Annotated in this window: 57 protein-coding genes and 1 pseudogene (1 of these 58 running past the window's edge); 35 read left to right on the top strand and 23 right to left on the bottom strand. The window is 64.8% G+C overall.

Features of this window, described 5'->3' with window-relative positions; all coding sequences use genetic code 11:
• The 8 genes in view from gspG to J6525_RS24135 are tightly spaced (at most 15 nt apart) and all read left to right on the top strand, a layout consistent with a single transcriptional unit that may run on beyond the window.
• Positions 1 to 291, top strand: the 3' portion of a protein-coding gene (gene gspG, locus J6525_RS24170; RefSeq protein WP_225646577.1) for a type II secretion system major pseudopilin GspG. 225 nt of this gene lie to the left of the window's left edge; 291 of the gene's 516 nt are visible here — the last part of the coding sequence; its start codon lies off the left edge, out of view; the stop codon is at positions 289 to 291.
• A 15-nt stretch (positions 292 to 306) separates the two neighbouring features.
• Complete coding sequence (locus tag J6525_RS24165; protein WP_050386340.1) at positions 307 to 771, top strand: type II secretion system protein; 465 nt, start codon at positions 307 to 309, stop codon at positions 769 to 771.
• A complete protein-coding gene (locus J6525_RS24160) occupies positions 746 to 1,156 on the top strand; it encodes a prepilin-type N-terminal cleavage/methylation domain-containing protein (RefSeq protein ID WP_143029493.1) in 411 nt (136 codons plus the stop codon). Before J6525_RS24165 ends, J6525_RS24160 begins: the two co-directional genes overlap by 26 nt.
• The gene (locus J6525_RS24155) at positions 1,153 to 1,860 is read left to right on the top strand and encodes a PulJ/GspJ family protein (protein WP_225646576.1); all 708 of its coding nucleotides are present in this window, start codon (positions 1,153 to 1,155) and stop codon (positions 1,858 to 1,860) included. The genes J6525_RS24160 and J6525_RS24155 overlap by 4 nt, the downstream gene beginning before the upstream one ends.
• Complete coding sequence (locus J6525_RS24150) at positions 1,860 to 2,774, top strand: type II secretion system minor pseudopilin (RefSeq protein ID WP_225646575.1); 915 nt, start codon at positions 1,860 to 1,862, stop codon at positions 2,772 to 2,774. The genes J6525_RS24155 and J6525_RS24150 overlap by 1 nt, the downstream gene beginning before the upstream one ends.
• The gene (locus J6525_RS24145) at positions 2,774 to 3,847 is read left to right on the top strand and encodes a PilN domain-containing protein (protein WP_225646574.1); all 1,074 of its coding nucleotides are present in this window, start codon (positions 2,774 to 2,776) and stop codon (positions 3,845 to 3,847) included. The genes J6525_RS24150 and J6525_RS24145 overlap by 1 nt, the downstream gene beginning before the upstream one ends.
• A complete protein-coding gene (gspM, locus tag J6525_RS24140) occupies positions 3,844 to 4,407 on the top strand; it encodes a type II secretion system protein GspM (RefSeq protein WP_225646573.1) in 564 nt (187 codons plus the stop codon). The genes J6525_RS24145 and gspM overlap by 4 nt, the downstream gene beginning before the upstream one ends.
• The gene (locus J6525_RS24135; protein ID WP_225646572.1) at positions 4,407 to 5,051 is read left to right on the top strand and encodes a hypothetical protein; all 645 of its coding nucleotides are present in this window, start codon (positions 4,407 to 4,409) and stop codon (positions 5,049 to 5,051) included. Before gspM ends, J6525_RS24135 begins: the two co-directional genes overlap by 1 nt.
• A gap of 20 nt (positions 5,052 to 5,071) precedes the next feature.
• Here the strand turns inward: J6525_RS24135 and J6525_RS24130 are convergent, their stop codons facing one another.
• On the bottom strand, positions 5,072 to 5,509 hold the full coding sequence (locus tag J6525_RS24130; protein ID WP_225646571.1) for a prepilin peptidase: 438 nt from the start codon (positions 5,507 to 5,509) through the stop codon (positions 5,072 to 5,074).
• Positions 5,510 to 5,807: 298 nt separating this feature from the next.
• Here J6525_RS24130 and J6525_RS24125 point away from each other — a divergent pair, with 298 nt between their 5' ends.
• From J6525_RS24125 to J6525_RS24110, 4 genes are all read left to right on the top strand, one after another.
• Positions 5,808 to 6,593, top strand: coding sequence for an EfeM/EfeO family lipoprotein (locus J6525_RS24125; RefSeq protein WP_225646570.1), 786 nt, complete (start codon positions 5,808 to 5,810; stop codon positions 6,591 to 6,593).
• Between the two features lie 542 nt (positions 6,594 to 7,135).
• The gene (locus J6525_RS47545) at positions 7,136 to 7,966 is read left to right on the top strand and encodes a cytochrome c peroxidase (RefSeq protein WP_376708555.1); all 831 of its coding nucleotides are present in this window, start codon (positions 7,136 to 7,138) and stop codon (positions 7,964 to 7,966) included.
• 243 nt (positions 7,967 to 8,209) lie between these two features.
• Positions 8,210 to 10,261: a phospholipase C gene (locus J6525_RS24115; RefSeq protein ID WP_092080438.1), complete on the top strand. Its 2,052-nt coding sequence runs from the start codon at positions 8,210 to 8,212 to the stop codon at positions 10,259 to 10,261.
• A 120-nt stretch (positions 10,262 to 10,381) separates the two neighbouring features.
• A complete protein-coding gene (locus J6525_RS24110) occupies positions 10,382 to 11,068 on the top strand; it encodes a hypothetical protein (RefSeq protein WP_225646567.1) in 687 nt (228 codons plus the stop codon).
• Between the two features lie 12 nt (positions 11,069 to 11,080).
• Here J6525_RS24110 and J6525_RS24105 read toward each other — a convergent pair whose 3' ends face one another.
• The gene (locus J6525_RS24105; protein WP_225646566.1) at positions 11,081 to 12,511 is read right to left on the bottom strand and encodes a cytochrome c peroxidase; all 1,431 of its coding nucleotides are present in this window, start codon (positions 12,509 to 12,511) and stop codon (positions 11,081 to 11,083) included.
• A gap of 306 nt (positions 12,512 to 12,817) precedes the next feature.
• Here J6525_RS24105 and J6525_RS24100 point away from each other — a divergent pair, with 306 nt between their 5' ends.
• Entirely contained in the window at positions 12,818 to 14,587 is a 1,770-nt protein-coding gene (locus tag J6525_RS24100; RefSeq protein WP_225646565.1) for an alkaline phosphatase family protein, read from the top strand.
• 88 nt (positions 14,588 to 14,675) lie between these two features.
• Here J6525_RS24100 and J6525_RS24095 read toward each other — a convergent pair whose 3' ends face one another.
• Entirely contained in the window at positions 14,676 to 19,082 is a 4,407-nt protein-coding gene (locus tag J6525_RS24095) for a DUF5801 repeats-in-toxin domain-containing protein (RefSeq protein WP_225646564.1), read from the bottom strand.
• Between the two features lie 532 nt (positions 19,083 to 19,614).
• On the opposite strand from J6525_RS24095, the gene J6525_RS24090 reads away from it, so the two are divergent.
• Together J6525_RS24090 and J6525_RS24085 are read left to right on the top strand one after the other, a co-directional pair.
• Entirely contained in the window at positions 19,615 to 20,265 is a 651-nt protein-coding gene (locus tag J6525_RS24090; protein ID WP_225646563.1) for a FecR family protein, read from the top strand.
• Positions 20,266 to 20,302: 37 nt separating this feature from the next.
• Positions 20,303 to 21,166, top strand: coding sequence for a tetratricopeptide repeat protein (locus J6525_RS24085; RefSeq protein WP_225646562.1), 864 nt, complete (start codon positions 20,303 to 20,305; stop codon positions 21,164 to 21,166).
• Between the two features lie 72 nt (positions 21,167 to 21,238).
• Here the strand turns inward: J6525_RS24085 and J6525_RS24080 are convergent, their stop codons facing one another.
• From J6525_RS24080 to J6525_RS24065, 4 genes are read right to left on the bottom strand one after another with little or no spacing between them, the layout of a single operon-like run.
• Positions 21,239 to 22,105, bottom strand: a complete 867-nt coding sequence (locus tag J6525_RS24080) for an efflux RND transporter periplasmic adaptor subunit (RefSeq protein ID WP_225646561.1) — start codon at positions 22,103 to 22,105, stop codon at positions 21,239 to 21,241.
• Entirely contained in the window at positions 22,102 to 22,308 is a 207-nt protein-coding gene (locus tag J6525_RS24075; RefSeq protein WP_092080457.1) for a DUF1656 domain-containing protein, read from the bottom strand. Before J6525_RS24075 ends, J6525_RS24080 begins: the two co-directional genes overlap by 4 nt.
• On the bottom strand, positions 22,305 to 24,356 hold the full coding sequence (locus J6525_RS24070; RefSeq protein ID WP_225646560.1) for an FUSC family protein: 2,052 nt from the start codon (positions 24,354 to 24,356) through the stop codon (positions 22,305 to 22,307). The genes J6525_RS24075 and J6525_RS24070 overlap by 4 nt, the downstream gene beginning before the upstream one ends.
• 2 nt (positions 24,357 to 24,358) lie before the next feature.
• Positions 24,359 to 24,847, bottom strand: a complete 489-nt coding sequence (locus J6525_RS24065; RefSeq protein ID WP_225646559.1) for a MarR family winged helix-turn-helix transcriptional regulator — start codon at positions 24,845 to 24,847, stop codon at positions 24,359 to 24,361.
• A 213-nt stretch (positions 24,848 to 25,060) separates the two neighbouring features.
• Between J6525_RS24065 and J6525_RS47540 the strand changes: the two are divergent.
• The 4 genes and pseudogenes from J6525_RS47540 to J6525_RS24050 all read left to right on the top strand — a co-directional run bounded on the left by J6525_RS47540 (position 25,061) and on the right by J6525_RS24050 (position 25,973).
• A pseudogene (locus J6525_RS47540) lies at positions 25,061 to 25,254 on the top strand (hypothetical protein).
• A 16-nt stretch (positions 25,255 to 25,270) separates the two neighbouring features.
• Entirely contained in the window at positions 25,271 to 25,498 is a 228-nt protein-coding gene (locus J6525_RS24060; RefSeq protein ID WP_092080482.1) for a DUF6894 family protein, read from the top strand.
• Between the two features lie 77 nt (positions 25,499 to 25,575).
• Complete coding sequence (locus J6525_RS24055) at positions 25,576 to 25,731, top strand: hypothetical protein (protein WP_225646558.1); 156 nt, start codon at positions 25,576 to 25,578, stop codon at positions 25,729 to 25,731.
• A 29-nt stretch (positions 25,732 to 25,760) separates the two neighbouring features.
• Positions 25,761 to 25,973: a hypothetical protein gene (locus J6525_RS24050; RefSeq protein ID WP_225646557.1), complete on the top strand. Its 213-nt coding sequence runs from the start codon at positions 25,761 to 25,763 to the stop codon at positions 25,971 to 25,973.
• A 56-nt stretch (positions 25,974 to 26,029) separates the two neighbouring features.
• Here the strand turns inward: J6525_RS24050 and J6525_RS24045 are convergent, their stop codons facing one another.
• A complete protein-coding gene (locus tag J6525_RS24045) occupies positions 26,030 to 26,587 on the bottom strand; it encodes an HNH endonuclease (RefSeq protein WP_016845270.1) in 558 nt (185 codons plus the stop codon).
• Positions 26,588 to 26,778: 191 nt separating this feature from the next.
• On the opposite strand from J6525_RS24045, the gene J6525_RS24040 reads away from it, so the two are divergent.
• Entirely contained in the window at positions 26,779 to 28,539 is a 1,761-nt protein-coding gene (locus tag J6525_RS24040; protein ID WP_092080485.1) for a chloride channel protein, read from the top strand.
• A gap of 191 nt (positions 28,540 to 28,730) precedes the next feature.
• On the opposite strand, the gene J6525_RS24035 is transcribed toward J6525_RS24040, so the two are convergent.
• The 6 genes from J6525_RS24035 to J6525_RS24010 all read right to left on the bottom strand — a co-directional run bounded on the left by J6525_RS24035 (position 28,731) and on the right by J6525_RS24010 (position 36,627).
• Positions 28,731 to 29,708, bottom strand: a complete 978-nt coding sequence (locus J6525_RS24035; protein ID WP_225646556.1) for a peptidyl-alpha-hydroxyglycine alpha-amidating lyase family protein — start codon at positions 29,706 to 29,708, stop codon at positions 28,731 to 28,733.
• Positions 29,709 to 29,814: 106 nt separating this feature from the next.
• Positions 29,815 to 31,602, bottom strand: a complete 1,788-nt coding sequence (locus J6525_RS24030; RefSeq protein WP_225646555.1) for a flavin-containing monooxygenase — start codon at positions 31,600 to 31,602, stop codon at positions 29,815 to 29,817.
• 110 nt (positions 31,603 to 31,712) lie between these two features.
• Positions 31,713 to 32,798, bottom strand: coding sequence for a DUF2855 family protein (locus tag J6525_RS24025; RefSeq protein WP_225646554.1), 1,086 nt, complete (start codon positions 32,796 to 32,798; stop codon positions 31,713 to 31,715).
• A 104-nt stretch (positions 32,799 to 32,902) separates the two neighbouring features.
• Positions 32,903 to 34,420, bottom strand: a complete 1,518-nt coding sequence (locus tag J6525_RS24020) for an acyl-CoA synthetase (RefSeq protein WP_225646553.1) — start codon at positions 34,418 to 34,420, stop codon at positions 32,903 to 32,905.
• Between the two features lie 15 nt (positions 34,421 to 34,435).
• Positions 34,436 to 35,626, bottom strand: a complete 1,191-nt coding sequence (locus tag J6525_RS24015; protein WP_225646552.1) for an ABC transporter substrate-binding protein — start codon at positions 35,624 to 35,626, stop codon at positions 34,436 to 34,438.
• 29 nt (positions 35,627 to 35,655) lie between these two features.
• A complete protein-coding gene (locus tag J6525_RS24010; RefSeq protein ID WP_225646551.1) occupies positions 35,656 to 36,627 on the bottom strand; it encodes an NAD(P)H-dependent flavin oxidoreductase in 972 nt (323 codons plus the stop codon).
• 179 nt (positions 36,628 to 36,806) lie between these two features.
• On the opposite strand from J6525_RS24010, the gene J6525_RS24005 reads away from it, so the two are divergent.
• Entirely contained in the window at positions 36,807 to 37,694 is an 888-nt protein-coding gene (locus J6525_RS24005; protein WP_225646550.1) for a LysR family transcriptional regulator, read from the top strand.
• A 9-nt stretch (positions 37,695 to 37,703) separates the two neighbouring features.
• Here the strand turns inward: J6525_RS24005 and J6525_RS24000 are convergent, their stop codons facing one another.
• On the bottom strand, positions 37,704 to 39,266 hold the full coding sequence (locus tag J6525_RS24000; RefSeq protein ID WP_225646615.1) for a glycoside hydrolase family 17 protein: 1,563 nt from the start codon (positions 39,264 to 39,266) through the stop codon (positions 37,704 to 37,706).
• Positions 39,267 to 39,432: 166 nt separating this feature from the next.
• Positions 39,433 to 40,086, bottom strand: a complete 654-nt coding sequence (locus J6525_RS23995; protein WP_225646614.1) for a DNA-3-methyladenine glycosylase family protein — start codon at positions 40,084 to 40,086, stop codon at positions 39,433 to 39,435.
• 133 nt (positions 40,087 to 40,219) lie between these two features.
• On the opposite strand from J6525_RS23995, the gene gluQRS reads away from it, so the two are divergent.
• The gene (gene gluQRS / locus J6525_RS23990) at positions 40,220 to 41,089 is read left to right on the top strand and encodes a tRNA glutamyl-Q(34) synthetase GluQRS (RefSeq protein WP_225646549.1); all 870 of its coding nucleotides are present in this window, start codon (positions 40,220 to 40,222) and stop codon (positions 41,087 to 41,089) included.
• A gap of 127 nt (positions 41,090 to 41,216) precedes the next feature.
• Positions 41,217 to 42,563, top strand: coding sequence for an ATP-binding protein (locus tag J6525_RS23985; protein ID WP_225646548.1), 1,347 nt, complete (start codon positions 41,217 to 41,219; stop codon positions 42,561 to 42,563).
• Here the strand turns inward: J6525_RS23985 and J6525_RS23980 are convergent.
• Positions 42,490 to 43,350 carry a YihY/virulence factor BrkB family protein gene (locus J6525_RS23980; RefSeq protein WP_370143883.1) on the bottom strand — a complete coding sequence of 287 codons (861 nt, stop codon included), beginning with the start codon at positions 43,348 to 43,350 and terminating at the stop codon, positions 42,490 to 42,492. The genes J6525_RS23985 and J6525_RS23980 overlap by 74 nt on opposite strands.
• A 166-nt stretch (positions 43,351 to 43,516) precedes the next feature.
• Between J6525_RS23980 and J6525_RS23975 the strand changes: the two genes are divergently transcribed.
• The 5 genes from J6525_RS23975 (at position 43,517) to J6525_RS23955 (ending at position 47,308) form a co-directional block, all read left to right on the top strand.
• Positions 43,517 to 43,711 carry a twin transmembrane helix small protein gene (locus tag J6525_RS23975; RefSeq protein ID WP_028340366.1) on the top strand — a complete coding sequence of 65 codons (195 nt, stop codon included), beginning with the start codon at positions 43,517 to 43,519 and terminating at the stop codon, positions 43,709 to 43,711.
• Between the two features lie 77 nt (positions 43,712 to 43,788).
• Entirely contained in the window at positions 43,789 to 44,361 is a 573-nt protein-coding gene (locus tag J6525_RS23970) for a cob(I)yrinic acid a,c-diamide adenosyltransferase (protein WP_225646547.1), read from the top strand.
• 117 nt (positions 44,362 to 44,478) lie between these two features.
• Positions 44,479 to 45,228 (top strand): electron transfer flavoprotein subunit beta/FixA family protein, encoded by a 750-nt coding sequence (locus J6525_RS23965; protein WP_225646546.1) that lies wholly within the window; start codon positions 44,479 to 44,481, stop codon positions 45,226 to 45,228.
• Entirely contained in the window at positions 45,228 to 46,178 is a 951-nt protein-coding gene (locus tag J6525_RS23960; protein WP_057017750.1) for an electron transfer flavoprotein subunit alpha/FixB family protein, read from the top strand. Before J6525_RS23965 ends, J6525_RS23960 begins: the two co-directional genes overlap by 1 nt.
• A gap of 248 nt (positions 46,179 to 46,426) precedes the next feature.
• The gene (locus J6525_RS23955) at positions 46,427 to 47,308 is read left to right on the top strand and encodes a 3-hydroxybutyryl-CoA dehydrogenase (RefSeq protein WP_076827506.1); all 882 of its coding nucleotides are present in this window, start codon (positions 46,427 to 46,429) and stop codon (positions 47,306 to 47,308) included.
• An 11-nt stretch (positions 47,309 to 47,319) separates the two neighbouring features.
• Here the strand turns inward: J6525_RS23955 and J6525_RS46995 are convergent, their stop codons facing one another.
• Genes J6525_RS46995 through J6525_RS23945 form a run of 3 tightly spaced genes read right to left on the bottom strand, consistent with a single transcriptional unit; the run spans position 47,320 to position 49,033 of the window.
• Positions 47,320 to 47,445: a hypothetical protein gene (locus tag J6525_RS46995; RefSeq protein ID WP_283809492.1), complete on the bottom strand. Its 126-nt coding sequence runs from the start codon at positions 47,443 to 47,445 to the stop codon at positions 47,320 to 47,322.
• Positions 47,442 to 48,653, bottom strand: coding sequence for a pyridoxal phosphate-dependent aminotransferase (locus J6525_RS23950; RefSeq protein WP_225646545.1), 1,212 nt, complete (start codon positions 48,651 to 48,653; stop codon positions 47,442 to 47,444). Before J6525_RS23950 ends, J6525_RS46995 begins: the two co-directional genes overlap by 4 nt.
• Complete coding sequence (locus tag J6525_RS23945; RefSeq protein ID WP_225646544.1) at positions 48,650 to 49,033, bottom strand: tautomerase family protein; 384 nt, start codon at positions 49,031 to 49,033, stop codon at positions 48,650 to 48,652. Before J6525_RS23945 ends, J6525_RS23950 begins: the two co-directional genes overlap by 4 nt.
• 110 nt (positions 49,034 to 49,143) lie before the next feature.
• Between J6525_RS23945 and J6525_RS23940 the strand changes: the two genes are divergently transcribed.
• The gene (locus tag J6525_RS23940) at positions 49,144 to 49,995 is read left to right on the top strand and encodes a LysR substrate-binding domain-containing protein (RefSeq protein WP_376708554.1); all 852 of its coding nucleotides are present in this window, start codon (positions 49,144 to 49,146) and stop codon (positions 49,993 to 49,995) included.
• Positions 49,996 to 50,003: 8 nt separating this feature from the next.
• On the opposite strand, the gene J6525_RS23935 is transcribed toward J6525_RS23940, so the two are convergent.
• A complete protein-coding gene (locus J6525_RS23935) occupies positions 50,004 to 50,261 on the bottom strand; it encodes a hypothetical protein (RefSeq protein WP_225646542.1) in 258 nt (85 codons plus the stop codon).
• 194 nt (positions 50,262 to 50,455) lie between these two features.
• Between J6525_RS23935 and J6525_RS23930 the strand changes: the two genes are divergently transcribed.
• The 3 genes from J6525_RS23930 to J6525_RS23920 all read left to right on the top strand — a co-directional run bounded on the left by J6525_RS23930 (position 50,456) and on the right by J6525_RS23920 (position 51,519).
• On the top strand, positions 50,456 to 51,031 hold the full coding sequence (locus J6525_RS23930) for a DUF2975 domain-containing protein (protein WP_225646541.1): 576 nt from the start codon (positions 50,456 to 50,458) through the stop codon (positions 51,029 to 51,031).
• Positions 51,032 to 51,041: 10 nt separating this feature from the next.
• Entirely contained in the window at positions 51,042 to 51,260 is a 219-nt protein-coding gene (locus tag J6525_RS23925; protein ID WP_057017783.1) for a helix-turn-helix domain-containing protein, read from the top strand.
• Between the two features lie 70 nt (positions 51,261 to 51,330).
• Positions 51,331 to 51,519: a putative motility protein gene (locus J6525_RS23920; RefSeq protein ID WP_069280209.1), complete on the top strand. Its 189-nt coding sequence runs from the start codon at positions 51,331 to 51,333 to the stop codon at positions 51,517 to 51,519.
• On the opposite strand, the gene tlpA is transcribed toward J6525_RS23920, so the two are convergent.
• Positions 51,520 to 52,212, bottom strand: a complete 693-nt coding sequence (tlpA, locus tag J6525_RS23915) for a thiol:disulfide interchange protein TlpA (protein WP_225646540.1) — start codon at positions 52,210 to 52,212, stop codon at positions 51,520 to 51,522. It lies immediately after the preceding gene.
• Positions 52,213 to 52,327: 115 nt separating this feature from the next.
• Here tlpA and argH point away from each other — a divergent pair, with 115 nt between their 5' ends.
• The 3 genes from argH to lysA all read left to right on the top strand — a co-directional run bounded on the left by argH (position 52,328) and on the right by lysA (position 55,369).
• Complete coding sequence (gene argH / locus J6525_RS23910; RefSeq protein WP_225646539.1) at positions 52,328 to 53,725, top strand: argininosuccinate lyase; 1,398 nt, start codon at positions 52,328 to 52,330, stop codon at positions 53,723 to 53,725.
• Between the two features lie 92 nt (positions 53,726 to 53,817).
• Entirely contained in the window at positions 53,818 to 54,087 is a 270-nt protein-coding gene (gene lptM, locus J6525_RS23905; RefSeq protein ID WP_057017758.1) for an LPS translocon maturation chaperone LptM, read from the top strand.
• Between the two features lie 16 nt (positions 54,088 to 54,103).
• On the top strand, positions 54,104 to 55,369 hold the full coding sequence (lysA, locus tag J6525_RS23900; protein ID WP_092080536.1) for a diaminopimelate decarboxylase: 1,266 nt from the start codon (positions 54,104 to 54,106) through the stop codon (positions 55,367 to 55,369).
• Between the two features lie 17 nt (positions 55,370 to 55,386).
• On the opposite strand, the gene J6525_RS23895 is transcribed toward lysA, so the two are convergent.
• Positions 55,387 to 55,700 (bottom strand): transposase (locus J6525_RS23895; protein WP_376708553.1); only part of this gene is annotated, 314 nt, incomplete at its 5' end.

Below are 55,700 nucleotides of genomic sequence, written 5' to 3'. Positions count from 1 at the left end.
TCCAGCGCGCTCGACCTGTTCTATCTCGACGCCGGACGCTTCCCGTCCACGGCTGAGGGGCTTGCCGCGCTGGTCCGGCGCACGCCGGGGGTCGCGGCCTGGAATGGCCCGTATCTGAAGGGCGGCAACGTGCCGAACGATCCCTGGAACCATCCTTATCTCTATCGCTCGCCCGGCGAGCACGGACCGTATGACATCGTCTCCTACGGCTCCGATGGTCAGGAGGGCGGCAGCGGCACCTCGGCCGATATCTCGCTCGAGAAGACCACCGCCGCCAACAACGACCAGTAAGGATGCATGGCAAGCATGAGTGACGCGACGCAGCGCGGTTTCACCCTGCTCGAGATGGTGTGCGTGCTCGCCATCATCGCGCTGCTGGCGGCCGTGCTGCTTCCGTTCATTCCGCACCAGACCTCGCGATCGCGCCTGCAGGCCTATGCGTTGCAGACCGCGACGCTGCTGAAGGCCGATCGGAATGCCGCCATCGAGCGCAGCACCAGTGTTGCGACGCTGGTCGATGCGCCGAGCCGGGTGATCCACTCCGGCGCATCGCGCATGACGGTGCGGATCCCCGAAGACGTGCGGTTCGATGCCGTGCTGCCGCAGAGCTGTCAGCGCCGCGCCGCACTGTCGACCATCCGCTTCTTCGCCAATGGCGGGTCCTGCGGCGGCTCCATCGCGCTGACGCGGCTCGATGCGGGATATGAGGTCCGCGTCAACTGGCTTACCGGAAGGGTTGAAATCGTTGCTCGCGACGTCGCCGCCAACTGACCGCGCTGATGCGGGGTTCACCATCATCGAGGTGCTGGTGGCACTGGCGCTGGTGGCTGTCTCGATCGTTGCGATCGGCGCCGTCATGGGCGTCAAGACGCGCGGCGTGCGAGCGCTGGAGCAGCACGTGGCGCTGATGCAGGCGGTGCGCACCTTGATGACGGTCGGCATCCCGCCCCGCGCGGAATTGCAGTCGGGCACCTCGACGGGGCAGGCGGAGGGCTACCGCTGGACGATTGATGTCAGTCCGCTCGGTGGCGACTGGAAGGTGCCCGAGGGCAATGTGCCCTGGGCTCCGGAGCTGGTGCGGATTCGCGTCAAATCTCCGGGCGGTGCGCTGTCCGACATTCGCACCGTGCGCCTGATGCCGAGGGCGTCGGAATGACCCGGGCATGGGCAGACCAGCGAACGGGCGAGCGCGGCTTCACGCTGATCGAGACCATCGTCGCGCTGGCGCTGATGGGGCTGTTGCTGTCGGCGCTCGCCAGCATCACGGCGCAGTGGCTGCCGAGCTGGAACAGGGGCCTCGACCGGATCCAGCGCAGCGAATTGATCGGGATCGCGCTGGAGCGGATCGGCGCCGATCTTGCGGCCGCGGAGTTCGTTGCCGCCAACCGCGACAGCCACAAGCCGCTGTTCGACGGATCGGAGTTGTCCGTGACGTTCGTGCGAACGTCGGTGGGACCGAATGCCGGGCCGGGGCTCGACGTGGTGCGCCTTGGCGAGACGCGCGATCGCGGCGAGTTCGTCACGGTTCGCACGCAGACGCGGTTCACGCCGCTGGCTGACGGGGTGTCGCTGTCGGAACAGGTCCATCTCGGCAGCCCGGTGGTGCTGCTGCGCGCGCCCTATCGGCTGTCGTTCGCCTATGCCGGTGCTGACCGGGCCTGGAAGAGCGCGTGGAAGGACGCCGACAGACTGCCGGCGATGATCCGGCTGACCGTGCGCGATGCGGCGAGCCAGCGCGTCCTGTCGGTTTCGACCATCGCGCCGGTCCATGTCCAGATTCCGAGCGACTGCACCAAGCCGGACGGCAATTGCGGCGACAAGCAGAGTTCCGGCAGTGCCACTGACCTGGGGAAGACGTGATGGGCGCGTCCGGCAAGATCGGCCGATCGCCGGCCAATCGCGGTTTCGTCATCGTTGCGGTGCTCTGGATCCTGCTGGCGCTGTCGTCGCTGGCGATCATCTTCTCGGCCTATCTGGCCGCGTCGGCGCGCGCGCTGGCGGCCAGCGACCTGTCGTTGCAGACCGAGGCGCTGGTGTCGGCCGGACTCGAGCTCACCGCCTATCAGCTGACGCTGACGGACGAGAAGACGAGACCACAGTACGGGGCGTTTCATTTCGGGCTGGACGATGCCAGCGTCGATGTCACCTTCACGTCGGAGGCCGGCCGCCTTGATCTGAATTATGCATCGAAGGAGATGCTGATCGGCCTGTTCGTCGTGCTCGGTGCCCGCAAGGACGCCGCCGCCGAGTATGCCGACCGGATCGTCGGCTGGCGAACCCGGCCCGCGCCGGGCAGCGAGAATGTGGAGGCGGCGCGCTACAACGCGCTTGGCTATTCGCCGCGGCAGGGGCTGTTCACCCATATCAACGAGCTGGCGCTGGTCGCCGGCATCCCCGAAGCGTTTGTCGATCGCGTGTTGCCGTTCGTGACGGTGTTCAACGGCGGTCCGGATGTTGATCCGACCATCGCCGCGCCGGAAGTCGCTCTCGCCGTCGATAAGGCGTCGGGGAAGGACCAGGACGGCTTCGGGGCGCGCCCGGCTTCGCCGAACGGAATCGCTGCCGGAACGCAGGCCCCAAGCCAGCAGAGCGCGGCATCGACGGCGCAGAGCCCGTGCTACCGGATCGCAATCTCGATCCGCTTCCGCAACGGTCACCGTACCACGTCCGAGGCGGTGATCGCACTCGGCGACAAGGTCGAGCCTTATCGGGTCTTGTCCTGGCAAAACGACGTCGAGCCGCGAAACCCGGTTCTGCTGCGCAAGAGAGGATGATGGCAATGCTTGCCGAAGCACGGCAATGGTTCGAGCAATGGATCGGCGCGGTCGCGACCACCGTCGACGGCGTCGCCGGCAGGTTCATGCGCCGGCGCAGCATCGAGCTCGACGAGAATGGCGACGGCACGTTCACCGCCCGCCTCGCGGTCTCGAACGATGGCTCGCCTTCGATGCCGGTTTCGTTCCGGCTCGATCACGATGCGCCGCAGCCTCCGCTGCCGGCGGAGTGGAAGACCGCGTTCGACGGCAGCCGCATCGAGGTGCGTTTGCGATCGGATCAAATCGTCAGTCGCGTGCTCGATTTCCCGAGCCAGGCAGGCGACTTTCTCGACGGCATGATCCGCGCGCAGGTCGACAGGCTGACACCATGGAGCGCCGCCGATGCTGTCTTTGGCTGGAGTTCGCCGCAGCCGATCGCCAATGACCGCATCGAAGTCGCGTTCGGCGCGACCGCGGCGACGAAGGTCGATCCGTTGATCCGGATGGCGAGGATGCTCGGCGCCGCCTCCGTCGCGGTCTTCGCGCCGGCGGTTGGCGGCGACGGCGCCGCGCAGCAGGTGACGCTGCTCGACAAGTCGCTGCGCGGCCTTGCCGGGCCCTCGGTTCCGCGTCTGTTGCGCGTCAGCCTGGTCTCGACGGCGGCCGCGGCCGCGGTCTCGCTGCTGCTGAACATCTATCTCGGCGGGTGGCTGCAATCCGAGCAGGACGACCTGCAACACCGGATCGCGCAGCGCCGCGCCGCGCTGCGTCTCGATGCCAATGGCGACTCGTCCGGGCTCGGCCTGCTGGCCAAGCGCAAGCAGACGACGCCGTCGAGCGTCATGGTCCTGGAAGCGGTCTCGCGCGTGCTGCCCGACACGACCTATGTGACGGAACTTCGCATCGAGGGCAACAAGGTGCAGGTGGTGGGGCTGACCCAGGATGCGCCGTCCCTGATCCGGCTGCTGGAACAGTCGCCGCAATTCACCCGCGCGACGTTCTTCGCGCCGACGACGCGCGCGGCAAATGAATCGGCCGAGCGGTTCCACGTCGAGGCCAACATCACTGCTTATTTTGGGTCCGGCTCATGAGCGCAGCATCCCGATCGCTGACCGCTGTCAGCACCTCGCCAATGGTCGCGACCGCGAGCTATCTCGGCCTGTTCGTGCTGCTGCTCTTTGTCGTCATCTCCTCGCTCTCGGACATCATCGGCCTGCGCGGCGATGTCGCGGCAGCGGCCGGAATGCTGGAGCAACTGGAGGGGCGATCCAGGGCGAATACCGCGCCCGGTCAACCCGCCATGCCGACCGGCTCGGCCTATCTCGAGGGCGCAACCGTCACGGTGGCCGGCGCCACCTTGCTGCAACGCGTGTCGGGCGCGGTGATCAAGGCCGGCGGCAACGTGCTGTCGACGCAGCTCGACGTTCCCAACGTGCCGGCCAAGGCCGGCTTCATCAGCATGGTCGCGAGCAGCGAGATCGAGCAGGCGCAATTGCAGCAGGTGCTCTACGATCTGGAAGCCGGCATGCCGTTCCTGTTCATCGACCAGCTGGTCGTGCAACCCGTCGCCGACGAGGCCGCCAAGGGCGCCGATCCCGGCAAGCTGCGCGTGCTGCTCGGCGTCTCCGGACAATGGCGAGGAGCCAAATGATGCGACGCTTCGCAGCGACCATCGTGCTGTTGGCGGTATCGGCCTATTCGGCGCCGGCTGCGGTGCCTGCCCCATCCGGCGATGCATTGGACGCAGGGATGCTCGACGATACTCGCCTCGGCGGACCGGTGCTGAGTTCACCGCCACCGTCCGAACCGGTGACGTCGGTCCGGGTGGCCCCGTCGCCGGCACCGACGCCCCGGCCGCTCAGTGCAAATCCGTTGTGGGGCATCCCGCTCAAGACGCTGTCCAACACGCGCGACCGGCCGGTGTTCTCGCCGTCGCGGCGACCGCCGCCTGCCGTCGTTGCGGAACCGGAGGTCAGCAAGCCGGCGCCGCCGCCGCCGCGCAAGGTCGCGATCGAGCCGCCGCCGCTGTCGCTGGTCGGCACGATCGCGGGAGATGACGAGAGCTTCGGGATCTTTCTCGATCAATCGACCAAGACGGCGCTGCGGCTGAAGCTCGGCGACGACTTCCAGGGATGGAAGCTGCGGTCCATCAATGGCCGCGAAGTCACGATGCAGAAGGACGATCAGGGGGCGGTGCTCACATTGCCCCAGCCCGGCGGCGACGAGAGCGGCGATGTCCGCCTGGTTCCGGTCAGCACGGAGAGGAAGCCCTTGGCCGCGCGGCGCCAGATGTGACCGCGCGTCGGACCGAGATGCTAGTTCAACGCGAGCCAGCTCTGAAGGGCCGGCGTCACGAGAAGCCCGAGCGCCAGAAACGGGCCGAACGGGATCGAGGTCTGGCGCTTCATCTCGTGACCTGCGAGTTGCAGGCCGCCGGCAACACCGAGCGCCGCGAGTGCCGCGATCAGCAGCAAGGTAGGAATGCCTGTCGCGCCGACCCAGATCGCCGCGGCGGCAAGAAACTTGACGTCGCCAAGTCCCAATCCGTCGACTTGCCGCAAGGCGAAGTAACCACGCTGCAATAGCAGGAACAGGATGCCGACCATGACTGCGATTCCCATGGCGGTGAAGGCGGCCATCGTGCCTTCGGTGACGACGACGTTGGCGAGACCGAGCGCCGCGATCGCAAGGTTCAGCCAATTGGGGATGATGCCGTGGCGAAGATCGATCAGCGCGACCGCGCAGCAAAGCATGCAAAGCGCGCCGTAAGATCCGATAAGATAAAGGGCTTCGCGATCAATCTGCATGGCGACGGACAAGTGTGACAGGTGCGGACGTTGTGTTGCAACAACTCACGCGCGTTGAACAGTCCAATTTCAATCCGTCTGCAGCAGCGCGAACGAGTTTGCAAAATTGTGATCGTCATCGACGATCGCGAAGCAGAAAAGATGCGACAAAAAGTCTGCGCTGTCACAAATCCGCATAGGATACCGACAATAGTTCGCCCCGCTACATGCCGCGAGCCCTTCGTGGCAGACGAGTGGGTTGACTATGCACAAGATGCAAGTGGCGGCGTGCCTTGCTTTGCTGGCAGCGTTCGCAGGCGTGCGCGCCGCGAATGCCGGCGCTCTCGAGGAGGGCGCCGAGCGCTACCGGCCATATTTGATCGAGGGCGTCGCCAGTGCGCTGACAGGCGCGCGTGCGCTGCGCGAGCGCGCCGCGGCGGCGGATTTGCCTGGAGCGAAGAAGGCCTGGCTGTCGGCGCGCGCCGGCTGGGAGCGCTCGGAGGTGTTCACCGCAGGCTTCGTGCCTGAGCTCGACGCGCAGATCGACGCCTGGCCCAACGCGGACAGCGGGTTCCACGCCATCGAGGCGAAACTGTTCGGAGCTGCCAGCACCGACGTTGCCACCGATGCGACTGGCCTTGTCGAGCATCTGAACGATCTCCACGGCAAGCTCAAGGAGATCAAGCTGACGCCGCAGGGCCTTCTGGATGGCACGGTGCGGCTCGCTTACGAAGTCGGAGAGAGCAAGGCCGATGGCGGCGAGTCGCGCATCAGCGGCACCTCGCTGGACGACATGCGCAACAACATCGCCGGCATCGACTTCGCTTACCACACGATCTTCTCGGCCGCGCTCAACACGGTCGACGGCAAGCTCGACGAGATGGTGACCAACCGGATCGAACAGCTCGAAGCGATCGTCGCCACGCCCGACCTGCCGCATGTCAACATTGCCGAACTGCGCCAGACCAGCGAGGAACTGGTGGTTGCGCTGCAGAGCGCCTCGGCAAAGCTCGGGCTGCAGCGGCCGACCCTGGAGGCCCAGGCGCGATGACATCGCTTCACCTGCGTCTGGCTGCGCTGCTCTCCGGTGTGATCGCCCTGGCACTGTTCGGGCGTGCGGTGGCGTTTCCGGTCGACGGTGACAAGACCGTGCTGCCTGTCGCGACCGAGCTGAACGAGGATGCGCTCGACAAGCCGCGCGAGGTGTTCCAGTCCGAGCGGACCGGAGCCAAGTCCTATCTGGTGAATCTCGGCGATCTCGCGTTCAATTCGCCGGGGCTGCTCGGTGACGTGGCGCGGCAGGCCGGCGTGAGCTGCGGCACCTGCCATGTCAATGGCGCGAACAACGCCAAATTCTTCATGCCGAAGATGTCGAGCCGGCCCGGCACGTTCGACACCACCGGTCCGCTGTTCAATCCGAAGGCCAACAATCTGGCGTTCGATCCCGTACGCATCCCGAGCCTGCGCGGCGCCCGTTATCTTGCGCCCTACGGCGCTGACGGCCGCTTCGCCTCGCTGCGCGACTTCGTCCACAATGTCATCACCAACGAGTTCGCAGGTCCCGAGCCGTCGCCGGCAACGCTCGATGCGATCGTGGCGTATATTCACGACATCGACTTCCTGCCCAATCCGAGCCTTGGTCCCGCCGGACGGCTGGCCGGCAAGATCAGTGACGCGGAGCGCCGCGGCGAAGCGCTGTTCGCGAAGCCGTTCCCGCACGATCCATCATTGAGCTGCGCGGGATGCCACGTTCCGTCGTCCGGCTTTGTCGATCACCAGCAGCACGACGTAGGTTCCGGCGGCCTGTTCAAGACGCCGACGCTGCGCAACGCCGACTTCAACGCACCGTACTTTCACGACGGCCGCTTCGACAATTACAACCAGGTTGTCGACCATTTCGACCGGACCTTTCAGCTGGACCTCTCGGCGCAGGACAAGGACGACCTCGTTGCCTATCTCACGGCGGTCGGCGATGGCGTGCAGCCTTATGAACGCGACGGCGCCGGTGCAACGCTGAAGGAGATCAACGATTTCTCGACGGTGCTCGCGACCGCGATTCCGGCCGGTGACAAGGACATCGTCGCGCTGGCGGTCGATACGATCGGCCGCGAGTTGCGCGAGTTGACCGAGCAATATCCCGATCGCAAGAACACCAGCGTCTCGGGCGGCGAGCAGCAGCGCGTGCTTGCGCGCAACGGCCTCAAGGAACTCGTGCTCACGCTGCGGCGAATCGAGATGGCGGTTGCGGCGGGGCGCAACGCGGATGCCGCAACCGAGTTCAGGAATTATCGCAATCTGATGGCTGCTGCAGTGCCCGCGCTATTGGCCAGCGCCGAGCCATGGTCGCTATTCAATCAAGGCGTGCATGACCAGCATTATGCTGCGCTTCGCCAGGTGATGCGCTCCAAGCACCTTTCGCATTGATTGCGTTGTATTGAAGTGATTTTGCGATCCGCGCTGCGGCGCGGATGCGTGATCAATTTTCGATCATTGGTTGCATGGTTGAATCGTGGAGATGCACCGCACGGCGGCAGATGTCTCCTCAGAAAATATTTGAACGTTTCGAAATTTCTTGCGCGCTTTCATGTAAGCGAAAACCATGCGTCATATTGTCGCACTAAGCAGTGTGTGTTGCTAACCGCAAACACCCTGAGGTCGACAATGAGTTTGAATTACAAAAAGCACTGGCGAACCAGCACCGCGCTCTGCATCGCGTCAACGGTGCTCGTCGCAACAGCCGCATATGCCGCTCACTATCCGGGCGGCCGCAGTGATTGGGACAAGCGTCCGCATCACAATCACCAGGCGCACGAAGAGGGCGATCGTGCGAAGCATGAGAACCATGGCCATCATGGTGACGGCGATCACGGCGTGAAGACCGCGTCGCCGATCAAGCACGTCATCATCCTGATCGGTGAGAACCGCGGCCTCGATCACACCTTCGGCATCTACAAGCCGAAGGGCAAGGGCCAGACCATCTCCAACCTGTTGTCGAAAGGCATCGTCAACGAGGATGGAACGCCGGGACCGAGCTTTGCGCAAGCGCAGCAGTCCTCGGTCGCGGGCCAGCCCTTGTACTATATCGGCGCGCCGACCATCGCGAAGTCGCCCTACAACGCGACCAACCTGATGCCGCAGCCGAACACCAACGGCACGCCGACCGCGCAGAGCGAAACCGCGCCTCCGTTCCACACGATCGCCGAAGCCAGCGTCGAGAAAGACATGGATCCGGCCGATCTCGACATCCTCACCACCGGTTTCAGCGGCCTGCCGACTGGCGTGCTTGATACCCGCGTTCCCGGCGCCGGCGGCCTCAACGGACCGTTCCCGTTGCAGGGTGAGCAGATCAGCGACGACGACTATACCGGCGACTCGACGCATCGCTTCTATCAGGATTGGCAGCAGGAAGACTGCAGCGCCGCCAACGCTACCAAGAAGAACAATTCGGGCTGCCTGAACGATTTGTTCCCGTTCGTGATGGCGACCTATTCGGCGTCCAACAAGAGCATGGCCAACTCGATGGGCTACTACAACGCCCAGCAGGGTCAGGCTCCGGTCCTGAAGATGCTGGCCGACCGCTTCACCCTGAGCGACAACTTCCACCAGTCGTTCCACGGCGGCACCGGCGCGAACCACTTCATGCTCGGTACCGGTGACGCGGCCTTCTGGAGCGACGGCAAGGGCAATCCAGTGACGCCGCCGGCCAACCTGATCGCCAATCCGAATCCGGTCGCGGGTTCGGTCAACCGCTACACCGTCGATGGCAATTGGAGCAATTGCTCTGATGTCTTCCAGCCCGGCGTCAAGCCGATCGTGACCTACCTCAACAATCTGCCGTACGCGGCGGAGCCGAACTGCAAGCCCAACCACTACTACATGCTCAACAACGTCAACCCGGGCTATCTGCCGAACGGCGCGCTGTCGGGTGGCAACAACGTGCCGCCGTCGTCGGTTCGCACGATCGGCGATGCGCTCATGGAGAAGAACATCTCCTGGGCGTTCTACGGCGGCGCGTTCAACGACGCCGTGGCGCTTTCCAACGCCGCGGTTGCCGCCAATCCGTCGAACCCCAACCTCAGCGCCGCTGCGGTCGCCGATCCGGCGCACGCGCTCGGTGTTGCCTACTGCCAGATCTGCAATCCGTTCCAGTATGCGACCTCGATCATGGCCAACCCGGCCGTGCGTCAGGCTCACATGAAGGACACTGCCGATCTGATCACGGCGATCCAGAACAACACGCTGCCTGCGGTGTCGTTCGGCAAGCCGGACGGCCTGCTCGACGGTCATCCGCAGAGCTCGAAGGTTGATCTGTTCGAGGCCTATGTCCTGAACGTGCTCAACTCGCTGGACAACAATCCGGAGCTGAAGGCTGAAACCGCTGTCTTCATCACCTGGGACGAGGCCGGCGGCTATTGGGACTCCGGCTACCAGCAGTCCATCGACTTCTTCGGCGACGGACCGCGCATTCCGACCCTGATCCTTTCGCCCTATTCGACGGGCGGCAAGGTCAACCACAACTACGCCGACCACGTTTCGCTGCTGAAGTTCATCGAACGCAACTGGGCTCTCCAGCCGCTCACGAACCGCAGCCGCGACAACCTGCCGAACCCGACCTACTCGAAGAACAACGAGTACGTCCCGACCAACAGCCCGGCATTGTCTGACCTGTTCGACGCGTTCGACTTCAGCAAGCCGGTCACGTTGTCCTACACCGAGTGATCAAGCTCTCACCCACGGAGAAGTCTTGACTCCATCCAGAGGCGGCGCCGATCGAACCCATGGTTCGATCGGCGTCGTCCTGTTCTACCCGCCCGCCACCTGATCGACCGGAGACACGCGATGAAACGCAATAAGAAGACGTGCGCGATCAGCAGCGGCGTCGCGGCCAGCCTGCTTGCCGTCGCCATCTTGGCCGGCGCGGCGATTCCGGCCGTGGCACAGCAGTTTTCCGCCGACCTCGTCGCGAACAAGGACGACACGGCAACCGCCATGGGAGCCTTGCGGGTCTCCGGCGGAAAAGCACGGATCGAGACAAGCGCGCTGCCCGACGGCTTCTTCCTGATTGATACGGGCAAGCCCGCGGCCTATTTCGTCCGTCCGGCGGCACGGGCTTACATGGACGCGCGGCAATCGAGCCCGCTCACCCGGATGTTCATTCCGGTCGATCCGGATGATCCCTGCCGGCAATGGCTGGCGATGGCGCAGCTGTCCGCGCCGATCGACCTCGCGACGTGGCACTGCGAGCGCGATGGAGTGGAAAGGATCGCGGGGCACGATACCGACGTCTTTCGAATCGCCGCGCCATTCGGCTTGAGCTTTGTCGGCTGGATCGACCGCGCGCGCAGATTTCCGGTACGGATCAAGACCGCGGACGGGACGGTGATCGCTGCCGATCACATCCGCGACGAGCCGCAGCCGGCGCAAACGTTTGAAATCCCCGCAGGCTTGCGCAAGTTCGACCCGCAAGCGCTGATCCGTCGGATCCAGCAGAGCGACGTATGGGTTGAGCCGCCGGCTTCGGAGTGAGCACGCCGTCCGTTATTGCGACTGCTGGCTTGTTACCGGCAGGATCCGGCCGAGCGCGGTGTAGTGCGACTGATGCACGTTGCTGTTGAACAGCGACCAGGGTTCGGCCTTTTTCAGGGCGACGGGTACGTCGAAGTGCACCAGCTGCGCAAAGTTGCGATATTCGGCCATCGCATCGTCGACACGGCCGGCGGCGACGTCGAGATCGATGCGGCGCAGGGTGAGAACGAGGTCCTTCAGGATCGCGCGCGCCGCCAGCCGCTCGTCCTTGCCACCGATCGCGGTGTTCCTGATGTCCGGGATGCGCTCGGTCAGTTCGCGCAGCTCGGCCCCGACCCCGGTCACGGCCAGTGACACCACCGCGGTGTCGGCAGCCGGGATCGCGACCTCGAGGACGCTCGAGAGCTCGAGCACCTCTTTCATCCGGAGCATGACGCCGTCCTTATCGAACGGGCGTTCGCCGTCGCCGACCGCATTCAGATAGGCCACGAGGTCCTGGGTGTCCTGGGTCGACAGTTCGAGGTCGAACACACGATCGAAATGATCGACCACCTGTTCATAGCTGTCGTAGCGGCCATCGTGGAAATACGGGGCGTTGAAGTTGGCGTTCAGCAAAGTCGGGGTCTTGACCAGTCCACCGGATCCGACGTCGTGGCGCATCTGGTCGTTGAAGGTACCACCCGGAACATGACAACCGGCGCAGCTCAGCTCGGCCTGCTTCGGGAACGGCTTGAAGAACAGCGCCTCGCCGCGGCGCTCGGCCAGGCTCGCCTGCGCGGCAAGCCTGCCGCCGGGTGCAATCTTCGGATTGGGGAGAAAATCGATATCGTTGATATAGGCGACGAGGCCGTCGAGAACCTCGTCGCGCGGCTTCGGACCGGAAAATTCATTGACGATGACATTATAGACGAAGTCGCGCAGCGAGGTGATGCGCCCGTCATGTCCGTAGGGGGCGAGGAAGCGGGCGCCGCGCAGGCTCGGAATCCTGACCGGATCGAGGATGCTGTTGAACGTCTTCGCGTTGAAGGCAAGGCTGGTCGTATCGAAGGTGCCGGGGCGGGAGGATGCGCCCGGAACGAACAGTTTCGGGTTCGATGCGCCGTTGACGTGACAGGTGCCGCAGCTCATCTCGGCCTGACGCGCCTTGCCGCCCAGGATGGAAGGCAAGTTGAACGCGAGATCGCCGAGATTGACCAAATAGGATTTTCGCCCGCCGACGGCCTCGGAATGAAAGAGCTCGCGTGGCCGCGCCAGCGCTTCCTCGGAAAATTCGGTGCCGGCCGGCAGCACGGTCTGGTCGCCGCCGAGCGGGAACGCCGTCGCGCGCAACGGGAGCAGGGCAACGACGAGCGCCAGCCACGCGACCCGTGCCGGTCTGACGCCGCGATCGGCAGCTGTCGCACGATGTTTTCCGGAGCCGGACGCCAGAATATCCAAAGCCATTGCGCGAAAACGCCCCTGTCACAAATGCATATGCGCTGCCGTGCGTCGGAAGATGTCACGGAGGTGACAGTTTCCTGTCGGCAGGATCAATGACCGTCTGACTGGATAGACGAATTTTGATTGCGGTTTGATGACGCTCGATCAGCGAACCGCAACGCAGTCTGCGTTTGACAGGACGAAAGTCTGTTGGTGCGCGAGCATCCGTCCGCGCGTTTGCGCGCGCGTCGAAAAACAGTCATCCCAGCGAAATGTGTTTTGCATAGCGTGTAGCTCCATTTCTATTTCTTTCTAAATCAGGAGAGCACTATGCGGCTTTGGGGAGCCATTCCGGCGCTCGCGGTTGTTGCTGGCGCCGTTGCCATCTCGCCGGTAGCAAACGCAGAGAATTTGGTCGAAAAGATCGTTGATGAGTTTAAGCACGAGATCAAGGACGAGCTGCGCGACCTGCGGGATCGTGGCCATGAAGGCGTGCACCAGTACAAGCACATCGTCGTCATCTATCAGGAGAACCACAGCTTCGATAACCTCTACGGTCACTGGGGCGACGTCGGCCGCGACCGGATCAACGGCACATCCTATGCCGATCAGGCGCACACCCTGCAGGTTCGGCAGGACAACCAGACCGTCTATGCCTGTCTGCTGCAGAACGACGTCAACCTGACTTCTCCGTCGCCGCAACCGACGAGCTGCACCGACAATACGGGCACGGTCGCGATCCTGAGCGCCTTCAAGAACAAGCCGTTCGAGATCAATGAATTCATTCCGACCTCGGCCACGACCTGCCCGAAGCCGCTCGGCGCTTTCGCGGCTCACGGTTTCCTCAACGGCACCGGCGCGCCCGGCGGCTGCACCGCGGACATCGTGCACCGCTTCTACAGCGAGCAGTACCAGCTGAACGGCGGCCGGCAGAACCGCTACATGACCGGCAGTGACGCGGCCGGTCTGGTGATGGGCTATTACGACACCAAGAAGCTGCCCATCTACACCTATCTCCACGGCAACGGCGCGCCGAACTACATCATCGCGGACAGCTTCTTCCAGGGCGCCTTCGGCGGTTCGTTCCTCAACCACCAGTTCCTGGTCGCCGCCGCGGCGCCGCAGTTCGTCGGTGCCCTGAATGACGGCAGCGCTAACGACTTCCACTCGATCGTCGATGCCAACGGCATGCCGACCAGCACGCCGCTCTACACGCCGCTCTCGACCGTGAAGGATGCGCAGCTGACGGCGAAGTGCAATCAGGCCGGCCTGCCGGCGGGCCTCGCCTGCGGCGACTACGCGGTCAACACCACGCAGCCGTTCTATCAGCCCTATTCCCCGGGCACCGCCGACATCAAGCGCCTGCCGCCGCTGCACACGCCGAACATCGGCGATCGGCTGTCGGCAAAGCACGTCGATTGGGCCTGGTATTCGGGCGGCTGGTCGAACGCCAACGGCGACGTCGGCGCTTCCGGCTGGACCAACGGCAACGGCACGACCTGTACCGACCCGAACCATGTCTCCACGGCGGTGTTCCCGAACTGCCCGGACGTGGATTTCCAGTACCACCATCAGGCGTTTAATTACTTCGCCAACTATGCGCCCGGAACGCAGGCCCGCAAGGATCACCTGAAGGACGAGGCGGAGTTCATCCAGGCGGCGAAGACCGGCCGGCTGAAGCAGGTCAGCTTCATCAAGCCGATCGGCGAGGAGAACGAGCACCCGGGCTACACCAGCGAGTCCGAAGGCAGCCAGCATCTCGTCGATCTCGTCAAGGCGATCGTCGAGGGGCCGGATGGCAAGGACACGCTGATCGTTATCACCTACGACGAGTTCGGCGGGCAGTGGGATCACGTTCCTCCGCCGCCGTTCAATCGTCATGGTGCCGAAGCCAAGGCTGCGGACCAGTGGGGCCCGGGCACCCGCATTCCGGCGCTCTTGATCGCCAAGCGCTTCAACAAGTCGGGCGTCGCGCATGAGGACTTCGACACCACGTCGATCCTCAAGATGCTCGAAAAGCGCTTCGACCTCGACCCGCTGGTGACCCGCCCGGTGCGCAGCCTCTCGGCGGCGCTGAAGGCCGGCGAGGGCTGGCACTGATACGAGAAACGCTGCCGGCCCGCGTCAACGTCTGATGCGGGCCGGAGTGCCGGCCACGCGCCCAAGGGATCGCTACACGAAGGGATCGCTACACGATCAGATCGTGTAGCGGATGGGTCACGACGGCGTCCGGCGTATGGTCCGGGAAGAAATCTGTTTGGTGCTCCGGGACCGGCCCAACTGCCGGCGTTCCACCAACTGCAACTCCTTGTGCCAGCTGGAATCCAGCGGAATCGGCTTGGCGGCCGAACCACGCGAGGCTTTGATCGAATTGTGGAGGGGACGAAGCTCCCTGCTGTTCAAGGCTCGAAGGCTCCGCGAAATGAAAGGACTGCTCGGTCGTTCCCGACGTTCCGCCGTCTACAAAGGGCAAGATTGCCTGAGACAACGCCGCGTCCTCGTGGCTACTCGTTGATATCGGACTAACATCGGGCGCTGGAGCGCTGGCGCCGACCGGCGGCGCGGGGCTGTCCGGGCTGGCGGCGAAGATGAAGGGGTCCATCCCCGCCGTGTGGCACTGAATATCGACCTGAAGGTTGCTCGTAGCCGAATCGCCGTCCGCATCGACCGCCGTCACATCGAACAGCAGATCCGCATTGATGCTCGTCTTTTCGGTATAGCTGATGTTGTTGATCGCGAAGGTGGGACACCCGGCTTCCACCCGATCGTAATCGACCTGGACTTGATCGAACGACCTGTCAACGTAAAGCGTATACGTCGTCGTCGTGGCATCAAAGGTGTAGGTGTCGATCAGCGAAGCATCCGATGTCTCCTGCACCACGAAGCCGGCACTGCCGCAGAGCGGCCTGGGAACATCGATGCAGAAGTCGTGAACGTCGGCGCTGCCATCAAGAACCTTGAGGATCACACCGGCGGTGCCGTAGCCCTGCCATTCCGTGAGATTGAAGCCGACCTGCGACTGCTTCTCGGTGAACGCGAGATTCAACTGCTCGGCCGGGTCCATCTGCAGTCCACTGTCGCCGACCGCAATACCGCAGTCCGATGCCTTGACATCGAGCGGCTGGCCGGCGCAGTCCGACCCGGTAATAACCAGTTGTCCGTCCGGAGCCGTCAATGACGGCGTGCCGCAGATCGGGGCATCAAAATCGGAGCCATGGACGGTGACGTCCTTCGATGGCCCGGCGTGCTCGAGATCAAAGCAGAATGTTCCATCCGGATTGATCAGCAACTTGAAATAAGGATCGTCCAACCTGCCGCCGCAATCGGTAAGATACGCGTCGAGTTCGACGCCGCCGCCCACTTCATGGGTCGTATAGTAGAAGTTGTAGTCATCGCCATGTCCGGTGACGTGCACCGCGGTGACGCCGTTGCCCAGGCATGATGTGGCCAGATCATATCCCGTGCAGCCGACTGGACCGTTGTGGACGGCAACGAACATCGCGGCATCGCCATCCGCGCCGAAATTGATATCGTAGGTACCTGTCGCAGTCTGATGATCCTGAGCGGCGACGAAGGTCTCCGGGAAGCCGCAAATGGTCGGGTGATCGTCCGTGATCGTCAGTTGCTTGCCGAGGTCGATGCACGCGCTCTGGAAGTCGCCGTCCTTGTCCGTGATGGTGGCAACCAGGCTTACGACGCCGGCGGTCAGCGACACGGCTTCGCCGCTGTCAGGGCCGGCGCAGGCCGGATGCGTCACCGCGCGATATTCGGTGAAGGTGACGCATCCCGTGGCCGGATCAACCGCGATGGTGAATGCCAGCGCGCCACTTGCTGTGCCGACATGGCCTTCGATGGTGTTGCCGTTCAGAACCAGCACGTCGGAGCAGCCGGTATGCGAATCGATCAGCCCGGATGGGGTGCAGTCACCTCCGTTGAGCGTCAGTGCATAGTGAGTCGTCGCGCCGTCGGCGCCCTCGAGCGAGGTGAACGCCGTCGAGAAATCGGCGGAAATTTTCGTTAGCGCGGCGTCCGGTGCCGAGCCCGCGACATGGTCGTCCAGCGCCGTTGCCGTCAAGTGCGTCTCGCTCAGCGTCAGCGACGGAGCGCTGCAATTGGCACGGATGCAGGGGCCATCGTCGCTGATGGTCAGCCTGCTGCCGAGGTCGAGGCCGGCGCTCTGGAAGTCGCCGTCCTTGTCCGTGATCGTGGCGTTCAGGCTCACGATGCCCGCGGCCAGCGATACGGCTTCGCCGCTGTCCGGGCTGGTGCCGAGCGGTTGCTCCACCGGCCGGTAGTCGGTGAAGGTCACGCGTCCCGTGGCCGGATCGAGCGTGATGGTGAATGCCAGTGTGCCGTTGGTCGCGCCGACGCGGCCTTCGATCGTGTTGCCGTTCAGAACCAGCAGGTCAGCGAGGCCGGTATGCGAGTCGATCAGCCCCGACGCCGTGCCGTTGCCGCCGGTGATCGTCAGCGCGTAGCGGATGGTCGCGGCATCGGCGCCTTGCACCGAAGTGAACGCCGTCGAGAAATCGGCGAAAGTCGTCGTCAGCGCCGCGTCCGGCGCCGAGCCGGCGATGTGGTCGTCCAGCGCTGTTGCCGTCAGATGCGTCTCACTCAGCGTCAGCGATGGGGCTGTGCCCGCCGCCTCGATGCGCGGGCCATCGTCCGTGATTGTCAGCTGCTTGCCGAGATCGATGCTTAGATCCTGGTACTGGCCGTCGCTCTCCGTGACCGTCGCGATCAGGTTGACGAGGCCGGTCCCCAGCGCGATCCCTTCGCCGCCGTCAGGGCTGGTGCCCGACGATTGTTCGACCGCGCGGTGCTCGACGAAGGTCACGCGGCCCGTGGCCGGGTCAACCGTGATGGTGAACGCGAGCGCCCCGCTTGCCGTGCCGACATGGCCTTCGATGGTGTTGCCGTTCAGAACCAGCAGGTCAGCGAGGCCGGTATGCGAATCGATCAGCCCTGACGCCGTACCGTTGCCGCCGGTGATCGTCAGTGCGTAGCTGACCGTCAGACCCGGTTCGGTGACGAATGCCGCCGAGAACTCGCCTGATGTCGTCGTCAGCGCGGCGTCCGGTGCCGAGCCGGCGATATTGTCGTCCAGCGTCGTCGCTGTCAGATGGGTCTCGCTCAACGTCAGCGATGGCGCGGTTCCGATCTCGATCAAGGGGCCGTGGATGGTGAGTGTCACCGTCTGCGGGGTTCCGCCGATCGTGGTCACCGTGAAGCTGTCGGTCAGCGTGTTGCCGACATGGAGGGCTTGCACGGAGCTGTTAGCGTTGTCGAGCGTATAGGTCCACACGCCGGCCGTTGTGAGCGTGAATGAGCCGTAGCCACCTGCGCTTGTCGTCGGCGCGTTCACGGCAGTGAAGGTATTGGCGGGATCGTCGACATCGGTGTCGGTGAGCGTGCCGTTTGCGATGAGCAGGCCGGGCGAGGCATGACTGACGCCGACCGCACCCACCACCGAGCCGGCCATGGTGCCGGAGATGATGGAGGCGTCGTCGGCGCCCAGGATGCTGATGTCGAAGCTCTCGCTGGCCGAAAGCGCGCCGTCCGAGACCGTGATCACGAAGCTCTGGGTCGTGTTGGCCTTCAGCGCGTTGATTGCGGTATTGTTCGGAACGAAGGTGTAGTTTCCGGTCGCGCTGTTGAGATAGAGCGTGCCAAATGTACCGACGCTCGACACGTCGTATGTCGCCTGTCCCAGCACCGTATCGCTTGTGGCGCCTCCGCTGATGCCGAATTTCAGTGCGCCGCCCTTGATGCTGCTCGCGGAAAAGGTCCCGCTCGCCGCATTGAAGTCGTCAAATATCACCGTATCGATTTCAGTCGGCCCCGCTCCGAGGTTCAGCTTCGGCGGAACCGGCGGCAGCTTGAAGAGATCATTTTTCGCGAAGGTCGCCACCGGTTGCGGCCCGAGCGTATCTTGCACCGGCGACAGCGGGGACTGCTGAATAAAATTGATCGGCAGCAGCAGTTGGCCGCCTTCGAGGGCAGGCATGCCGGACCCTTTCGATGCCGGTCCTTTCTCGAAATAGGCAAGGGTCTCCTGTTGGGCCTCCCGTAATTCCTCCATGTGCGAAGGGGAATTCGTGGCATGGTTCACGCCGACGGAGGAGCCTCTTCTGCTCAGGATGATCGTCTCTTCGGGATCCTCGACGACGATGTGACGGGGGATCGCCTCCTTGGTGACGAGTTCGAACACGCCGTGGTGGAGGTCCTTGTATTTGATGTTGTCGTCGTCCAGGAACGTGACGTTCGGCTCCGCGGCCCGGGCGTCCTCCAGCAGCGAGAAGGTCAGGGCGGCCAACGACAGCATGCCGAGGCCACTGGCGCGGATAGTGCCAACCGGTGTGTCCGCCGTCAGGACGCCAGACCCCGCGAGCCGGCTGCCGATGAGGCGGAAGAGGCTTCTGGTTTTCGCGAACAGGCCCGGCCGCAAGCCCCCGCTGGGGTCCTGCGCAATGTCCAACTCCAGCCGGGTGCCGGCCGGCAAATTGAGCGCCCTGCCATCGACCAGGCGGATTTCGATCCGCCCGCCGGCTCCGACCTCGATGACGTCACCCTGGCGAACGGGATCGCCAGCCACGATTTGAATCGGTATGCCGCGGGCACGCGCGATTGTGCCGCAGCCGATCGCCGTCCGAACAGTGCCAACTACACGGGGCGGCTGGCCCAAAACGGCCATGCACGCGTCCCCGAACTCTACGCCGGACGCAACTGACATTGGCTTTTTGCCTGTTAGGCAGTTCGAGCGGAAAGTGGCGCCGCAGTCTTTTTATTTTGGCTTGGTTCGGCCACGCGGCGAAAAACCCCGCGCCGTCAGCCATAGGCTTGTCCGCTGAAACGTCCTGATTGAAACCAAATTCGGCAGTAAAAATGGAATTCCAATACTGCGGGGAAGCCTTACGAAAAGGACAGAACAGCTGTCCTTTATCGCGCGTGCAGCCCCGCAAAATTAATAGTATGATTACCATGCAAATTGTCCACTTATTAATTTTTAGTCGAACTGCGTCAGGCATTTAGGCCTGTCTGCGACAACTCGTTTGGCACTCAAGGTCCTGCGGTCTCGGCCCGGTGGTCCCGATCACCATCGAGCCACGACACGACAAGATCTTCTCGTGGAGGGGATCGTGCGCATCCATTTGATTGTTCAATTGCTTGCAAGCTTCGTCCTGGCGCTCGCAATGCTCACGTCCGGCCAGGTTCAGGCGCAAACCGAACCGGACAATATCCAATTGAAATTCATCGGAAGGGTCGTAGCCGCCACTGGTTCGGTCACGATCGAGCATCCGAATGCAGTCGTCGTTCAGGCAGGGCTGCCCGGCAAACTACCTCAGGCGCAGGTTGGCGACCCCGTTTATCTGGGCGACGTGGTGCAAACTGGAGCTGACGGACGCGTCGGGATCAATTTCTCCGACGGCACTTCGTTCAATCTGTCGAGCAACGCCAAGATGGCGATGACCGAGTTCGTGTACGACCCGAACGGCAAGTCGAACTCGACCTTGCTCAAACTGACCAATGGGACGTTCACCTTCGTTGCCGGCAACATTGCGAAGACCGGCGACATGAAGATCGACACCCCCGTGGCAACGATGGGCATTCGAGGCACCACGCCACGCATCGAGATATCGGACGATGGAACGGTGAGGTTCGCCACGCTCGTTGAAGAGGGCAAGAGCAAGGTCAGGAAGGTCGGGACACGAACGCCGCAGCAACCTGAGCAAAACACCCTCCACAAGTTCAATCCCAACATCTGTCGAGGGTGCTAGGCCAGGCGCAGCCCGTTTCGTGCAAGCAAGGCCCGATATGAAATTTCGTGCAAGCGCCGGCGCAATTGTCAGCCTGATATCGCTTCTCGTTGCGACGCTCCCCGTGTTGCCGGCGGTCGCGCAGAACCCGAAGAAGGATAGCTATCTCCGCACTATCGGATTGTGCAGCGGCCTCGATCGCACGCCGGCCGATGCGCGCATTGCTGCCTGCACGGCGCTGATCGATGCGGGGCAGGACATGACCCAGGCTGGCCTCGCGATCGCCTACAACAACCGTGGCAACGCCTACGCCGCCAAGGGAGACTACGACGGCGCCATCCGGGATTTCGATCGATCGATCGAACTCAATCCGACCTACACCAAGCCGTTCAACAACCGCGGCGTGGCCTATCTCAGGAAGCGCGAATATGATCGCGCAACCGACGCCTTCGATGAGGCCATCAGGCTCAACCCGAACTACGGCGAGGCCTTCGCCAACCGCGCCGGCGCCTATTTGAAGAAGAACGATTATGCACGCGCGGCGCAGGACTACGATGAGGCAATTCGCCTCGAGCCGAAGCTCGACGGGGTGTGGAACGGACGCTGCTGGAGCCGGGCCATCCTCGGCGAATTGCAGGCGGCGCTGGAAGATTGCAACAAGGCCCTTCAATTGGCGTCAACCAACGCCGCGACGTATGACTCGCGTGCCCTTATCTATCTGAAGACCGGCGAGCTGGGCGCGGCGATCGCCGACTACAGCTCCGCACTTCGCATCGATCCCAAGCTCGCAAGCGCACTTTATGGCCGCGGCCTGGCGAAGTTGAAGCAGGGTGACAAGGCCGGCGGCAATACCGACATGGCGGCGGCCAAGGCGATCCAGGGCAGCATCGGCGACGATTTCACACGCTACGGCGTGCGATAGGCGAGTGGTCGACGAGCCGCAGTAAGGTGCACCGGCTCGATGCTGTCGCCGCGGATGCGCCCGGCCAGCCGGCTAGTCCATGATCTCGACCGTCGCCGAACGGCCGGCGACCAGCGCGATGCGATCCGGCAGGTGGTCCAGCGCGATGCGCACGGGGATGCGCTGTGCGAGCCGAACCCAGCTGAAGGTCGGGTTGACGTTTGCGAGCAGGCTCGCGCCTGCCGCGCGGTCGCGATCCTCGATGCCGGCCGCAATGCTCTCGACATGTCCGGTGAGCCGCACCGGCTCGCCCATCAGCCGGATCTGCGCCTTGTCGCCGACGCGAATGCGCGCGAGCTTGGTCTCCTCGAAATAGCCCTCCACATGCAGCGTGTCGGTGTCGACCAGCGCCATCACGCCCTTGCCTGCGGTGACGTAAGCGCCCGGCCGCAGGTCCATATTGGTGATGGTGCCGTTCACCGAAGCGTGCACCTCGCTGCGATCCAGATTGAGCTGCGCGACGGCGCGGTCGGCGACCGCCTGGTCATAGGCCGCCTTGGCCTGCAGCTGCGTCGCCAGAACCTGCTCCTGCTTCTGCTGCGACACCGCATCGGTGGTCAGCGAGCTGTAGCGTTTGAGGTCGGCGTCGGCCTGATCCAGCGTCGCGCGATGGCCGGCGACCGCAGCATCGGCCTGCTTCAGCGCCAGGGCAAAGCGGGCGCGATCGATCCGGAACAGGATGTCGCCGCGACGCACCGGCTGATTGTCCCTGACCAGCACGTCGGTGACGAAGCCGGAGACGTCGGGAGCCACCTGGATCACGTCGGCGCGAACCCTGCCGTCGCGGGTCCACGGCGATTCCATATAGTAGACCCAGAGCGCGCGAGCGACAGCGAGTGCAGCGATGACGGCGACCGCGGTCAGCGCAACCCGGCCGAGCCAGGCGAAATTCCCTTTCATGGCAGAAACTCCGAAAGATAAACCACGACGCCGAGCAGGCATACATACAGGGCGAAATTGAACAACGCGCGATGCCACACCAGCCGGTAGAACCCGAAGCGCTGCATGATCCGGCTCGCCACTGCGCTCAATGCATAGGCGACGATCAGCCACAGCAGCAGCGCCGGAACGAGCACGCCGTAAATGTCGAGCTCATATCTCATGCGGCAAAGCTCTCCTCGGGCTGCGATCGATACGCGGGTGCATCCGGAAACAGGCCGCGGCGGATGCCGACGAGGCCGAGCAACGCATCGTCCCGCGCGCGCTCATTGGGGTCCTTGACGACCGCGGTCAGCGCCGCATCGATGCATGACAACAGTTCGGCCGGCATTGCCTGGTCCGCACGGGCGCGAAACGCCGCCGCGAGGTCGTCCAGCATGTCGTCGATGGCACGCACGGTCACTGCGGCGAGGCCGTAGCGGGCCCGCCGGAGGTCGATGATGTTGAGCCCGATGCGGAGCTGGACCAAGCTGTCGGCATCGCGGCGGTCGCTCTCGGAGATGAAGGCGATGCGCTGGACCAATAGTCCGAGCCGATGCAGCATCAGGCCGGCAAACTGCGCGCGATCGCCGTGGCCGCGCCGCTCGGCCGCGACCGCGAGCGCCTGCCAACTCGACGTCATCAGCCGCTTGGCGATCCATTCGGCGCCGACGCCGCGCGCGATCCGCGTCACGATCTCCGCGATGACAACACCGAGGAAGAAGGCGACGGACGTGTTGGCGAAACTGGCGAAATCCGCGCTGTAGGTCGACTGCAGTGCGAGCAGCGTCGCGGTGTTGGCGGCGAGCGCCATGCCGATCGGCGCGGTCTTGGGCCGCGCGATCAAAAAGCCGTATAGGAGGAAGGTCGGCGCCAGCGCCGCGATCAGGACCTCGACATGGGAGATGCCCGGCACCAGCGCGAACTGATAGATCGCGACGATGACGATCGCGACCAGTGAAAACAGGCCGAAGGCCCGGATGCTGCGCGCTGGCTCGTCCTGCGCGGCGAAGAACGAGCAGGCGACCGCCGCCATCATCGGCGCCGAGGCGCCATCGGCCCAGCCGGTCGCAATCCAGAGGACGCAGCAGATCAGGATGGCGACCGCTGCGCCCGCGGCCGACCACAGCGCCATGCCGTGGTCGCGATGACGGACCGGTGCGGCCCCCGACTCCGGGTGGAACGCCAGCGGGACGCTGGAGATATCCTGGCCCGCGGCAATCGCATCGCCCAGCGCGCGGCAGTCGGCCGAGATATCGACAAGCTCGCGCAGCCGGAGCAGCAGGCTGATCGTGATGATGCGCTGCCGCGGCGCGATGCCGTCGAGCGCGGATTGTCGCTCGGCGATTGCAGCGCGGATCTGCTCGCCGGATTGCCGCTGGCGGTCCTCGTCCACGATCCATGCGGCGAGATCGTCGACCAGGCGCCGTAGCTCTGGTTGCTTTTGCAGCGCGGCCTCGCCGAGTGCGGCAAGCCGGTCTTCGATCGACGTGATGATCGGCAACAGCATCAGCATGCGCAGCCGGACCTCGCCGAGGCCACGCACGGTGCCGACGTCGGCCAGCCGGTCATAGGCGACATGGGTCGCCAGCGTATCGATCTCGACGATGTCGGTTGCAAGTCGAAGGCGTTGGGCCCGGCGCGTTTCGCCGGTCCCGCGGTCAAGCAGCGCGTCGCGTGACAGACGGCGCGCATCCGCGAGCCAGCTCCTGATGCGACCGCCGACCGCCGGCGCGACGCTGCGGGGAAACACCACCGTCGACACCAGGCTCGCACAGATGATGCCGAGCGAGATCTCCTCGACCCGCGCCAGGGCTACATCGAAGATGCTGCCCGGTTCGGCCACTGACGGAAAGCCGATCAGTGCGACGGTGTATCCGCCCAGCATGAAGACATAGCTGCGCGGCGTGCCGTCGAGCAGCGACAGATAAAGGCAGAGCCCGACCCAGAGCGCGATCGCGAGGCACAGCAGTTCCGGCGCATTGACCAGGTTCGGCACCAGCGCGACCGTGACGCTCGCGCCGACCAGCGTACCGATCACGCGGAAGAACGCCTTCGAGCTGGTCGCGCCGGCCAGCGGCTGCGAGGTGATGTAGACCGTCGCCATCGCCCAATAGGGACGCGGCAGATCGATCGCCAGGGCGATGACGAGCGCCAGCATCGACGCCGCGAACGTCTTCAACGCGAAGATGAGATCCGCGTGGCGGACCAGGAACGGCTCTTCCGCGCGCATGACTATTTCGCCTCTGGAGCAGTCCTGGCTGGCGTAGTCCTGGCGTCCTGCAGGCGGCTCGCCCGCTGCTCGATGAGCTGCAGCGTCTCGAAGGTTACCGCAAGTTCGGCGCTGCCGATATCCTTCAGCAGGCTGGCCCGCACGCGGCGCAGTACCCGGTTGATCTCCTCGACCTTGGCTCCGCCGGTCGCGGTGAGATGCAGCGTCTTGGCGCGCCGGTCGGTCGGGTCCTCGCGACGCTCGACCAGGCCTTCGGACTGCAGCAGATCGATCAACCGCACCAGTGAAGGCCCCTCGATCCCCAGTTCATCGGCCAGCACGCCCTGCCGGACGTTCTCCCCCTGGCGCGACAACACCAGTAGCGGAATCGCCGTCGCGTAGGACAGGTCGTGGTCGGACAAGGCCTGATCCGACTCGCGGCGCCAGATCCGGGCCAGCCTGGTCACCAGGCGGCCGATCTCGGCGTGGATATGGGACTGCGAAGCCGGCATGCAAATTAGATAGGATACGAACTATTAGGATGCAATAATATAGCTCCGAACATCGCGGATGATCACGCGAATGCGATCCTGCGTGAGGAAGCGTCAATACTGCTGCGGGATCGACCTCGATGCGCTGGTTATGCTCGGTTGCGGGCGGACCTTGAGCGCGGCGGGTTAGGAACACATCGGGATACAGATGCTTCTGTCCTTGAGGAGATTGTCATGAACAGAAAGCCTGTAACGCGGGATTCCGGACGCTCGAGCGACTGGGGTTCCCACGCGCAAACCGACAAGCCGTGGAAGGGACACCCGGAGAAGGAGCAGCGCTCTGGGGATGCGAAGCGCTCAGGAGACGCGAAGCGCTCTGGAGACGAGAAGCCGGACCTGGAAAGTGGCATGAATCGAACACGCATTGATGCGCGGAGATAGTGAATGTCCGCCTTTCACTTCGCGATCGTGAATGATGAGCGTGTGATCGATGCAACCGGTCAGCCGGTTACCGACCGCGATGAAGCCATTGCCGTCGCCAAGCGGCTCGCCATCGACCTTGCCGAGACGCGACAGGAATATCTGGGACGCGGCTACTTCATCTCGGTGATCGGCAGCGACGCGCGCGAAATTCACCGCGAAAGCATCGACAGCGCCGCGAAGAGCGGATGAACGATGCCGCCCCGGCGGGCGGCAAGAGAGCAAGGCTTTAAGAGCAAGGCTTTGAGAACAAGGCTTGGAGAGACCGAATGGATATGGGCCTTGAAATCATCTACGGCATCGGAGCGCTCGTGCTGCTGACCGCTTTGATCTTCGGCGTGCTTCAACACCATTTTCGCAGCAGGCGCGCGGTGCAGGCCGGCGAGGATGCCGTCCGCGAAAGATACAAGCGGAACGAGACCTGACGCAGCGCCGCTGGCGCAAGGAGGAGACGATGGGATTGGCTCAATATGCGGTGATTGCGTCCGGTGAGGAATGGGGCGTCCTGCACGACGGCAATCTCAACGGCGGATACGCCACCAAGGAAGCTGCATTCGAATCGGCGGCGGCCGCCGCGGCACTGGCGATCAGGATGGGGCACGAGGTCCACGTCAGCGTTCCCGGACGCGAGGAGGGCGAGGCAGCCCTCACCAAGCGACCCGCCTGATCCAGATCACAGCAGTACGGCTTGCATTCGGTGTGAGGACGGCGCGCGCCAGCGCTCTACGGATCGAGCTCAGTATCCCAGTAGAGATAATCGAGCCAGCTCTCGTGCAGATAGTTCGGCGGAAACAGCCGGCCGTTGCGGTGCAGCTGATGCACCGTCGGGGCGTAGGGCGTCTGCTTCGGAAACATCTTGGCCTGCTGCGGCGTCAGATTGCCTTTGCGCAAATTGCAGGGCGAGCAGGCGGCGACGACGTTCTCCCAGGTGGTCTGGCCACCCTTGCTGCGCGGAATGATGTGATCGAAGGTGAGATCGTCGCCCGACAGGCAATACTGGCAGCTGAATCGGTCGCGCAGGAAAACGTTGAACCGGGTGAAGGCGGGGTGGGTGGTCGGCTTGACGAAGGACTTGAGGGATACGACGCTCGGCAGCTGGATTTCGAAGGAAGGACTTCGTACCGCCCGGTCGTAATATTCGACGATGTTGACACGATCGAGGAACACCGCCTTGATCGCGTCCTGCCAGGACCAGAGCGACAGCGGGTAATAACTCAGCGGCCGGAAGTCCGCATTCAAGACCAGCACCGGCCAACCGCCTTGCGAGACATGTGCGTTCAAATAACGCTCCTGACTCCCATTAGCTGCGAAGCAGCATGCACTCACATACTACAGGCAGCGTGACGGGATTGTGAAGAGCAATGAGCGGCTTATCCGCCGCGCCCTGCCATGTTCCTGCCCCGATTGCCTCCCGCCCGCGAGGCCCGTAAAGGGAGCCGCAAGGCCCTGTCGGCCAGTGACGGACCCTGCCGATGACCACGACCTCAAGCTATCTCGAGGCGCCGCGCCGGTTGCGCGCGTTCGTGCGCGCGCACGAGACGAGCCTTGTGGTGCTGGCGGTGCTGATCGGCGCCATTGGCGGCCTCGTGGTGGCGGTCATGAGCGGCCTCGTCACGGTGCTGCATTCGGTGCTGTTCAATCTGCCGCTCGGCGACCGGTTGTCGAGCCAGCCCAGCATCGATCCCGTGCGCGCGCTCGTGGTTCCTACGATCGGCGGCCTGCTGCTGGGATTTGCGTTCCTTCTGTTGCTTCGGGTCCGGCCGGCCCGCGAAATCGACCCGATCGAGGCCAACGCGCTTTATGGCGGGCGGATGTCGTTCCGCGGCAGCGTGATCGTAGCGCTGCAGACGATCTGGTCGAGCGGCGTCGGCGGCTCGGTCGGGCTCGAGGCCGGCTACACCCAGCTCTCCAGCGGCCTCGCCGCCTCGCTCGGCCGCGGCTTTCACCTCCGCCGCAACGACCAGCGAATCATGGTGGGCTGCGGCGCGGCGGCAGCGATCGCCGGCGCCTTCAGCGCGCCGCTTGCGGGCGCGTTCTACGCTTTCGAGCTTGTGATCGGCGGCTATACGCCGGCCAGCCTGACTCCGGTCGGCGTGGCGGCGGTGACCGGCTACTTCGTCGCCCATGCCTTCGAGCCGCTGCCGCTCGGCGTCGGCGTCGGAACCGTCGGCGATGTGCTCGGGCGGGATCTTGCGATTGCCGCGCTGCTCGGCATGGTCGCGGCGCTGACCGGTATTGCGATCATGCGCGGGGTGACGCTGTGCGAGGCGATGCTGACCAAGAGCCGGCTGTGGCCGCCGCTGCGGCCGGCGCTCGGCGGGCTTGCGGTCGGCGCGATGGCGCTATTGACGCCGCAGGTGATGTCGTCGGGCCACGGCGCGCTGCGCTTCGCCGGCATCGTGGCGATGCCGCTTGCCTTCATCGCCGGCGTGTTCGCGCTGAAGGCGGTTGCCTCGATCATCTCGCTTGGCTCCGGCTTTCGCGGCGGATTGTTCTTCGCCACGCTGTTCATGGGCGCGCTCGGCGGCCGGCTGTTCGCCGCCGGCGTCGACATCGTGTGGCCGGGTCTGAACCTCGACCCCAACGCCTATGCGGTGATCGGCATGAGCGCGCTGTCGGCCTCGGTGATCGGCGGTCCGCTCACGATGTCGTTCATCGCGCTGGAATCCACCGGCAACCTCTGGCTCACGACCGCGGTGCTGGTCGCGGTCATCATCTCGACCACGATCACGCGCGAGTTGTTCGGCTATTCGTTCGCGACCTGGCGTTTGCATCTGCGCGGCGAGACCATCCGCAGCGCCGCCGATATCGGCTGGATCCGCGATCTCACGGTCGGCAAGATGATGCGGCAGGACATGACGACGGTGAACGCCGCGATGCCGATCGAGGCGTTCCGCGAGGAATTCCCCCCGGGCTCGAAGACCCAGGTCGTCGCGGTCGACGGCGAGGGGCATTACGCCGGGCTTGCGCTGGTCGCCGAAGCGCATGCGCCCGATCTCGAGGCCGACAAGGGGCTTGCCGCGATTCTGCGCTACGCCGATGTGGTGCTGCATCCCGGCATGAACGTGCAGGAGGCGATCGCGGTGTTCGACGCGGCCGAAGCGGAATCGCTCGCCGTGGTCGAAGGCGACGGCGACCGGCGGCCGATCGGCCTGCTCACCGAAGCGCACGCGATGCGGCGCTACGCGGAAGAATCCGAGCAGCGCCGCCGCGAGGTGATCGGCGAGATTTGATTTCGCGGGCGATAGCCAAGGCGTCGGGCAGCAAACGGGATTGATCTTAGTCGCGGCGCTCGCTGCCTGATCCGTCATCCTGAGGAGCGCGGAACGCGCGTCTCGAAGGATGCACGGCCACTAGCCGGGCCGTCGACCCTTCGAGACGCGCGCGATGCGCGCTCCTCAGGGTGACGGTGATGGAGCGGAGTTCAGGTCCGAATCCGCTCCAGCTTCTGCAGGCATCGCGTCACACGCACCGCGGCCGGCATCTCAGTGTCCGGAAAGCTGGTCTTCCAGTCGGTGACGCCGACTTCGCCGACATAGATGTCGCCGCGGGAATCCAGCGCGATGCCGTGCGGCGCCAGGAATTTGCCGGTCTCGACGCCGGGGCCTTGCTCGCCGCCGAGGCGCGCGATGCGCTTTCCGGTGTGATCCACGATCGACAGCCGCGGGCCGAGATTGGGCACCTTGCGATTCACCGCCATGCCAGGGCCGAGCTCGCCGATCACGAAGTTCGGCTGCTTGCCACCGCCGCAGCAGCACAGCGCGCAGGGCCGGTGCAGGTTGTTCCACTGCGTTTCGTATCTGCCGTTGCCGTCGAACACCTGGACGCGGTGGTTCTCGCGGTCGGCGACATAGACCCAGCCGTCGGCGTCGGTCGCGATGTTGTGCACGATGTTGAACTGGCCGGGGTCGGTGCCGGGCTCGCCCCAGGTTTTGATCAGCTTGCCATCCGGCGTGTATTTGTGGACGCAGGCATTGCCGTAGCCATCGGAGACATAGATCTCGCCCTTCGGCGACAGCGCGGTATGGGTGCAGCGGTGGAACGGCTCGCCGCTCATGAACGGCGCCGGCCTGTTCGGGATGCCGATCGTCAGCAGCACCTTGCCGCCGGTCGAGCATTTGCGCACGGTGTGGTCGCCGTCATCGGTGCAACAGAGATTGTCGTGGGCGTCGATATGCAGGCCGTGGGTACGCGAGAACACGCCTTCGCCCCAGCTCTTGATGAAATTCCCCTCGCGGTCGAGCACCACCATCGGATGGTCGCCGCGGTTGAAAACGTAGACGCGGTCCTTGCTGTCGACCGCGACGGAGGCGACATCGGTCAGGCTCCAGCCGTCGGGGAGTTTTACGAAGTTCTCCACCACGCGATAGCGGTGTTCGCCGGTGCCGAGGGTGGTTGGCATAAGATGTCTCCCCAAGATCGTCATTCCGGGGCGATGCGCAGCATCGAACCCGGAATCTCGAGGTTCCGGGTCTGCGCTTCGCGCATCCCGGAACGACGGCAGGTTTCTACGAAAAATCCGCGCGTGGCCCGACGTTGCGCGGCAACAGGCCTTCCTCGATCGCCTTGACCTGCAATGCGAGATAGCGCGAGTTGATGCGGCATTGCGCGAGGCTGCCGGCGATGAACCAGAGGCCGGGCTGCGGCGTGCGGGTGTACATGTTGCGCAGCTCCTGGCCGTCGCCAAAGCCCCAGATCGGGCCGACGCGCGCGGCCATCGCCTCGCCGAACAGTTTCTTGACCAGCTCTTCCTGCGGCCGGTAGCCGGTCGCGAGCACGATCAGGTCGGCGGCAACGATCTCGCCGTTCTTCAGCCGCGCGCCCTCGTTCACGAAGGTGTCGATGTCGGTGAATTGCTGCAGGGCGACCGCGCCGCTCGCGACGAGATCGGAGCAGCCGACGTTGAAGTAATAGCCGCCGCCGCGGGTCAGGTACTTGAACTGCCAGCCGGTGCCGCCATCGCCGAAATCAAGCTTGAAGCCCTTGCGCGTGAGGCCGTCGAGCAGCGGCTTGTCGAGCTCTTTCGACTGCTCGGTCATCAGCACATGGCTGCGTTTGGCGAGCACGAGCGGCATCGAGGTCGCGATCAGATCATTGTCCTCGAGCGTACCTTCATTGTAGGCGGCATAGGCCAGCTGCGCCGACGGCTCGATATTGGTGATCAGCGTCGAGGAGCGCTGTACCAGCGTGACCTCGGCGCCTGAGGAATGCAGGTCCTGCGCGATGTCGTGGCCGCTGTTGCCGGTGCCGATCACGAGCGCGCGCTTGCCGGTCCAGTTCTCGCCGTCCTCGTAGCGGCTGGAATGCATCACCTTGCCGCCAAAATCTTTCAAGCCGGGGATGTCGGGCAGATTGGGAATGCCGCTGACGCCGGTTGCCATCACCACATGGCGCGGCTGCATTGTCCGTGTCGTGCCGTCGGCGCGGCGCAACTCGACGCTCCACCGTCCGCTCGCATCGTCATAACTGCCGCCGACAAATTCCGTGCCGGTCCAGAAGTTCAACTCCATGGCGTCGACATAGGCTTCGAACCAGTTGGCGAGCTTGTCCTTCGGGATGTAGGTCGGCCAGTTCGGCGGGAACGGCATGTAGGGCAGGTGATTGACCTGTACCTGGTTGTGCAGGGTCAGCGCGTGATAGCGCTTGCGCCAATTGTCGCCGACGCGCGCCTCGCGGTCGACGATCAGCGCGTCGATCTTGAGCTGCTGCAGCCGCGCGGCGATCGCAAGCCCGGCCTGTCCGCCGCCGACCACCAGCACATCAGGGTTGCGGTCGGCATATTCGGCGGATGCCTTGCGCAGGTCGAGCCAGTTGGGGCCGCGGAAGTCGCGCGAATAGGCCTGTCCGCGCGGCCTGGTGTGGCCCTGCTGCTCCTCAAAACCCTTCAGCTCCTCGAGTGCGGTCAGCAAGGTCCAGGCCTTCAGGCGATCGTCGTCGGCGGCATCGGGGATCAGCCGCACGATGCCGTGGCCGCGGCCAACCGCCGTCTCGAATTTGAAGATCGCCTCGATCGCATGGGTGCCGGCGCGCGTCACCCGTCGGGGCGGGGCGCGATCGGCATCGATGCGGAAGTCATGCGGCGCGCTGTGGCGGGCATGCGCCGGCAGCTCCTCGATGATCGCAAACGCCCGATTGACGGTCTGGATGTTCCAGCTCAGCGCCAGCACGTCGCGCCAGTAGCTGTCGGGATGGAACAGCGGCTTCAGCAGCACATCGTCCGGGCTGGCCAGCGCATCTTCGAACTGCACAAGCCAATTGTCGGCGGCGACCGAAATATCGTCCGTCTTGTCGAGCATTGAGCGTTTCTCGTCATCGGCCGCCTTGCTGATATTTCTTGGCGGCGTTCCCTTTCCGCAAAGCCTATACCCATTCGAAGGCATGCAGAAAGGGCGCGACGGGATAGCGCCTATTCGGCCAGCGACAGGATCAGGCCTTGATCCGGCGGAACGCGGCCCTGCAGGGTATCGAGATAGGCCTCGCGCACCGCGGCCGGGCCGCGCCGCTCGACCACATCAAGCCATTTCGGCAGATGCGGCACGAGCTCGGCCCATGCGGCGCCAAAACGCTGGTCGATGCCGCCCGGTCCCCATTCCTTGGCGCGCTTGCGGATCTGGTCCGGGGCGAAGAACCAGACCGGCTTGGCGCCTGGCAGCGTCGGCTCCTCCGCCTCGCTCGCACGGTGCGTCAGCCCGACCCGGCCGGAATAGACCATCTGCGCGCCGAAGTGCCGGTGCAGACTTTCGCGCAGCGCACTGTTGCCGGCCATGTCGACATAGGCTGTAGGTTCGGCCGACGGGATCGCGGTGACCTGGTCATAGGTGACGACCTCGTCGTAGCAGCCGAGCGAGCTGACGAAATCGACATTGCCTCTGGAGGTCAGCCCGATCACCGGGATACCCCGTTTGTGCACGAGATGGGCTAGCCCGAACGCGGTCTTGCTCGAGGCCGACGACAGGATGACGCGGCGTGCGCCGTAGAACGCATTCTCGGCCAGGAAGTCGTCGACCAGGAAGGACAGCATGAACAGCGGCAGCAGCAGCGCGCGGAAATCGCCCTGCCGGCCGGCATAGGTCGGATCGCCGGAGGCGCGGGCGTAAGCGTTGTAGACCGGCGAGACCTCCTGCCGGTGCGCGGCGCCGTCGCGCAGGCCGCGCTTGCTGACGTCGGTAGCCTCGATCACCAGATGGGTCGCCATCGGGAAATAGCCGAACAGCGTTTCGCCGGCTGCGATCATCGGATGTTTCGATACCAGCACCTCGCCGAAGCCCCACACCGGGATGATGCCGTAGCCTTCGGGCGCCGGGAACAGCTGCCAGTATTTCAGCTGCTCGCCGATCACGGCGTAGGTGATGTTGTTGGCGGTGAAGGCGAAGCGGGTCACCTTCACCAGCAGCGCATCGGCCGGCAGCGCCGCGGCGTCGGGCAACTGCGTCTCGATCACCTTGCACTGCTGAAGATCGTTGCGGATGACGATGAAGTCGGTCGAGTTCATGGCGATGATCCGGGCTCAGGATGTGCCAGCATCGTTGCGTCGATTGCCGGCCGTTTGCAACAGCAACTAAGTTTCAAACGCCGTTCGCTTCGCCGTCAGATCGTTCAGCCGAGCTGTCCTTCGCGGTAGAGGTCGCGCAGCTTGCGCTTGAAGATCTTGCCGGTGGCTTCCCGCGGCAGCGCGTCCATGAAGCGGATATCCTTGGGCACCTTAAAGTTGGCGAGCTTGCCGCGGAGAAAATCCTGGATCGCGCTGATCGACAGGGTCGCGCCGGCTTCCGGCTCGACGCAGGCGAACAGCCGCTCGCCGTATTCGTCGTCGGGAACGCCGAACACCGCGCAGTCGCGGACGCCTGCCATGCCGATAAGGGCATTCTCGATCTCGGCGGGATAGATGTTGACGCCGCCCGAGATCACCATGTCGCGCTTGCGGTCGCACAGAAACAGATAGCCGTCCGCGTCGAGATAGCCGACATCGCCGACGCTGATCAGGCCGTCGTGATCGGCCTCGGCGCGCGCCTTGGCATTGCCGTGATAGTCGAAGTCCGAGATCAACGTCTGACGCATGAAGATCTCGCCGGGCTCGCCGACGTCGCATTGCGTCGCGTCGGGCCGGAAGATCTTGACGATGCCGCCCTCGATCGCGCGGCCGACGGTGCCGGGCTTGGCCAGCGCTTCGGCTGACGAATGCCAGACCGGGATGCCGGTCTCGGTCGAGCCGAGATATTCGTTGATGACCGGTCCCCACCACTCGATCATCGCGCGCTTGACGTCGACAGGGCAGGGCGCCGCGCCATGGACGATGAAGCGCAGCGACGACAGGTCGTAGCGGCGCCGCGTCTCCTCGGGCAGGCGCAGCAGCCGCACGAACATGGTCGGCACCATATGCATGTGGGTGACATGGTGGCGCTCGATCAGTTGCAGCAGATCCTCCGGATCGAAGCGCGGCTCGAGCACGATCACGCAGCCGTTGCGGAACGCGAGCATCCCGTAGGAGTGCGGCGCCGAATGATACATCGGGCCGTTCATCAGGATCACCTGATCCTCGTTCGGCTTGACGCCGTAGGTGATGGCACCGACCCGCGCGGCTGCCGCCTGCTGCTCGGGCCGCATCGGCTTGCGCTTGACGCCCTTCGGCAGTCCGGTGGTGCCCGACGTGTAGAACATCGGCGCCGCGCCGATCGGTGCGTCGGTCAGTGGTTGGTGCGTCTCCCGCCAGACGTCCCAGTCGGTCATGCCGTCGGGCACGCGGGTGAGCGCCGGCGCCACGCCGTAGGCCGCGGCGATCTCCGGCGGCGTCGTCACCACGAGCAGCTTGATTGCCGGCGGCAGCCCGTCGCGGATCTGCGGCAGCAGATCGGCGTGGCAGACCAGCGTGTCGGCGCCGCTGTCGGACAGGATGTAGGCGACCTCGTCGGCCTTCAGATGCCAGTTGATCGGCACCACCGGGCTGCCGAGCGCGGCCGAAGCCGCGACCACCTCGAACAGCGCGAAATCGTTGCGCAGCATCATGCCGACCGGCTTGCCGCCCTGCACGCCGAGCGCCCGGAAGCCGCTGGCCGCCCGCGCGATGCGGGCGTGAATGTCGCCGTAGCTGATCTGTCTTTCGCCGCTGATGATCATGTCGCGCCTCGTCTTCTAGCGATCGTCCAGGATCTCGCCGAAGCTGATCCAGCTCTTGCCGTTGAACCGGCGCAGCCGCAACTGCTGGAACGGCAGGTAGTCGTCCGGCCCGGTCGATACCGTCATGCCCGGCAACAATAGCGGCAGCGGAACGTCGCGCAATGACGCCGCCTGGCGCATGATGTTTTCGCGGCTGAAATCGTTCTTGCAGGCCTTCAGCACGGCCATCAGCAGTGTCGCATAATGATAGCCCGCCGAGTAGTTCGAGTTGCTGAGGTCCGCATTGGGCAGGTACTGCTTCATGAAGGCAAGATAGTCCTTCACGGCGGGATCATCGGCCCATTGCGCGTCCATCGTGTCCTTCTGGTTGCTGGACGAGATCAGGCCGACCGCGTTCTCGAGCCCGGCGGGCTCCAGGAACGAGATCGACGACGCGGAGGTCGGTACGAAGAACAGGTCCGGCTTCCAGCCGATCTCGGCGACGCCCTTGATCATCTGCGGCGTGAACTTGCCGAGCACAACGCCGAACAGCACATCGGCACCAGACGCCTTCAGGGTTGCGAGCTGCGAGCTGATGGTTGGCGCCGAGGTCTCGTAGCTCGCTTCCGCGACGATCATGCTCGCGGCCTTGCCGCCGAGCGCACGCTTGAAGCCGGCGACATAGTCGCGGCCGAAATCGTCGTTCTGCGCAAGGATCGCGATCTTTGCGTCGGGCTTGGCCTGCAGCACATATTTGGCATAGACCACGCCCTCGGATTCGTAGGACGCCATGCCTGGCATGGTCCACGGATAGGTCTTCGGGTCGGCCCATTTGGTCGCGCCGCTCAGCACGAACAATTGCGGGATCTTCTTGTTGTTGAGATAGCGGTGCACGGCGTTGTTGGTGGCGGTTCCGAGCGAGCCGAACATCATCAGCACCTCCTCCTGCTCCACCAGCTTGCGGGTCTGCTCGACGGTCTTCGGCGGCGAATAGGCGTCGTCCAGCGTGATGAATTTCACCTGCCGGCCGTTGATGCCGCCCTCCGCGTTGACCTTCGCGAAAAACGCTTCCTGGGCGCGGCCGATGGTGCCGAAGCCGGAGACCGGTCCGCTATAGGGCAGCGTCTGGCCGATCCGGATCGCTTCGTTGCCGTTGTCGGCGGCGGCCGTGCTGGCGATCACGCAGACCGCAAGCGCGGCTGCCAGCGCGTGTTGCGCTCGTTTCATGGTTCACTCCCGGACTTTGTGAAACAGCGTCAGGCGCTGGCGCGCAGGAAGTCGCTGCGCGCCGCGGCGAACTCGGACTTGAGCCGCGCCACCAGTTCGGCGACCGGCGGGGCGTCGGTGATCTGGCCGATGCCCTGGCCCGAGCCCCAGATGTCGCGCCAGGCCTTGGCCTTCATGTTGCCGCCGGAGCCGAAGTTCATTCTGGATTTGTCGGCGACCGGCAGGTTGCCCGGATCGAGACCTGCTGCCGCGATCGACGGTCCGAGATAGTTGCCGTGCACGCCGGTGAACAGGTTCGAATAGATGATGTCGTGCGCGGCGTATTCGGTCAGCGCCTGCTTGTACCTGATATCCGCGTTGGCTTCCTCGGTCGCGATGAAGCGGGTGCCGATATAGGCGAGGTCGGCGCCGAGCGCGAGCGCGGATGCGATGCTCCAGCCGTCGGAGATCGCGCCTGAGAGCAGGATCGTGCCCTTGAACCATTGCTTGACCTCGCGCACCAGCGCGAACGGCGACAGCGTGCCGGCATGGCCGCCGGCGCCGGCGCAGACCAGGATCAGGCCGTCGACGCCCTGCTCGGCGGCCTTGCGCGCGTGCTTCACGTTGATGACGTCGTGGAACACCACGCCGCCATAGGAGTGCGCGGCCTCGACGATCTCGGACGGCGGGCGCAGCGAGGTGATGATCACGGGTACCTTGTGCTTCACGCAGGTTTCCATGTCGCGCATCAGCCGGTCGTTGGACGCGTGGCAGATCTGGTTGACGGCGTAGGGAGCGACCTTCTTCTCCGGATGCAGCGCCTGGTACTCGCCGAGCTCGTTCTCGATCTGGGTCAGCCATTCGTCGAGCTTTTCGGCCGGGCGGGCGTTCAGCGCCGGGAACGAGCCGACGATGCCAGCCTTGCACTGCGCGATCACGAGCTCCGGCCCCGAGACGATGAACAGCGGGGAGCCGACGACCGGCAGTTCAAGCCTGTTCGCGAGCGAAGCGGGCAGCGACATTTGCGGATCCTCCATGCGCGTCGCCCGGCCGGCAGCCGGGGCGGATCGCGCTTTATTGTGATGGCTGGAGCGGTGGCGCTCTTGGCGCGGCAATATAAGGCTGGACGGCTCGGTCATGACGTTCAATATTGAACATCAGACTGACCAGAAATGAACGATGTCGCAGGAAAGGGAGCGGCATGGACTGGGAGCTTTGCAAGACATTCGTCGCGGTGGCGGAGACGCGCAGCCTTGCCGGGGCGGCACGGCGGCTGCGCATCAGCCATCCCACCGTTGGTCGCAACGTCGCGGCGCTCGAGCGGCAACTCGGGACCCGCCTGTTCGCGCGTTCCAATGACGGCCTGTCGCTGACGTCGCATGGCCGCAAATTCCGCGAGCACGCCGAAGCGATGGCCGTGGCGGCGCTCCGCGCGGAGGCGGCCGCGTCCGCCACCGGCGAGCAGGCGCGCGGCGTCGTGAAGCTGTCGATCGGCGCGACGCTGGCCGCGCACTGGCTGATGCCGCGCCTCGGCCCGTTCCTGCGCGATCACGCCAACATCCAGCTCGAGATCATCACCCATCCGTTCCCGGCCAGCGTGCGCCGCCGCGAGGCCGACGTGGTGCTACGGCCGGTCGATGCGGGCGAGGAAAACCTGATCGGGCGCAAGATCGGGCGGCTCGGCACCGGCTTCTACGCTTCCCGTGACTATGCGGCAGGGCGCAAGCTGCCGGAGCGGCGGGACGAGTGGCGGGGCCACCATGTGATCGGCTTTGCCGACCAGGCCTCGAACGCGCATCTGGCGCGCTGGAGCGACGTCATCACCCGGCAGGGCACGCTGGTGATGCGCTGCTCCTCGCAGGGCGACATGCTCGCAGCGGCGCGGGCCGGGCTCGGAATTTGCGCGCTGTCCTGCCTGGTCGGGGCCGACTACCCCGATCTGGTGCGAGTCGCGCCGCAAAAGCTCTCGAGCCTCTCCGATCTCTGGCTGCTCGCCCATCCCGATCTGGTCGAGCTTCCCGCGGTGCGCGCCGTCATCGGCTTCGTCACCGACTGCGCGCGCGAGGACCGCGTCAGGCTGCGCGGCTAGAGCGCGTTGTCAGGCACGCGCCCGCAACAGCGTCACCGCGAGTAGAAGGAAGGCCGCGCAGGTCCACAGCGACTGCCAGTTCTCCGCCCCTTCGTTGAATCCTGTGTAGATTGCCGTTGCAATGAAAATGCCGGCAAAGATCGACTCCGCCAGTGGGCGGATTCCCTTCGTGGGAGGATTGAGCAGCGTCACGGCCGCAAAGGGCACCGCCGCCATGGTGAGAGGCGCGAAAGGGAAATCAATGAAGCGCGGGTCGAACACGAGACCGATTGCGGTCGCCGTGCCGATCACGACGGTGATCATCAAGGCCAGTCCGTGCAGGGTCGCCAGCACCGATTCAGTGTGATGGCCCTTCGGACCCAACACTTCGAAAAAGCTGGGCGGTGCGCGGCCCGACATCAGGGCGTTGGCGCTCAACACGGGCGAAGCCGTGGCCGCCACCAGCAGCGAGCCCCAGACAAGCCAGCCTCCCGTTCCGTAGCTTTCATAGACCAATCTCTGCTCGGCGACGCCAAACAGGATGCCAGCCGTGGTCGCCGATAGCGCGACTGCAAGCCACGACGCGAATGCGGGCTTTCTCGGCTTGCGGCGTAAGGTCAGCCATGCCGCGCCGAAGACGAGGATCGCCAGGCCCATTCCGCTGACCATTTGCAGCTTCCAGAGCGGAAAATTGCTGACCGGTTGGCCCGGCGGATATTTCGGCATGCGCTGCTCGGAATCGAACAGGCCCCAGGAGCCGCCGACCGTGCCCTCGATCTCCCGCTTCCAGCCTTCATCATAGGCCTCGAACAGGTTGACGCGGAAATGCTGGCGCCGGGCAAGGTCGAGGACCTCCGAGACCACTCGCGCCTGATTGATGCGGGACGGCAGCGCGGACTCGCGCATGCGCCCCTCGCTGGGCCAGCCGATTTCTCCGATAAAGATTTCCTTGCCTGGAAAAGCCGCGGCGATCTGCCGGCGCATCTCGTCGGCGTGAGCGGCGGCATCTTCCGCCCGGATTGGAACATTTTCCCAATAGGGCAGGATGTGAACCGTGACGAAGTCGACGGCGTCGGAAAGCTCGCGATTGCTCAGCCAGAATTCCCAGACGTCGGCGTAGGTAACGGGCACCGAGACCTGCGCCTTGATCGAGCGGATCGTGGCGGCAAGGTCGGAAGCCGACATTTCCTTGCGCAGCAAGACCTCGTTGCCGACCACGAGCGCGATGATGGTTTCCGGATATTCCTGGGCGAGGCGGATCGCGGTGGCGACCTGCGTTGCATTCTTCTTGCGGTCCCGATCGAGGAAGATGCCCTGGATGACCTTCAGCCCCGCCTTGGCCGCGAGTGCGGGAATCTGATCGAGACCAAGATCGGTCGCATAGGTGCGGATGCAGTCGGATATCTTCGCGAGTTGCGCGAGGTCTTCCGCGATCTGTTCCGGCGAGACCTGCGTCGCCGGCGAAAGTGATGTCTGATTGTTACGGAACGGCGCGTACGAGATGCATTGCACCTTGTCGTTCGGATCGATCGGCGCGCGCGGCAGGTTGACCGGGATGCCGAGCCACCACCACACCGCGGCGATCGCGCCCAGGGATAACGAGAGAAGCGTCAGCGGGATACGGAGAGAAATCAGGTCCGTCTCCTTGCAATAAGGACGTGCTGCGCGTGCAAAATGGGCGAGGCCGGCAAATTGAAAAACTATATGTCTGCTGATTCTATATCACGCGATCACGCAGTTGGTGTGTTTTTCTCCACGACTACTTTGCACCGGCGATCACGCCCTCGCGATTTCTGAGCACGCGATAATACGCCCACCACAGATGCGCTGCGGCGCCGCGCAGCGGACGCCACGGCTCCGCAAGCGGCGCCATCTGCTTCGGCGTCGGCCTTTCCCTTAAGCCGAGCCCGACCTTGACCGCTTCCTGCACGGCAAGGTCGCCCGCGGGCCAGGCATCGCCATGGCCGAGGCAGAACAGCAGATAGACATCGGCGGTCCACGGGCCGATCCCGGGCAGCGCCGTCAGCGTGTTGTGCGCCGCATCGGCCTCCTCATTGGCAAGGACGTCGAGGTTCAGCCGCTCCTCGGCGAGCTCGCGCGCGATGTGCTTCAGCGTCTTGATCTTGGCCGCCGACAGCCCGAGCCGGCCGAGCCGGTCGGCCCGCGCCTTGCGGATCGCGTCATGGTGGAACGGGTCGAACGCCGTGCTGACGCGCCCCCAGATCGCCGCCGCACTCGCGGTCGAGAGCTGCTGGCCGCAGATGATCGCGGCAAGCCCGGCAAATCCGGGCTCGCGCTGCCGGATCGCCGGCATGCCGGTCAGCTCCAGGATCGGGCGCAGGCGGCGGTCCTGCTCGACCAGCTTTTGGATCGCGTCTTCGAGGTCGGCCTGGGTTTCGAGGTGAATCAGCATTTGCGGGGTCTGCATCGGCTTGTCAGGCGCGGGCTTGACCCGCGCATCGATCTCCTATCGTAACAGAGTCTTGTCCGGGCGCATGAACCAGAGTCGCCGGGGCAAGTCCGGCAATGACGCGTGACCGATCACCATGCCACCCGTTTTCCGCTTCGCGCCGAGTCCGAACGGCTACCTGCATCTCGGCCACGCCTATTCGGCGCTGCTCAACCACGACCTCGCGCGGCAGTCGGGCGGACGCCTGCTGCTGCGGATCGAGGACATCGACGCGACGCGCTGCCGGCCGGAATTCGAGCAGGCGATTTATGAGGATCTGGCCTGGCTCGGCATCGCCTGGGAGACCCCGGTGCGGCGGCAGTCCGAGCATTTCGGCGCCTATGGCGCGGCGCTCGACCGCCTGTCGGCCCAGCGGCTGGTCTACCCGAGCTTCGAAAGCCGGGCCGAGATCGCGCGGCTGGTCGCGGAGCGCGAGGCCGGGGGCGCGTGGCCGCGCGATCCGGACGGCGCGCCGCTTTATCCGGGGCTAGCCAAATCGCTGTCGGCCGCGGCGCGCGACCGGCTGATCGGGCAGGGCGTGCCGTTCGCGTTGCGGCTCGACATGGCCTCAGCCCGCGCGCGTGCCGGCGACCTGCGCTGGCAGGAAGCGGGCGAGGGGCCGGCTGGCGAGAGCGGAGACGTCGTGGCCCGGCCTGAGGCCTGGGGCGACGTGATCCTGGCGCGCAAGGAGACCCCAACCAGCTACCATCTCTCGGTCGTGATCGATGACGCCCTGCAGGGCGTTACCGATGTCGTCAGGGGCGTTGACCTGTTCTGGTCGACCGGCGTGCATCGGCTGTTACAGGAACTGCTCGGCCTGCCCGTGCCAAACTACCGGCACCACCGGCTGATCCGAGACGCAGCCGGCCAAAAGCTGTCGAAATCGACCCAGGCGACCGGACTGCGCGAATTGCGGGCGGCTGGGGCGAGCCCGGCCGATATCCGCCGCTTGGTCGGCTTGCCGTAGATCTTGCAGTAGATTTTGGCCATTTGATCGCATCATGGCGCTTTGCGCGGGCGCGCCGCAAACGCCGCCGTGACTCCGGCCCGCCTGGCATGCCATGTTGTTGACCGGGGCGGGGATCACGGAGACCATGGCGTCAAAATCGCGCGCACGGCGCAGCAAGCGGCCATCCAAAGGGACGCCGCCGAAGACACGCGCCGCTAAAACGCGTGCTGCCAAGACACGGACTGCCAAGACACCGACTGCGAAGACACGAACTGCCAAGGCCCGCGCCGCCAAGGTGGCGGCCAGGCCGCGCCGCAAGCGGGCCGTGCCCAAGCCGGCCCCGAAGGCCGGTCCCGGCACGGTCGATACCGCGCTCGCCGCCTTTGCCCATGAGGTGCGGACGCCGCTCACCGGAATCCTCGCGATCAGCAATTTGCTCGCGACATCCGATCTCGGCGAGCGCGAGCGGCGCTGGGTCGACACCATCAAGGCCGGCGCCGAACATCTGGCGAGCCTTGCGACCCTGTTCGTCGACGCCGCCCGGAGCGAGGGGCCGGGGCTCGAGATCCGGCAGGATTTCTTCGACCTGCGCACGCTGGCGCGCCACGCAGCCGATTCGCTGGCCGGCCGCGCGGCAGCCAAGGGGCTGCAGGCTTCCGTCGAGGTCTCCGACCAGCTGCCTGCCTTCGCGGTCGGCGATCCCGTCCGTCTGCGCGCGGCGCTGGAAAATCTGATCGACAACGCGGTGAAGTTCACCGAGCAGGGCAGCATCGAGCTGCGTATTGCGCCGGTGGGCGCGGCAAAGGCAAGGTCCGGCGACAAGATCGGCGTCGCGTTCGCGATCTCCGACAGCGGCATCGGCCTGTCGCTATCGGAGGTCAAGCGCCTGTTCCGGCCGTTCTCACAGGCCAACGTCTCGATCGCCGCGCGGTTCGGCGGCGCCGGGCTCGGCCTGTCGTCCGTCAGGCAGCTCGCGCGCGCCATGGGCGGCGACATCGTCGCGGACCGGCGCGCCGGCGGGGGCACCACCTTCACGCTCAAGGTGGAACTGGCGCCCGCCGAAGGGCCAGCCGGCACCGCCTCCGGCGAGAGCGCGGCGGCGCTGCTATCGCAAGGGCTGCGGCTGCTCAGTGTCGAGGACAATCCGTTCGGCCGCGTCGTGCTCAACACGATCCTGACCGAGCTCGGCCACCACGCCGAATTCGTCGGTCAGGGCGAGGCCGCGCCCGACCGGCTCGTGCAGGGCGCCTTCGACGCCGTGCTGATGGACATGGTGCTGCCCGGCATCGGCGGCATCGAGGCAATCAAGCGCATCCGCGCGCTGCCGCCGCCGCACGGTCGCATCATGATTATCGGGATTTCCGGCCGGGCCGAGGACGAAGCCGCGGCGCGCGCTGCCGGCGCAGACGGCTTCCTGGTCAAGCCTGTGTCCCCGCGGGCGCTCGCGACTGCGCTGCATGAAGCGACACGCCGTGCGGCAGCCGCGACTTGATGATCGCCGCGTTCAACTCGCCGCCGAACACGAAGATCGCGGCGATGAAATAGAGGAACACCAGTGCGATCACCACCGAGGCCAGCCCCGCATACATCGTGACGTAGTTGTTGGCGAAGCGTGCGAGGTACATGCCGAAGCCGATGCCCGAGAGCAGCGAGGCCACCATGGTGAAGATGATGCCGGGCAGGATTTGCGTGAAGCTGCGACGGCCCGCCGGCAGCCAGGCGTGCAGGATGAAAAGCGCGACGACCAGCGCCAGGATCGTGACGCCGTAACGGGCGGTGTTGAGCAGGCTCTCGTTCGATTCGACGAAGAACGGGATATAGCGCCGCGCCGCCTCGATGATCAGCGGTCCGAGCACGATCAGGAAAGCCATCGCGAGCGAGGTGAACGCCGCGACCAGCGTGTAGCCGATCGACTCCAGCCGCAGCCAGTACCAGCGCCGCGGCTCGATCACGGCATAGGCGCGGTTCAGCGCCACCCGCAGCGCCTCGACGCCGTTGGAGGCGAAGTAGACCGCGAGCACCGCGCCGATGGTTAGGATGTCGCCGCGGGTGTTGGTCAGCACGTCGTGGATCTGGCCGGACAGCGCCTCGGCGACCTGCTGCGGCCAGACCTGCAGCATCAGCCCGACCGCCTGGTCGGCGAGCTGCTTGGAGCCGAAGAAGCCGGCCACCGAGGTCAGCACGATCAGGAACGGAAACAGCGCCATCAGCGTCGACAGCGCGATGTGGCTGGCGATCGCCCAGCCGTCGTCGGCGAGGAACGTGTAAAAGGCATCCATCACGACGTGGGTGACGTAACGAAGCTGCTTCACATTCCACCCGGCATTGTCGAAAACCGCTCGGCCCGAGAACGGACCCAGCATCTGATATTACGCGCTGAAAAGCCAGTTGGTTGCATGGCCGGGCTGTGTGGAAGTTCGCGTCCTGCGGTGTTATGTACCGCAAATGACATCTCTCCTCAGCACGATCATTCTTCCCATCGCCGTCGGCGCCGTCGCGCTGGTGCTCCTGCTCGGCCTCATCAACATGATGAAGGGGGGCTCGCCGAACACGTCGCAAAAGCTGATGCGGCTGCGCGTGCTGCTGCAGTTCGTCGCCATCGTCATCGCAATGCTCGCGGTCTGGGCGATGGGGCGTTAGGTGAGGTAGATTTGTCGGGCTATTCTCCACCTCTCCCGATCGGAGTGGTGGACTCGAACATCGAACCGGAGCCTGCCATGGTTGTTCTCAATCGGATCTACACGCGCACCGGCGATGACGGCACCACCGCGCTCGGCTCCGGCGAGCGGCGGCCGAAATACGATCTGCGCATTGCCGCCTATGGCACGGTCGACGAGACCAATGCCGCGATCGGCGTGGTGCGGCTGCATCTTGCCGGCAGCCCCGAGGTCGATGCGATGCTGGGCCGGATCCAGAACGATCTGTTCGATCTCGGCGCCGACCTCGCGGTGCCCGAGCGCGAGGGCAAGGCCGAGCGTCTGCGGATGCTGGCAAGCCAGGTCGAGCGGCTCGAGCGCGATATCGACAGCCTGAACGACCAGCTCGCGCCGCTGACCTCGTTCGTGCTGCCCGGCGGCACGCCTGCTTCTGCCTATCTGCATCTCGCCCGGACGATATGTCGCCGCGCGGAACGGTTGATGGTGGAACTCGCCGCCCAACCCGATGAGCCGGTCAATCAGGCTGGCATCCAGTATATGAACCGCCTGTCGGATTTCCTGTTCGTTGCCAGCCGCTTCCAGAACAGTAAGGGAGCGGGAGACGTGTTGTGGGTGCCGGGCCAGAACCGCTAAACTGGTTCAAAACCGGGGGACGGTTTTTTGGCTTTGGCGCGTTGACCGGGAGAAACGGGACCTTTAGGTTCCGCGCCAGCCAACCGAAACCCATAAAATCAAAGCGAAAGAGGATCGATGAAGGTTCTTGTGCCGGTAAAGCGGGTCGTCGACTACAACGTCAAGGTCCGCGTCAAGAGTGACGGGACGGGCGTGGAGCTCGCCAACGTCAAGATGTCGATGAACCCGTTCGACGAAATCGCCGTCGAGGAAGCGCTGCGGCTGAAGGAAGCCGGCAAGGCGACCGAAGTGGTGGTGGTGTCGATCGGACCCGCGCAGGCCTCCGAGACCATTCGCACCGGACTGGCGATGGGCGCCGACCGCGGAGTCCTGGTCAAGGCCGAAGGCAATGTCGAGCCGCTCGCGGTTGCCAAGATCCTGAAGGCGGTGGTTGAAGCGGAGCAGCCCGGCCTCGTCATTCTCGGCAAGCAGGCGATCGACGACGACTCGAACCAGACCGGCCAGATGCTGGCTGCGCTGCTCGGCTGGTCGCAGGCGACCTTCGCTTCCAAGCTCGAAGTCGAAGGATTCGACTTCAAGGTCACCCGCGAAGTCGACGGCGGCCTGCAGACCATCAAGCTCAAGGGCCCGGCGATCGTCACCACCGACCTCCGCCTCAACGAGCCGCGCTATGCATCGCTGCCCAACATCATGAAGGCGAAGAAGAAGCCGATCGACGACAAGAGCGTCGCCGACTACGGCGTCGATGTGACGCCGCGTCTGGAAGTGCTGAAGACCGCGGAACCGGCAGGCCGCAAGGCGGGCGTCAAGGTCAAGGACGTCGCCGAACTCGTGAACAAGCTCAAGACCGAAGCCGGGGTTCTCTGATGACGACGCTGTTGATTGCTGAACACGACCACGAGACGCTGAAGGACGCGACCAACAAGGCGCTGACCGCGGCGAGCCAGCTCGGCGGCGACGTCCATGTGCTGGTTGCCGGTGGCGGCCAGGGCACCAAGGCGGCGGCGGAAGCAGCCGCCAAGCTTGCCGGCGTCACCAAGGTGCTGGTGGCCGAAGGCCCCGCCTATGAGCACGACCTTGCCGAGCCGCTGGCCGCGCTGATCGTCGCGCTGGCTCCTGGCTATGACGCGTTCGTCGCGCCCGCGACCTCGCGCTTCAAGAATGTGATGCCGCGCGTCGCGGCCTTGCTCGACGTCATGCAGGTCTCCGAGATCATCAAGGTCGTCGCCCCCGACACCTTCGAGCGGCCGATCTATGCCGGCAACGCGATCCAGACCGTGAAGTCGAAGGACGCCAAGAAGGTGATCACGGTGCGCACCTCGACCTTCGCCGCCGCCGGCGAAGGCGGCAGCGCTGCGATCGATAACGCCGCTGCGGCCGCCGATCCCGGCCTGTCGACGTTCGTCGGCGAGGAAGTCGCCAAGAGCGACCGTCCCGAGCTGACCTCGGCCAAGATCATCGTCTCGGGCGGCCGCGCCATGCAGAGCCGCGAGAACTTCGCCAAGTACATCGAGCCGCTCGCCGACAAGCTCGGCGCCGGCGTCGGCGCCTCGCGCGCCGCGGTCGATGCCGGCTATGCGCCGAACGACTGGCAGGTCGGCCAGACCGGCAAGGTGGTGGCTCCGGAACTTTATGTCGCGGTCGGCATCTCCGGCGCGATCCAGCATCTGGCCGGCATGAAGGACTCCAAGGTGATCGTCGCCATCAACAAGGATGAGGACGCGCCGATCTTCCAGGTCGCCGATTACGGCCTGGTCGCCGACCTCTACCAGGCGGTTCCGGAGCTCACCGAAGCGCTCGGCAAGCTCGGAAAGTAAGCGACAAGACACCGGCCGGGTGGGTAAGCTCCGGCCGGTGTTATTATTTTCGAGGCAATGATCCGGAAACGTTTTTCCGAAAGGATCATGCTCGACGGGGGAAAATGGGACCCGGGTATGATGACCTGTCATCACATCATGGTCCCGGGAAACGTTTTCCGGCGGATTGGGCAACCCGGAAGGCTTTACTTCGGGTATCGTTGGAATTGGGCAGGCGCGATGTGCGCGCCGTTCCGGTGGATGACAAGATGACGGTGGCAATCAAAAAGGTCGGCGTGATCGGTTCGGGCCAGATGGGCAATGGGATTGCCCATGTGGCGGCGCTGGCCGGCTTCGACGTGGTGCTCAATGACGTGTCCGGCGACCGGCTGAAGTCGGCGCTGGCGACCATCAACGGCAATCTGACCCGGCAGGTCGCGAAGAAGGCGATCAGCGAGAGCGACCGCAAGCAGGCGCTCGACCGCATCGCCTCCGCCGAGTCGCTCGACGCGCTCGCCGATTGCGATCTCGTGATCGAGACCGCGATCGAGAAGGAAGAGACCAAGCGCAAGATCTTCCACGAGGTCTGTGCGGTACTGAAGCCGGAGGCGATCGTCGCGACCAACTCGTCGTCGATCTCGATCACAAGGCTCGCCGCCTCGACCGACCGCCCGGAGAAGTTCATCGGCATTCATTTCATGAATCCGGTGCCGGCGATGGAACTGGTCGAGTTGATCCGCGGCATCGCCACCGACGACATGACCTTCGACACCGCCAAGGCGTTCGTCGCCAAGCTCGGCAAACAGGTCGCGGTGTCGGAAGATTTCCCCGCCTTCATCGTCAACCGCATCCTGTTGCCGATGATCAACGAGGCGATCTACACGCTGTATGAAGGCGTCGGTAACGTCGAGGCGATCGATGCCGCGATGAAGCTCGGCGCGCACCATCCGATGGGCCCGCTCGAGCTCGCCGATTTCATCGGCCTCGACACCTGTCTGTCGATCATGCAGGTGCTGCACGAGGGGCTGGCCGACTCCAAGTACCGGCCGTGTCCGCTGCTGGTGAAGTATGTCGAGGCCGGTTGGCTCGGACGCAAGAGCCAGCGCGGCTTCTACGACTATCGCGGCGACAAGCCGATCCCGACGCGGTAATCGTCGCGTCTTCAGATCAGTGTCCGCAGCAGCGCAAGCGCCGCGGGCACCAGACCGATAATCATCGTCACACCCGTTCCAAGTCCGAGCAGATGCGCGGTCAGCGCAAGGCGCTGGCTCTGCGCGTGAGACGTCATTGCAGCGCCGCGCAGGCGCGCTTCAGCCGCCTTGCGGCCTCCTCGATGGTCTGTGACGGGTTGGCGAAGCTGAGGCGGATATAGGGCGACAGCCCGAGATCTTCGCCGGGAAACACCACCACATCGGCCGCCTCGAGCAGATAGGCCGAGAAATCGCGGTCGGTCCGGATCACTCTGCCGTCGGGCGCGCGCTTTCCGATCACGCCGGCGCAGCTGACCAGCAGATAGAACGTGCCCTCAGGCGGCGTGCAGGAGAGCCCGGCGCATTCGTTCACGAGTTCGGCAAAGCGGTCACGCTTGGCGCGAAGGATGGCGGCACGCTCGAGCAGCACATCCTGCGCGCCGTCGAGCGCGGCAACCGCCGCGGCCTGGCTGATCGACGATGCGCCGGACGTGGTCTGCGACTGGATCGTGATTATCTCGCGGATCAGCGCCGCGGGTCCGGCGGCATAACCGATGCGCCATCCCATCATGGCGTAGCTCTTGGCGAGGCCGCTGACGGTCAGCGTCCGCGGCTTGAGGCGCGGCTCGATTTCCGCAAGCGTCGGCGCGGGCGCGCCATTGAACACAATGTGCTCGTAGAGCCCGTCGGCCAGCACCCAGATGTCCGGATGCCGCAGCAGGACCGCGGCGATCTCGGACAGATCCTCACGCGAATACAGCGCGCCGGATGGGTTGACCGGATTGTTGACGATGATCCAGCGGGTTCGCGCCGAGATCGCCGCCTGCAAATCCTCCGCGCGCAGCCTGAAGCCGTTGTTCTGCGCACACGGCACCACCACCGGCGCCGCGCCGGCCAGCCGCACCTGATCGAGATAGGGCGCCCAATACGGCGCGGGGATGATCACCTTGTCGTCGGGCGCCAGGGTCGCCAGCAGCGCGTTGAACAGCGCCTGCGTCGAGCCGTTGGTGATGACGATCTCGTCCAGACCATAGTCGAGATGATGGTCGCGCAGCAGCGCGGCCTGCACCGCCCGCTTCAGCTCCGGCGTGCCGTCGACATCGGTGTAACGGGTCTCGCCGCGCAATGCCGCTTCATGCGCCGCCGCGATCACATGCTCCGGTGTCGGGAAGTCGAGATTGCCCGACGACAGCTCGATGACGTCGCGCCCGGCGGCGCGCAGTTCGCGGGCGCGGCGCCGCAGCACCGATGCGGGCGATGCCTTGATGCCGCTCATGCGCGGCGAGAGGGTCGGTGCAGCGGTCATCGGACGTATTGCGCCTCACCGTTGCCGAACGACCAGTTCTCGGGAAGCACCTCGACAAGGTTGATGAAGATGTCCTCGGCGCGCAGGCCGGGGCTTTCGGTCAGCCGTTCGGCGATCCGTCGATAGAGCTTCTGCTTCTGCGCCACCGGGCGCGTATTGCTGACAGTAATCTGGATGATGATCAGATCATCGCTGCGCCTGATGCCGAGATAGTCGGCGCCATAGACGAAATCGCTGTCATCGTGCTCGGAGATCGTCATGAAGCGATCGCCTTCGGGCACGTCGAAGGTCTCGCGCATGGCGCGATAAAGGCTTTCGAGAACGGCCTTGCGGTGGGCGGCGGGCTTGCCCCGTCGCAATGAAACGCGGGTCAGCGGCATGATGGTGGCTCTCCTGGTGGTGTGACGTGCCGCCGATCCTAGGGGCTCCTTGCTCATTGAAAAACGGTAAGGTAATGCATTTCAATGATTTCATATTTAAATGAATGACCATGAAGGCACTCGACGTCGAGGCGGTCCAGGCCTTCGTCCTGGTGGCGGATCTGAGCAGCTTCACGCGCGCGGCGCAGGCGATGGAGACCACGCAGTCCGCGGTCAGCCTGAAGATCAGGCGTCTGGAAGACGGCCTCGGCCGACGGTTGCTGGAGCGAACGCCGCGGCTGGTTCGGCTGTCAGCTGAAGGTGCCGCCTTCCTCGGCGCCGCGCGCAATCTGGTGGCCGCGCATCAATCGGCGATCAGCTCGTTTGCCGTCGAGCATCGGCGGCTGGTCGTCGGCATCAGCCACCACATCGTCGGATCGGAGCTCGCCTCGCTGCTGAAGCGGATGAACAGCACCGATCCCGGGCTGGTGATCCAGCTGCACGTCGACACGTCGCGTTCGGTGCTCAGCGCGTTCGACGACGGCAAGCTCGATGCTGCGATCGTGCTTCGCCACGACGCCAAGCGCCGCGATGGCGACGTGCTGTTCGAGGAAGCGTTCGGCTGGATGGCCGCGCCTGATTTTCACCATCGGCCGGGCGAGCCGTTGCGCCTCGCGACGCAAGCCGAGCCGTGCAGCGTGCGTGCCATGGCGGTTGAAGCGCTCGACGCCGCCGGCATCGCCTGGACCGAGGCGTTCGTCGGCGGCGGGCTGTCGACGATCGGAGCTGCGATCTCCGCAGGCCTTGCGGTCGCGGCGCTGGCGCGCCGCGTCGCGCCCGCGGATACCGTCGACCTCGGGCCAAAGCTTGGCCTGCCGCCGTTGCCGTCCCGCGACGTCATGCTTCACTCAAAACTGTCCGATGCGCGGACGCGGCAGGCGCTGCGCACCCTCGGCGCGGCCTTCGCGGCGAACACGGCCTGAGCGGCTGTTCATTCTGTCAGACGGCAGCCGGCGCGCTTGAGCATGTCGCGGATGATCAGCGGCGTTGCCGGTGTCTCGGTCGCTGCGGTGGTCGCCGCGCCGGCGATCGCGTCACGGGCCTGCTGGGCGTCGAACGTCAGCCGTCGGGCGCAGGGTGGCACGCCGTGCGCTGCATCGAGCAGCCAGCCGGCGGTTTCGCCGGCGCCGGCCAGATAGGCCGTCAGGGCCTGCCGCGCGGTCGGATTGGTGGCGGCCTGATCCAGCATGGCCCTGACTTGCGCGACGGAGATTTGCCCACGCGATGTCGAGGGTTGAGCGTGCGCGGCTGTCGTCAATGAGAGGAGGGCGCAGATGACGCGGCTCGGGCGGTTCAGCATGAATTGGCCTTTCGATGTATTGACTTGCAGATATTAATTATCGTAAAGCAATAATATCAGGTCAACAACCATCAAGGTCGAGCATGTCCGCGTCCCTCTCGTCAGAGCTTTCCCGATCCGCAGGGCCAGCGCGCCTCGAACGCATCCGCGCGGTCAGCCGCGTGCTCGTCTACGCCTGCACCGGCATTTCGCTACTGCTTGCCGTTGGATTGCTGGCCTATTGGGTGGCGAGCCCGGATCAAGCGATCCTGCGCGACGCCGGGCTGACCGGCATCGCGTTCCATCCTGTCGGCTGGCTGGTGCGGCTGATGGGCCTCGCGGTCTCGGCGTTGCCGCTCGCCGGTCTGATCTGGGGATTGTCGCGCGTGCGCGGCTGCTTCAATGCGTTCGCGCAGGGGCGCTTCTTCACGGCCGACAACGTGGCGAGGTTGCGCGACCTAGCGATCGCGATGCTGGTTTCGACCTTGCTCAAGCCGTTGATCGGCGCGCTGCTCTCGATCCTGCTGAGCTGGCAAACCTACGCGCAGGGCAAATCCATCGTCGTCGCGTTCGGGTCCGACACGCTGCTCGCGTTGCTGTTCGCCGGCCTGGTCGCGGTCACGGCCTGGGTGATGGCCGAGGCCAATGCGATCGCCGATGAGCACGCGCAATTCGTCTGAGGCATTCGCGATGCCGATCCGGGTCAGGCTGAATGTGATGCTCGCCGAGCGCAACGTGAAATCGAAGGAGCTTGCCGAATATGTCGGGATCACCGAGGCCAACCTGTCCCTGCTCAAGCAGGGCAAGGTGAAGGGCGTCAGGTTCGATACGCTGGAGCGGATCTGCACCTATCTGAAGTGCCAGCCCGGGGACCTCTTGCGCCATGAAGCGGACGATGCGTCAGCCTGACGCGGCCATCGATTACCCAAGCATTAACTTTCGCGCGTTACCTCAAACCCCAGTTTTGGGAGTGCCGCGTATGGACATGATGAGCATGGTCACCAGCATCCTGTCGATGCAGCAGGGTAATCTGCAGGGTGAGATCGCAACCCGCGTGACCAAGCAGAACCTCGACGCCGAGAAGTTCGCGGTTCAGACCCTGCTCGGCACGCCCTCCACCGCGAATTTGTCGCCGGGCATCGGCGACAACCTCAACGCCGTCGCCTGATCAGAACCCGGCTGCGGCTGGCTGCAGCGCGGCCTTTAACAGCTTGATCGCGTCGTCGCTGGCCCATTCGGCGGGACCGGCGATATTGGCGATCTCGCAGCCGTTGCCGTCGACCAGCACCGAGGTCGGCATGCCCAGCGCCTTGCCTATGTTCTTAAGATCCTGAAAAACCTTGGCTTTCTGATCCGAAAAATAGCCGAGACTGGTCAGATTGGCCTCTTTCAGGAAGTTTTTCGGCTTGTCCGGGTCGCGGGTGTCGATGTTGATCGCGACCACCTCGAAATCCTTGCCGCCGAGCTTGGTCTGCAGGCTGTCGAGCGCCGGCATTTCCTTGCGGCAGGGCACGCACCAGGTCGCCCACAAATTGACCAGCACGGTCTTGCCGCGCCAGTCCGAGAGCTTCTTCGGCTGGCCGTTGGCATCCTCGAAGGTGAGGTCGGGCAGCATCAAGGGGGTGGTCGCCATGGTCAGCGCCGCGACCTCGCCATGGGCAAGCGGGGCGATCTTCTTCGCAAGAGCCACCGCGCTGTTGCAGGCGATATCGCCGCCAGCGGGATGCTTGAGGCTGGAGACCCCGACATAGCCGATCACGGCCCCGGCCAGCACGGCGCCGATCACCAGTGGGATACGCCACTTGGCGGTCGGCCTGGCGGTCGGATTGGGTGGGGTCGTCTCGGGCATATCGTTTGTCATCCTGGGTCAGATGTGGCTAAGCAGTGCCGGGAATACGATCGGAACTGCGGTGCTGTTTCGCCGCCTCCGGCCATGAAACCGCAAGGCTGAAATACAAATTCGTGAGCGAGATGTCATGAGCAACAAGATGTGGGGCGGCCGGTTCTCCGAACGTCCCGACGCGATCATGGAGGAAATCAACGTCTCCATCGACGTCGATCGTCACCTTTATGCCCAGGACATTGCCGCGTCCAAGGCCCACGCCGCGATGCTCGCCGCGCAGGGCATCATCACGTCCGCTGATGCGAAAAATATCGGCAAAGGTCTAGACACGATTTTGTCAGAGATCGGCAAGGGCGATTTCGATTTCAAGCGCGCGCTCGAGGACATTCATATGAATGTCGAGTCGCGGTTGTCCGAGCTGATCGGGCCCGCGGCGGGCCGGCTGCACACTGCGCGCTCCCGCAACGACCAGGTCGCGACCGATTTCCGGCTCTATGTCCGCGACACCATCGATGAGACCAATGCGGCGCTGGCCGCGTTCCAGCAGGCGCTGGTCGCCCGCGCGCTGGAGCATGCCGGCACTGTGATGCCGGGCTTCACCCATCTGCAGACCGCGCAGCCCGTGACCTTCGGTCATCATCTCCTGGCCTATGTCGAGATGGCCGGCCGCGACCGCGGCCGCTTCGCCGACGCGCGCAAGCGGCTGAACGAATCGCCGCTGGGAGCGGCCGCACTCGCCGGCACCTCGTTTCCGATCGACCGCGCCGCGACCGCGAAGGCGCTCGGCTTCGACCGTCCGATGGCCAATTCGCTCGACGCGGTGTCCGACCGCGATTTCGTGCTGGAGACGCTGTCGGCGGCCGCGATCTGCGCAGTGCATATGTCGCGCTTCGCCGAGGAGATCGTGATCTGGACCTCGCCCTTGGTCGGCCTCGTCAAGCTCAGCGACAAGTTCACCACCGGCTCGTCGATCATGCCGCAGAAGCGCAATCCGGACGCGGCCGAGCTGGTGCGTGCCAAGACCGGCCGCGTGATCGGCGCGCTCACCGCGCTGCTGATCGTGATGAAGGGCCTGCCGCTCGCCTATCAAAAGGACATGCAGGAGGACAAGCAGGGCGCGATGGAGGCTTTCGAGGCGCTGTCACTGGCAATTCGCGCCATGACAGGCATGGTCGAGGACCTGGTGCCGGACGAGGCCAGGATGAAGGCCGCCGCCGGCGAGGGCTATGCCACCGCGACCGACCTCGCCGACTGGCTGGTCCGCACCCTGAAAATGCCGTTCCGTGACGCCCACCACGTTACCGGGCGCATCGTCGGCCTGGCCTCGAAGCAGGGTGTGGCGCTGCACGAGCTGCCGCTCAAGGCCATGCAGGAGGTCGAGCCGAAGATCACGGCCGACGCGCTGAAGGTGCTCAGCGTCGAATCCTCGGTGCAGAGCCGGACCTCGTTTGGCGGCACGGCGCCGAAGAATGTGATGGTGCAGGCCAAGGCCTGGGCCAAGCGGCTGGAAAAAGAGCGAAAATTGGGCTGAACCGGAAAATTTGGCCGTGATTTCACGGCGCTCCGCCTCTCGCCAGAGCACGCCAATGTTTGTATGGTGCCGCCCGAATTGGGGAATTCGTCGTGATTAGCAAGAACCGCCTGACCCCCTCGGGATGGGCCATCATTGTGCTGGGCGTATCAGCGCTGGCGCTCGGCGGCTGCGGCCGCAAGGGACCGCTCGACCTGCCGCCGACCGCGAACGTCGCGCCGGGCGCGGCACCGAGCGACACCGAGAGCGAGCGGGCGGCGCAGCCCAGCGTGTTCAATCCGACCTATGGCTCGGAGGCCGCGCCGGCCGCGCCGCGAGGCAATAAACGGCCCTTCCTCCTCGATCCGCTGCTTGGCAATTAGTATTTAAAAGCGTGTCATGAACCATTTCGACTATCGCAACGGCGTGCTGCATGCCGAGGCGGTCAATCTCATTGAGCTGGCGGAGGCCGTCGGCACGCCGTTCTATTGCTATTCGACCGCGACGCTGGAGCGCCACTACCGCGTCTTCACCGAAGCCTTCGCCGGCGAGAAGGCGCTGGTCTGCTACGCCATGAAGGCGAACTCCAACCAGTCGGTGCTGCGCACGCTGGCCAAGCTCGGCGCCGGCGCCGACGTGGTGTCCGGCGGCGAGTTGAAGCGAGCGCTGGCGGCCGGGATTCCGCCGTCGAAGATCGTGTTCTCCGGGGTCGGCAAGACCGAGGGCGAGCTGCGCGCCGCGCTTGCCACCGACATCCTCTGCATCAATATCGAGTCCGAGCCGGAACTCGAGATGCTGTCGCGTCTCGCGGTCGAGATGAAGAAGACGGCCCGCATCTCGGTGCGGGTCAACCCCGATGTCGATGCCGGCACCCATGCCAAGATCTCGACCGGCAAGTCCGAGAACAAGTTCGGCATTCCGATCGCGCGCGCCCGCGAGGTCTATGCCCGCGCGGCAAAGCTGCCGGGCATCAAGGTCACCGGCACCGACGTGCATATCGGCAGCCAGATCACCGATCTCGGCCCGCTGGAGGTCGCTTTCCGGCTGCTCGCCGAATTCGTGCAGACGCTGCGCGCCGACGGCCACGACATCTCGCATATCGATTTCGGCGGCGGCCTCGGCATCCCCTATTACATGGATCGCGCCGCGCCGCCGGCGCCGGACGCCTATGCGGCGATGGTCAAGCGCGTCACGCACAATCTCGGCTGCACGCTGATGTTCGAGCCGGGCCGCATGATCGTCGGCAATGCCGGCATCCTCGTCACCCGCGTGATCCATGTGAAGCCGGGCGATGCCAAGAACTTCGTCATCATCGACGCCGCGATGAACGACCTGATCCGGCCGACCCTGTATGAAGCGCATCACGACATTCTGCCGGTGCGCCAGCCTGCGCCCGGCACCCCGACCATGGTCGCGGATGTGGTCGGCCCGGTCTGCGAGACCGGCGACTATCTCGCGCTCGACCGCTCGCTGCCGCAGCCGAATGCCGGCGATCTCCTGGCGATCATGACCGCCGGGGCCTACGGCGCGGTGCAGTCCGGCACCTACAACACGCGGCCTCTGGTGCCCGAAGTGCTGGTCAAGGACGACCAGTACGCCGTGGTCCGCCCGCGCATCGACGTCGACGCCCTGATCGCGATGGACAAGCCCGCGCCGTGGCTGTGAGGCACTGGCGTGCCGCATCAATGGTGTCGTCCTGGCGAAAGCCGGGAGGTGGATTCACATTCGAAGTGCAACACTTGAGCAAAGGACTCGGCGGGCGTGTGGTAGTCAAGGCATTTGCGCGGGGTGTTGTTGTAGGCGGCGATGAACTGGCGGAATCTGGCGGTCGAGAGGGTTACGAGATCCGTCTTGCGGGGAATAAAGCGGCGCATCCTGCCGATGGCGTTCTCGATGCCACCCTTCTGCCAGAGGGCATGGGGATCGCAGAAGAAGGTCGCGATCGAGAGGCGGTGCAGCGCCAGGTGACCGGCGAACTCGGTGCCGTTGTCGAAGG

It is taken from the genome of Bradyrhizobium australafricanum, from assembly GCF_020329495.1.
GTDB classification, from domain to species: Bacteria; Pseudomonadota; Alphaproteobacteria; order Rhizobiales; family Xanthobacteraceae; genus Bradyrhizobium; species Bradyrhizobium australafricanum.
The sequence above is the reverse complement of the archived record's forward strand: the minus strand, read 5'-3'. Positions and strand labels throughout refer to the sequence as shown.

Coding starts and splice junctions, on each gene's coding strand:
- J6525_RS24015 (WP_225646552.1), bottom strand. CDS start 35,626: ATGAAACGAGCGCAACACGCGCTGGCAGCCGCGCTTGCGGTCTGCGTG.
- J6525_RS23945 (WP_225646544.1), bottom strand. CDS start 49,033: ATGCCGCTGACCCGCGTTTCATTGCGACGGGGCAAGCCCGCCGCCCAC.
- J6525_RS24100 (WP_225646565.1), top strand. CDS start 12,818: ATGCGGCTTTGGGGAGCCATTCCGGCGCTCGCGGTTGTTGCTGGCGCC.
- J6525_RS24125 (WP_225646570.1), top strand. CDS start 5,808: ATGCACAAGATGCAAGTGGCGGCGTGCCTTGCTTTGCTGGCAGCGTTC.
- J6525_RS24025 (WP_225646554.1), bottom strand. CDS start 32,798: ATGAACTCGACCGACTTCATCGTCATCCGCAACGATCTTCAGCAGTGC.
- J6525_RS23960 (WP_057017750.1), top strand. CDS start 45,228: ATGACGACGCTGTTGATTGCTGAACACGACCACGAGACGCTGAAGGAC.
- J6525_RS24145 (WP_225646574.1), top strand. CDS start 2,774: ATGGCAATGCTTGCCGAAGCACGGCAATGGTTCGAGCAATGGATCGGC.
- J6525_RS24150 (WP_225646575.1), top strand. CDS start 1,860: ATGGGCGCGTCCGGCAAGATCGGCCGATCGCCGGCCAATCGCGGTTTC.
- J6525_RS24135 (WP_225646572.1), top strand. CDS start 4,407: ATGCGACGCTTCGCAGCGACCATCGTGCTGTTGGCGGTATCGGCCTAT.
- J6525_RS24165 (WP_050386340.1), top strand. CDS start 307: ATGAGTGACGCGACGCAGCGCGGTTTCACCCTGCTCGAGATGGTGTGC.
- J6525_RS24010 (WP_225646551.1), bottom strand. CDS start 36,627: ATGTCGCTGCCCGCTTCGCTCGCGAACAGGCTTGAACTGCCGGTCGTC.
- J6525_RS23930 (WP_225646541.1), top strand. CDS start 50,456: ATGTCCGCGTCCCTCTCGTCAGAGCTTTCCCGATCCGCAGGGCCAGCG.
- J6525_RS23940 (WP_376708554.1), top strand. CDS start 49,144: ATGAAGGCACTCGACGTCGAGGCGGTCCAGGCCTTCGTCCTGGTGGCG.
- J6525_RS24085 (WP_225646562.1), top strand. CDS start 20,303: ATGAAATTTCGTGCAAGCGCCGGCGCAATTGTCAGCCTGATATCGCTT.
- J6525_RS24030 (WP_225646555.1), bottom strand. CDS start 31,602: ATGCTCGACAAGACGGACGATATTTCGGTCGCCGCCGACAATTGGCTT.
- J6525_RS23950 (WP_225646545.1), bottom strand. CDS start 48,653: ATGACCGCTGCACCGACCCTCTCGCCGCGCATGAGCGGCATCAAGGCA.
- gspM (WP_225646573.1), top strand. CDS start 3,844: ATGAGCGCAGCATCCCGATCGCTGACCGCTGTCAGCACCTCGCCAATG.
- lysA (WP_092080536.1), top strand. CDS start 54,104: ATGAACCATTTCGACTATCGCAACGGCGTGCTGCATGCCGAGGCGGTC.
- J6525_RS23925 (WP_057017783.1), top strand. CDS start 51,042: ATGCCGATCCGGGTCAGGCTGAATGTGATGCTCGCCGAGCGCAACGTG.
- J6525_RS23935 (WP_225646542.1), bottom strand. CDS start 50,261: ATGCTGGATCAGGCCGCCACCAATCCGACCGCGCGGCAGGCCCTGACG.
- J6525_RS24070 (WP_225646560.1), bottom strand. CDS start 24,356: ATGCGCGCGGAAGAGCCGTTCCTGGTCCGCCACGCGGATCTCATCTTC.
- J6525_RS24155 (WP_225646576.1), top strand. CDS start 1,153: ATGACCCGGGCATGGGCAGACCAGCGAACGGGCGAGCGCGGCTTCACG.
- J6525_RS24075 (WP_092080457.1), bottom strand. CDS start 22,308: ATGAGATATGAGCTCGACATTTACGGCGTGCTCGTTCCGGCGCTGCTG.
- J6525_RS24065 (WP_225646559.1), bottom strand. CDS start 24,847: ATGCCGGCTTCGCAGTCCCATATCCACGCCGAGATCGGCCGCCTGGTG.
- J6525_RS24105 (WP_225646566.1), bottom strand. CDS start 12,511: ATGGCTTTGGATATTCTGGCGTCCGGCTCCGGAAAACATCGTGCGACA.
- J6525_RS24020 (WP_225646553.1), bottom strand. CDS start 34,420: ATGATCATCAGCGGCGAAAGACAGATCAGCTACGGCGACATTCACGCC.
- J6525_RS24110 (WP_225646567.1), top strand. CDS start 10,382: ATGAAACGCAATAAGAAGACGTGCGCGATCAGCAGCGGCGTCGCGGCC.
- J6525_RS24130 (WP_225646571.1), bottom strand. CDS start 5,509: ATGCTTTGCTGCGCGGTCGCGCTGATCGATCTTCGCCACGGCATCATC.
- J6525_RS23955 (WP_076827506.1), top strand. CDS start 46,427: ATGACGGTGGCAATCAAAAAGGTCGGCGTGATCGGTTCGGGCCAGATG.
- J6525_RS23985 (WP_225646548.1), top strand. CDS start 41,217: ATGGCGTCAAAATCGCGCGCACGGCGCAGCAAGCGGCCATCCAAAGGG.
- J6525_RS24005 (WP_225646550.1), top strand. CDS start 36,807: ATGGACTGGGAGCTTTGCAAGACATTCGTCGCGGTGGCGGAGACGCGC.
- J6525_RS23975 (WP_028340366.1), top strand. CDS start 43,517: ATGACATCTCTCCTCAGCACGATCATTCTTCCCATCGCCGTCGGCGCC.
- J6525_RS23920 (WP_069280209.1), top strand. CDS start 51,331: ATGGACATGATGAGCATGGTCACCAGCATCCTGTCGATGCAGCAGGGT.
- J6525_RS24060 (WP_092080482.1), top strand. CDS start 25,271: ATGTCCGCCTTTCACTTCGCGATCGTGAATGATGAGCGTGTGATCGAT.
- J6525_RS23965 (WP_225646546.1), top strand. CDS start 44,479: ATGAAGGTTCTTGTGCCGGTAAAGCGGGTCGTCGACTACAACGTCAAG.
- J6525_RS24035 (WP_225646556.1), bottom strand. CDS start 29,708: ATGCCAACCACCCTCGGCACCGGCGAACACCGCTATCGCGTGGTGGAG.
- argH (WP_225646539.1), top strand. CDS start 52,328: ATGAGCAACAAGATGTGGGGCGGCCGGTTCTCCGAACGTCCCGACGCG.
- J6525_RS24050 (WP_225646557.1), top strand. CDS start 25,761: ATGGGATTGGCTCAATATGCGGTGATTGCGTCCGGTGAGGAATGGGGC.
- J6525_RS23995 (WP_225646614.1), bottom strand. CDS start 40,086: ATGCTGATTCACCTCGAAACCCAGGCCGACCTCGAAGACGCGATCCAA.
- J6525_RS24055 (WP_225646558.1), top strand. CDS start 25,576: ATGGATATGGGCCTTGAAATCATCTACGGCATCGGAGCGCTCGTGCTG.
- J6525_RS24040 (WP_092080485.1), top strand. CDS start 26,779: ATGACCACGACCTCAAGCTATCTCGAGGCGCCGCGCCGGTTGCGCGCG.
- J6525_RS24080 (WP_225646561.1), bottom strand. CDS start 22,105: ATGAAAGGGAATTTCGCCTGGCTCGGCCGGGTTGCGCTGACCGCGGTC.
- gluQRS (WP_225646549.1), top strand. CDS start 40,220: ATGCCACCCGTTTTCCGCTTCGCGCCGAGTCCGAACGGCTACCTGCAT.
- tlpA (WP_225646540.1), bottom strand. CDS start 52,212: ATGACAAACGATATGCCCGAGACGACCCCACCCAATCCGACCGCCAGG.
- J6525_RS23980 (WP_370143883.1), bottom strand. CDS start 43,350: ATGGATGCCTTTTACACGTTCCTCGCCGACGACGGCTGGGCGATCGCC.
- J6525_RS46995 (WP_283809492.1), bottom strand. CDS start 47,445: ATGACGTCTCACGCGCAGAGCCAGCGCCTTGCGCTGACCGCGCATCTG.
- J6525_RS23970 (WP_225646547.1), top strand. CDS start 43,789: ATGGTTGTTCTCAATCGGATCTACACGCGCACCGGCGATGACGGCACC.